Origin of the sequence: Chryseobacterium metallicongregator (genome assembly GCF_031324065.1) — a bacterium.
Lineage (GTDB): Bacteria > Bacteroidota > Bacteroidia > Flavobacteriales > Weeksellaceae > Chryseobacterium > Chryseobacterium metallicongregator.
In genome coordinates, this window is the sequence record NZ_JAVIXS010000016.1 from 115,343 (window position 1) to 173,013 (window position 57,671).

The following is a 57,671-nucleotide window of genomic DNA, read 5'->3' on the forward strand; positions in this document are numbered from 1 at the left end:
CATATTGATTACGTCGTGAAGTTCTCCTCCATCTCCCCAGCTGATAGCACCATTATTCAAAACGTATAATTTGGCTTTATCGTGGTAAGAATTTCTCGCTGTAAAGATTTCAGCAAGATCTACAGGTTTTTTGCCCATTCTCTGCATTTCAGATTCAAGGAAAGAGTTTCCGGAGTAGCTCCAGCAAGTTCCTGATGAACCCTGGTTCTTTACAGAAGTCGCGCCAACGTCTTTTAACGTTGTGAACTGAAAATTAGCATTTTGTGATTGGTTGTTTTTTAACTTATTGATTAAGTCATCTTGGGCAAACATCATACTTCCTGCAGACAAAACAAAAAGTAATGATGCAATTTTGGCATTTTTCATTACTATAAAAAGATTATTTATATTAAGAGTCGTTGATAATAGAGATTTGTTACACATGGAAAAGTTAAATTTGAAATTAAAAAAATCACAAAAAAGATTGAAATTATAGAGGCCAATTTACCCTTTTGCTCAAAAAAAGTTGATCATGTTTCCAACCCTTTCAAAAGTTTCCGCATCTATAATAATATAACTCCTGACTATGGAACAAGAATTATTATTGGAATGTCAGCGTAACAACCGCAATGCCCAGCGGAAAGTTTACGAGAAAATGGCGGGCAGGCTTTACTCAGTCTGCAGACGCTATTTGAAAAACGATGAAGATATAGAAGAAGTATTAGCCGATACATTCTACAAGATCTTCACGAAAATCACCCAGCTTCATAATGCAGATACCTTTGAAGCATGGGCAAGAAAAATTACGGTGAATGAATGCCTTCAGAAATTAAGATCCAACAAAGGACTGTTTATTTCTCTGGAAGAAAACTTCATTGATCATTCTGAAGGAACTACAGAAAACCTTTCCCTGGAAAAAGATATTCTGAGCTTATTGAATTTTCTCCCGGAAGGCTGCAGAGCCATCTTTAATCTTTTCGCTATTGAAGGATATCCTCATAAGGAAATAGCAATCATGCTTTCCATAAGCGAGGGAACATCAAAATCCCAACTCAATTTTGCAAGAAAAAAGTTGCAGGAACTTCTCGTAAATCAAAACATTTAAACTTTTACAACAATGGAAAATAATCATATAGATCAACAATTCAATGAAGCCTCCAGGCTTTCAGAAGAGCCAACTGTTTTTCCTGGTTTTGAGAAAGTATGGGGAAAGATTGAAGAGAAATTAGATAAAAAAGAAGAGAAAAAGAAAATCATTCCTCTTTGGCTACCCTATAGTATTGCTGCAAGTCTGATGATCGGTTTAGGGGCTTTTTACTTTATGGATAAAAAAGAGGTTGCAGAACCTTTACCATCTGCAATTGCAGAAAATAAAGTTTCAAAAAGTCCTGGTAATAAAGTTGATATTGCAAAAATAGACAGCATTACAAAGCATAATATCCAAAAAGAAAAAAATATTGTTAAGCCGGCAGAAAATATTGCAGTGAATACAATTCAGTTACCACCGAAATATTCTGTTGAGCTTCCTCCTCTTCCTCCGTCTTCGGATCATGTATATCAACCGGCAATCTCCGAAAATCAGTTAGTAAGAGAGAAAAGCGACATCGTATATGATGATAGGAAAGCTAATTACATTTCTTCCGGACAACGAAAAGATAGCAATAGAGTCACGAGTATTGATGAAGTTGTAATGGTTGGTTTTGGACAAAGGAAGGTAGTAAATTCAGTGACAGCATCCAGTACCGTTACAAGCTCTGTCAGTAATTTGCCTCAACCCACTACTTATTCTTCATTGGCAGGAAGGGTTGCAGGAATTCAAATCAATGGATCAGGAAATCAGGGGAGTAACATAGCTCCTGGAGATTTCAATAATTTTCAGCTGAGGATTAGAGGGACAGCTTCTATAAAACCAGAAAATCAGGCTTTGTTTGTTGTCAATGGAATGGTGACAAAAGATGAGGATTTCAGAAAATTAGATCCTAAAAAAATTGAAAGCATGAATGTTTTAAAAGGTGTTTCTGCTACAGCAATTTACGGAAATAAAGCAGCAAATGGAGTGATCGTGGTAACCACTAAAGATCCATCAAGAAGGGAAAGAAAAAGATTGAAAAAGCTGCAGGAAAAAATCAATAAACAACAGCCGATTACACAGGTTGCCCCCAATAATGAAAGTTATGATGCTTTTGTTGAAAATCCTTTTGAACTGACGCGCAACCAGCCGTTATCCACCTTCTCTATTGATGTTGATAATGCTTCTTATTCCAATGTGAGAAGAATGATCAATACTGGTCAGGGAGTCGATAAAAATGCTGTAAGAATCGAAGAAATGGTGAATTATTTCAAATATGATTATCCTCAGCCTAAAAATGAAGATCCTTTTTCAATCAATACAGAATACAACGATTCACCATGGAACCCTAAACATAAATTACTTAAAATAGGGCTTCAGGGAAAAAATCTTCCCACGGACAAACTGCCTGCATCCAACCTTGTATTTCTTATTGACGTTTCAGGCTCAATGAATGAGGAAAATAAATTACCATTATTAAAATCTTCCTTTAAAGTGCTGCTGAATCAGCTCAGACCAAAAGATAAAGTAGGGATTGTAGTCTATGCGGGAAGTGCAGGAATGGTTCTACCTCCTACTTCAGCAGGAGAAAAAGATAAAATTATTGAAGCACTGGATTATCTTCAGGCTGGCGGAAGTACAGCAGGAGGAGCTGGAATTGAGCTTGCTTATAAGCTGGCGGAGGAAAACTTTGTAAAAGATGGAAATAACCGTGTTATTATTGCAACCGACGGAGACTTCAATGTAGGAATGTCTTCAACCTCAGATCTTAAAATGCTGATTGAAGATAAAAGAAAATCAGGCGTTTTCCTCACTTGCTTAGGTTTCGGGATGGGCAACTATAAAGACAATACGCTGGAAACCCTTGCCGATAAGGGAAACGGCAATTATGCTTATATTGATAATATGCAGGAAGCGAATAAGTTTCTGGGGAAAGAATTTGCAGGAAGTATGTATGCTATCGCAAAGGATGTAAAAATCCAGATTGAATTTAATCCTGAATATGTAAAATCATATCGCCTGATTGGTTACGAGAATAGAAAACTGAAAAATGAAGACTTTGCCAATGATAAAATCGATGCTGGAGAATTGGGAAGCGGACATACCGTTACCGCGTTGTATGAAGTGATTCCTGCAGATGTAAAATCGGATTTCGCTCCTAAAGAAAGTAATCTGAAATATACCCGGAATACTTCATCGAGAGAATTTGGAGATGAACTGGCAACAATTAAATTCAGATATAAAAAACCTGACGGAGATACCAGTCTTGAAATAAGTCAGATTGTTAAAAATACAGATAATAGAATATCTTCTGCAAGTCCGGATTTTAAATTTGCATCTTCCGTAGCCTGGTTTGGGTTAGTATTAAGAAACTCAGAACTGATTACAAAAAAAGATCTTTCCGATATTGAAAACCTGGCTAAACAGGGAAAAAGTAAGGATGAAGAAGGCTATCGTTCAGAATTTATAAGGCTGATAGAGAGCTATAAAACAATTCAAAAGTAATTTTTAAGAGAAGAAATCTGTTTTATTTAACAATTATTAACAGGATTGAATTAATTTTAATAATTTCCTGTCGAAATTTTTAAAGATGAAAAAAATTGTAATAACCATGCTAGGGCTTGTTGCATTGACAAGCTGTAAAACTCAAAAAAATACTGAAAAAGCCAATGAACCAAAGACTTACAGTGTCAGGAAAGATAAAGATCAGGATGGGATTCCTAATCAATTAGATAAATGTCCTGATATTGCCGGTCCGGTAGAAAATGAGGGCTGTCCGTGGGTAGAGTCGGATGGAGACGGTGTTATTGATAAAGATGATGCGTGCCCTACAGTGCCCGGACCTCCGGAAAATAATGGCTGTCCGTGGCCGGACACAGATGGAGATGGTATTTTGGATAAAGACGATGCCTGTCCTACGGTTCCGGGATTACCGGAATATAATGGCTGCCCGAAACCAAAGTCAGTTACTGCAATGGAAGTAGTAAGTTCCAGATCGATATCCTATGAATCAGGAAGAGTTTATGACCATCAGGTTGGTGACAAAAAAAATGTTAAAAAGACTACAAAAAAGGTAGATCAGGATATTGATTATAACAATGAAGAATATGCAGCGTTAGTTGAAAATGCATTTGAATTAACCCGTAATCAACCTGTTTCTACATTCTCTATTGATGTAGACAATGCATCCTATTCCAATGTCAGAAGAATGATCAGTTATGGATCTAAGGTTGATAAAAACTCAGTGAGGGTAGAAGAGATGATTAATTATTTTAGATATGATTATCCACAGCCTGCCAATGGCGATCCTTTTTCAATTAATACAGAATACAGTGAATCTCCATGGAATCCTAAACATAAACTGCTCAAAATAGGACTTCAGGGGAAAAATATTCCGATGGATCGTCTGCCTGCATCCAATATTGTTTTCCTTATCGATGTTTCAGGGTCAATGGATGCAGAAAATAAACTTCCCTTGCTGAAGTCTTCTCTTAAAGTTTTACTGAACCAGCTCAGACCTAAGGATAAGGTTGGGATTGTAGTCTATGCGGGAAGTGCAGGAGTGGTTTTACCCCCAACGTCAGCAGGTGAAAAAGAAAAAATTATTAAAGCGTTGGATAATCTTCAGGCCGGAGGAAGCACAGCCGGAGGAGCTGGAATTGAACTTGCTTATAAACTAGCGAAGCAAAACTTTATAAAAGGAGGAAATAACAGAGTTGTTCTGGCAACAGACGGTGATTTTAATGTGGGAGCTTCTTCTACCACCGATATTGAAGCGTTAATAACAGAAAAAAGGAAAACCGGAATCTTCCTTACCTGCCTTGGCTATGGAATGGGAAATTACAAAGACAATACCATGGAAATTCTGGCGGACAAAGGAAATGGAAATTATGCCTATATTGATAATATGCAGGAAGCCAATAAATTCTTGGGAAGAGAATTTGCAGGAAATATTTATACCATTGCCAAAGATGTAAAAGTGCAGATTGAATTTAATCCTAAATATGTAAAATCACACCGACTGATTGGTTATGAAAACAGAAAACTAAGAAATGAAGACTTTGTAAATGATAAGATTGATGCAGGAGAACTAGGAAGCGGACATACAGTAACTGCTTTATATGAAGTTATCCCGTCAAATGTAGAGTCTGAATTTATCCCACAAGAAACAAAATTGAAATATTCTGAAATTTCTAAGAAGAAGAACTTTGGAGATGAAATGGCAACGGTAAAATTCAGGTACAAAAAATCTGATGGAGACAAAAGCATTGAGATAACTAAAGTGATTAAAAAAGAAGATAAATCTTCAGTAAGTCCGGATTTTAAATTTGCCTCTTCCGTAGCCTGGTTCGGGTTAGTATTAAGAAACTCAGAACTGATTACAAAAAAAGATCTTTCCGATATTGAAAACCTTGCTAAACAGGGAAAAAGTAAGGATGAAGAAGGCTACCGGTCAGAATTTTTAAAGCTGATAGAAAGCTATAAAACAATTCAAAAGTAATTCATAAAAAAGAAATTTCCCCGGAAATTTCTTTTTTTATATTTTTAAGCATACTAACAACCGATGAAAAAGAATTATTTGCTGTTATTGCCATTTACGATTACCCTATTACAGGCACAAAATTCACAACTCTATTACTCTGGTAAATTTTTAACAACTAAAGATAAGGAGCAGAATTTTTTAAAGGTTTATAATAAAAACAGCGGTATTTATGAACTAACTGATGAGGAAGGATTTGCTATTATTGCGGCTAAACCTTATGATACCCTTGTATGGAATCAAGGGAAAAATACCCATGTTATTTCTTCTTATGAACTCAGAGAATTAAAAGCGATTCTGGAAAATCAGACAGGAAGTAAAAGTGTTGAAAATATTTACAGTAAAGCCTATGACAGTCTTGTTTCAAAGGAAATTAAAGACGATTTCAGTATTGAAAAAACTAAAAACCTCCTAAGTAAAAGATCTCACTCATATTTTGATAAAATAAGAAAATTAAAACAAAAGAACGATAGTGTTTATGTTTTAAAAAGGATCAATGAGACAACATTACTCTTTAACGGAAGCTTTACCACATCTTTTGATATTAAAAGCAGGAATGCTGTTCCGGAGACTCAAAATAAGTATGTTCAGGGAAGATCAGAAAACGGAAATCTTGTTTGGAAAGGCCCTGAAACGAATGAAATGTTCAGTTTTGGACCAGATATATCAACTCTTGGATTTAATGGATTACCTTATGAGTACGACCAGAATGGAAAACTGATTCCGTGGGTTAATGCGCTTCAGCGTGCGCAAAGATACGATAACAACCTTTTTAAAACTACGGTAGGTTATAATAACCAGTTGAATGTAAATGCTTTTATAAAACAGGGGAACAATGAAAAACTTCGTCTTTCACTGAATCTGGGACAGCAAAAGAACCAGATGTATTTTATTGATCAGTTTGATATTACCAATACCCTTAAAGCAAAACTTAACGCAGATTTGGGTAGATATTACATTAATCTAGCTTTCAATTATGAAGAAAATAGAGCAACCAATACCAATAGAATAGGTTTGTTCAACAGAGCTTACCAAAACTCATTGTTAACGCCGGTTTCTTTTTCAAATGAACAAAATACTTTGCTGAATAATGGCTCACAGAGAAGCTACAGCAAATATGCAGACAATCCTTCATTCCTTTTTGAGCAGGATAGCAAATACCATTTTAAGAATCAGGACAGGCAGTTGAGTCTTAATGTAGCGAGAGACTGGAATAACTTTAAACTGAATATCACTCAGGCCTATGAAAATATTACTATCTGGAATCAGGACCAATATAAACCTTCTACTTATGGTTTCCTCAGCGGTGTATCGAATGAAAGGATTCAAAACAACAGCTCTTATCATTCCAATATACAGGGCTCTTATTCATTGGGAGACTATGACTTTAGAAATACTTTCAGTCTGAATTTTATTTTAAATGATAAAAAATCCGACATTTATAACAGCCTGACTCATCAAAAATATCTCTATCAGAGAACTTCACAGGATCATATTTTTAATTATAATATGAATATCCGCGATTATGATTTTGAAGCAGGTTTTAATCTTGGGAATTCATTTTATATCTCCAATACTTCCCTTAAAAATAATTATTGGCTTCCAAAGGCTAACTTTTATTTGACGTTCAATGGGATCTTCAATTGGTATAATTACAATTTTAAATTATTGGGAAGCTACACACAATTAAGCTCCGAGCCGGAAATTACAAGATCCTATGCTTCGTATTCTACTACTTTGCTGAATGCAGAAAATTACAATCAATATTTTCCGGTACAGGAAGTGGAAAGCTTCAGAGGTTTATCCAATATCAATACTAGAGAATGGAAAATTGGAACCAGGCTGAATCTTGGGTATAAAATGAGTGTAGAAGGAGAGTATTTTAATAAAAAAAATAAAGATGATATATTTCCTGTTTTTGAAAACAATCAGCTGATATTAAAGAATATAGCAGATCATACGTACAGCGGGTATGAATTCAATTTTGCTTACGAAAAGTTGCAGCTTGGATATGATTTGTATATCACCAATAAAATTTCATTCTTTAAATACAAAGATATTGTAGACCGCATGGCTCCCGGATATCAGAACCATGCTGTTTCAGGATTCAAAGATATTTATAAAACACTATCAGAAGGACAGGTTTTGGGGGCTGTGATGGGAAGTTACTTTGAAAGAAATGCAGCCGGACAATTGATCATTGATGAGTTTGGATTTCCTAAAAAAGCAGACGGAATGAAAATTATTGCAGATCCTACACCGGATTTTGTGATGAAATTCAACCACAGTTTTGCCTATAAAAATTGGTCCTTAGATATCAATTGGGAATGGAAAAAAGGGGGCCACCTCTGGAACGGAACACAGGCTGTTCTCGATTACTACGGTCGTTCTTATGGCTCGGGAGAAGAAAGGAATATCAAAAATTATATTTTCGAAGGCGTACAGGCCAATGGAACTGTCAACCAGATTCCTGTTGATTTCTATGATCCTGGCCGGAATGTTCTGGAAAACAGATGGTCGAAGTACGGTTATTTAGGGGTGGCTGAAAATTATGTTCAAAAGGCAGATTATATAAGAATCAACAATATATCACTTTCCTCAGATTTCCCGATTAACCATAATAAACAGACTCTCAGACTGACTTTTTATGTAAATAATATTATGCTTTGGCAGGCCAATAAAGGCGTAGATCCTAATCAGAATTTCTACGATTTGAGTAATGGAAGAGGACTGGATTTTTTTAATCTTCCTTCCTTTAAAACATTTGGCTGTATTGTTTCTCTTAAATTTTAACTCATGAATCTCAAGTTTATATCACCCTATATCATCCTGCTGTGCTTATTATTTTCAGGCTTTTCTGTGAAGGGGCAGCAACCATTTCAGGATTTTGAAAAAGAAAAGACCTACATTCAGACCAATCATGTTTTTTATAAACCTGGGGAGCACATGTATTTTAAAATATATGTTGTTAAAGGAAACAATAATTTACCAGTCGAAGAAAGCAGAGTCGTAAATTTTGAAATAACAGATCCTGCAGGAAGTGTTGTGAGAAAATTAAAATACGAAATTACCAATGGATATGCCCGGGGAGACTTCTATTTTGCTGAAGACATGAAGGGTGGCATCTATAAAATCAGAGCTTTTACCAACTGGATGCAGAATGAAGAAGGCAAAAATGTATTTGAGAAAGAAATTACCCTTCAGAAAATAGTATCACCAAGGATTTTAGTGAAGCTTGATTTTCCTAAAAAAGGATATGGCCCGGGAGATGAGGTAAGTGCCTATTTTTCAATGAGAAGTCTTAGCAATCTTCCGATTCCTTTTTATGAAGCGGATTACACAGTAATGCACAACGGAGAAACCATTTCAGAAGGAAAACTTATTACCGATAAAGAAGGTAAAAAACTGTTGAGATTTAAGCTTCCTGAGATCTTGGAATCCTCTGATGCTCTTTTGAATATCAAAGTGAATTTTGACGGGTTTACCGAATCCATTTCCAGAAATATTCCTATTGTTCTGAATAATCTGGATGTGAAATTCTTACCGGAAGGCGGAACTTTTATCAATGGAATAGAACAGAATATCGCTTTTAAAATTCTGGATGAGTTTGAAAAACCTGTAGATGCTGTTCTGGCAGTTTACAATCAGAATCACGAAAAAATAAAAGAAATTTCAGCCTACAATTTCGGAATGGGAAGCTTCCGGTTTAGCCCTAAAATAGGAGAAAATTATTATGCGAAAGTTGTAAAGCCGGAAAATATTACCCAGACTTTTAATCTCCCCGTAGCAAAAAATGAAGGACTGGTTTTGAATATTCAGAATGAAAATAAAAACCTGAATTTTACCATTTTTTCTACCCAGGAAAAAACAATTACCCTGCTGGGAAGTTTCCGCGGAAAAGAAGTTTACAGCAAAATCATTTCGCTGAAAAAAGGAATGAATTCTTTGGAAATTGCAGAAAAGGATTTCCCCACAGGAATCTGCAGGTTTACCGTTCTGGAAAACAGTATGCTGCTTGCAGAACGGATTGTTTTTGCCAATAAAGTAAACCAGCTGAATATAAAAGTTACTCCTGTAAAGAAACATTATCTGCCGAGAGAAAAAGTAATGCTGAATATTGAAACTACAGATGAAAATAATAAACCCGTTCCCGCTAATCTTGGAATAAGTGTAGTAGATGATAAGCTATGGACATATGCTGATGATAAGCAGAATCATATTATTTCCTGGCTTTTGATGGAGTCTGAGCTCAAAGGGAAAATTGAAAAACCTCAGTTTTATTTCGATAAAAAAGAAGAAAAAGCAGATAAAAGCTTAGATCTTGTGATGCTGACAAACGGTTATCGATATTTTGAACCTATTCCGGAAATTCTGAAGACCAATAAATACAAATACCTTCCTGAAAAGAAAAACACAATCTATGGCGTGGTAGAAGATGAAAACAAAAAGCCGGTGAAAGCAGATGTTTTTCTTTTGGATACAGATAATAAAAAAATTCTCAAGCAGACTGTTGCAGAAAATGGAAAGTTCTATTTTTCGGATTTAAATGCTGATTATTCATACAAAATTATTGCAAAATCTTTTCAGCCCAAACATCAGTTGAAAATCAGAATTCTGTCTTATAATCTGGATATTAATCCTTTAGTAAAACAGAAATTGACCAACATAGACGTAGAAGAAATTGTAAAGGAAGCTGAAAGAAAAGAAGAAGTAAAAACAGAAAATAAAAACAAAACCAGTCAGTTAAATCCCCCACGAAGATCAAAAACTGATACAATCAGAAGGAATGCAAGTATTGAAGAAGTAGTTGTGCTGGGGTACAGTGTAAAGAAAGATCAATTAGCGGTTGCTTCTACAACAGTAGCTTCTTCTATGGAAATGCAGAATGCCAGTGTAACTTCTCTGTTGAGTGGAAAAGTTGCCGGAGTAGTGGTAACAAACACCGGACAGCCGGGAGCAGGAGAACAGATCAATATTAGAGGAACAGCCTCCATGACCAATAAGAACCCTCTATTCATTGTGGATGGTATTCCTGTCGAAAACTTTAATACGACGATCAATCCAAATGATATCAGCAGTATTACCGTTTTGAAAGATGCTGCTGCTACTGCTATTTATGGAAGCAGAGCTGTGAATGGAGTAGTGGTCGTCAACTCATCCAAAAATAGAAAATCAGAAATAAGTTTTGATATTACTCCGAAATCTTATCTCGCCATACAAGCCTTGCCTTATGGAAAACTTATCTCATATGCCGGGGCAAGAGAATTTGTTTATCCTGAATATAAAACAACCAATACCTCTTACCGTTTTGATTACAGAGAAGCGCTTTACTGGAATCCGGTAGTAGAGACGGATAAAAATGGGAAGGCAAAAGTAGAGTTTTATAATTCAGATGCCAATTCCACTTTCAGAATTATGACAGAAGGAATTGCTGCATCAGGACTTGTAGGGAGAGATGAAACAACGTATGCTGCCCAGAGTTTGATTTCAATAGATGCCAAAATTCCACAATATCTGACAAGAACAGATCAGATGATAATTCCTGTGGTAATTAAAAATAATTCTCCTGAAACGCGCAAAATGACCATGGATGTAATTGTTCCGAACCATGTAAAACTCATCAGTTCCGATAGTCTTATCACTCTGAAGCCATTGGAATCAGGAAGATTATTTGTAAGAATACAGACCGATGAGATAGTGAATTCCAATATTCAATTTACCATAAGATCCGGAGATTTCAGAGAAACAATGATTCTTCCGTTTAAAGTTGAAGAAAAAGGATTTCCCCATCAGTTTTCCATTATCAATAACAAAACAGAAGAGATAAAAATCAATATTCCAGAGTATATCAATGGAAGCTTATTTTCCTCATATTATGTGTTTGAAAGCACTGCTTTGCAATTGTTTGACAATCTGGCACAATTGAAGAAAGAGCCTTACGGATGCTTTGAACAGCTTTCATCAACGGTGTATCCTAATATTTTTATTCTGGATTATTTGAAATCAAGTAAAAAAATAAATACAGCAACAGAGAATGAAGTCATTAAAAATATGAAAAAAGGCTTCCAGAAAATGTTGAGCTATAAAAATAAAGATGGAGGATTCGGGTATTTCAACAGCGAGGAATCGGATGTGTCACTTTCAGCGTTTGCATTATTAGAATTTACCGAATTAAAGAAGTATGTAAATCCGGACGCTAAGCTTATCCATGGGCTCTCCACATTTATTCTGTCGAAAAAGAATGCAAACGGATTATTCGAAGTTAGAAAGCCTTATGAATCCAAAAAAGATTTTTCTGAATTTTCCTGGTCTAGAAATATGTATGTTGTATATGCTCTGTCCAAACTTGGGTTTAAAAATGAAATTGAAGATTCCTTTCAGGTAACGCTCAAAAGAGCTTTAGTTACAAAAGATTCTTATCAGCTGGCTTTGCTTGCCAATGCTGCGGCTCACTTAGGAAAACAAAAGGAATATGATAACCTGATGCAGATGCTGAACCAGCAGTATGAAACGAAGAATATAAAATCTAAAATCACTTTTACAGGTTCATGGGGAATGTCTGCGGATGCAGAAACACTTTCATTATATATAATGGCGCTTCAGAAAGATGAGAAGTTCAATGAGTTGAAAATTGCTGAAGTAGCTGATCAACTTATTGGTCTCAATGGATATTACGGATTCGGTTCTACACAGGCCACAACACTGGCAATACAGGCATTATCTGATTTTTTCTCTAAAAATGGAAAATTGTACGGAACTGAAAAACCTGATATCAGGATTAATAATGCAAAAGTCTCACCTATGATAAGTGCTTCATCAGCATTTAAAGCCGGAGAAAATACTATTAATGTTCACTATCCAAATAAAAATGGACTTCCATATAAGTTTGAATATCAATATTATACATTGCAAGCTCCGGAAAGCAAAGATATTCCTATTACCATGGAGACAAAATTAAAATCCGGAATATCTAAAGTAGGGGAGACTAAGAGAATGACCATTACCGTAAAAAACAAAATAAACGGAGAGCTGCCAATGACCATAGCAAAAATTGGTGTACCAGCAGGACTGACTCTGCAAAATGCCTTACTGAAAGATATGGTTGATAAAAAACAGGTTTCTTACTATGAGGTTTTTGATAACTATCTGGTTTTATATTGGGAACATTTTAATGACGAGGAAACAAAAACCGTTAATCTTGACCTTAAAGTAGAATTTGCAGGAACTTACACAGGAAAATCAAGTAATGTTTATCTCTATTATATGCCGGAAGCAAAATATTGGAGCCAAGGGATTACAACCAGTATTGAACCTTAATTTTTATAAGTTAAAACAGGTATTCTAAGGAGATCTGTTTTAATTTTAAAATTAATTTTCAAAAATTATTGAAAATTCAAAAAATATAATTACATTTGTTACAGAAATTAAAAACGGAAACAAGATGCAACTTTCAGAAGCAAAAGAAAAATACATTCAGACCTGGGGAACCTTTGCTACCAATTGGGGAATCAACCGTACGATGGCACAGGTGCATGCATTGCTTCTGGCGAGCGGAAAACCTCTTTCTACTGATGAAGTCATGGAACAGCTGGAAATTTCAAGAGGAAATGCCAATATGAATCTCCGTGCTCTGATAGACTGGGGAATCGTGAAAAAAGAATTTGTAAAAGGCGACCGTAAAGAATATTTCGTAGCAGAAAAAGATGTCTGGTATCTGTTCAAACAAATTACAAAAGAAAGAAGAAAAAGAGAGATTGAACCAGTCATTTCCTTTCTTGAAGAATTAAAAAATATTGAGGATAAAGATTCAGAAGAAGCACAGGAATTTATCAAGCTGATGAATGATTTCAGTTCTGTAACCGGAAAAATCAACAACATCATGGATCTGGCGATAAAAAGTGATGACCACTGGCTGGTAGGGAAGATTACCAATCTGTTGAAATAAAGAACAAAAGAGGATGAAAATCCTTTTTTATTTCAATCTAATTTTCAAAAATTACTGAAAATATAAAACTTATAATATCATGAAGAATTTTTTAAAACGTTATCTCTATTTAAGTCTCTTTCTGACTATTGTTTTAATTGTTGCCGTATGGTTTTTTCTTGTTGCCAAAGGTGAATATGGAGTGACAATGTTCCTCACCATTCCGGTTTCTATTGGATTTATCATCGGATATGTAAAGTATTTTAAAAAAATTGGATTAATGAATGTTCTGAAGACTATCTTAAAAATAGTTTTAGGATTAGTCATTTTCTCTCTGATTTTAATAGGAGCTGGTGTAGAAGGAGCTATTTGCATTATTATGGCTATTCCATTTATTGGCTTTGCGATGTTCGTGGGCTTCAATATTGGTTTTATCATAGGAGTATTTGACGAAAAACGGCATGCCGGAAGTGTTATAGTATTTATTCTTTTTATCAATCCTGCATCTTATATTTTCGATACCTATACAAAACCTATTGAGGAAACTATTACAACAGAAATGATTGTGAATTCTTCCAATGAAAAAGTTTGGAAACTTTTAAATACACAAATCAATTTTGATACTCCTGATTTTATACTGTTTGAAAAAGGAGTCAGTTATCCAAAGAATATAAAACTTGTTAATGACAACGGAAAATTGGGCTATAGCTGTCAGACCAATAATGATGAATTACAACTTAATATCAATGAATTTATTGAAAATAAAAAAGTGAAATTCTTTTTGGAAAATCAGACTGTTCCAATGAAAGAAATAACACCTTATCAAAATATTGATGCTAAGCATTTGCACGATTATTTTATTGTGAAATATGGCGAAATTACTTTAGATAAGCTATCAGAAAATAGAACAAAGATCATTGCAAAAACAAAATACAGTTACAAAATTGCCCCCACCTGGTATTGGAAAAATTGGTCCGGCTATATCATTGATAAAATGCAAAACCATGTATTACAATCTATAAAAACACAATCTGAAAATGAATGATCTGCAAAAATATTTTGACAACCTGCAACCCAGGTATTATGTTAATGAAATTGCATCTTTAGGGTTTACCAGACTGTTTAGGAAAATGGCTGTTCAAAAGGTGAAAAGCTACGGGGATAAAAGAGTTTTGGACTTGATGAGCGGGCAGGGAGAAAATTTAGAATTTATACAGGCACACAATGATAATACAGAAATTGTAGCACTGGATTTCTCATCAGCAATGCATATGAAACTGGCTGCAACATTCAAAAACAAATTGTCAATACAACAGATCCGGAACGATTTTTTCGAAAGCCAGATTCCCGATCATTCTATGGATATTATCCTTTGCTCTTACGGGACAAAGACGATAGAAGAAGATCAGAAACGGATTTTTGCAGATAGACTTTCAAATATCATTGATGAGAAGGGCGAAATTATCATCGTAGAATTTGTAAAACCTAAAACAAAGTGGAGGTTCAATTGTGTGAAATGGTATATAGAGGTTCTTGTGACAAAGGTTTTTGGGAATGAATTTGGAAAATTGTTCCATTATATCAATAAAAATGAAAGCCTGGAAGATCTTAAATATCAGTTTATCAAAAACGGACTCTCCATTATATCGCACAAAAGATATCTGGATTTGGTTGAAATTCTTCATGTGAAAAGAAACTAGTTTTTTATTTGAACCCATATTTCAAAAATTACTGAAAATTTTAAATGAATAATAATTATGAGAAATTTAATCATTCACTTATTCCTGATTATTTATTTCAGACGAAAAGGATCACTTTAAACTATAAAATTTTAAACCTTAAAAAAATGTCAACCATCTATTTAAATACAGTCATCAAAGCAGATATTCACTATGTTTTTGATCTGGCAAGAAATATTGATCTGCATCAGCAGTCCACCTCAAAATCTCATGAAAAAGCCATTGCAGGACGTACTTCAGGACTGATTGAAGAAAATGAAACCGTAACCTGGCGGGCAAAACATCTGGGAGTATATCAAAACCTCACTACAAAAATTGTCAGCATGGAAAAACCGTTTCAGTTTATTGATGTCATGCAGAAAGGAGCTTTCAAGTCCATGCGCCACCATCATATTTTTAAATCTGTAAACGGAAATACCCTGATGACAGATATTTTTGAATTTGAATCTCCGCTGGGCATCATTGGAAAGCTATTTAATGCTGTTTTTCTAAGAACGTATCTCAAAAACTTTCTGATTCAAAGAAATGAAATGATCAAAACCATTGCAGAATCTTCTGTCCGTGACGGAATTGCGATTTTTTAACCTAAAAAACATAGTTATGAACTTTTTAAAAGCAGAATGGCGAAAACTGGCCATCATCAATTACGAGATTAATCCTGAAATTTTGCAGCCCTATCTTCCAAAAGGAACAGAGCTTGATTTTTATAAAGGCAAATGTTATGTAAGCCTGGTTGGATTTATGTTTTTAAATACCAGACTACTGGGAGTTCCTATTCCTTTTCACCGAAACTTTGAAGAAGTGAATCTAAGGTTTTATGTAAAGAAAAAAGAAAATGGAATCTGGAAAAGAGGAGTCGTGTTTATTAAAGAAATTGTTCCAAAGCCTGCACTAAGCCTGGTCGCTAATTCTATTTACAAAGAAAATTATCATACCATGCCTATGAAAAATCAGATTGAAAAAAGAGAAGATGAACTGCTGATCCGATATTCATGGAAAGATAAAAGCTGGCATTCTATTCAGATTATGGCTGAAAATACAGCGAAACCAATGGAGGAAAACTCAGAATTTGAATTTATTACAGAACATTATTTTGGCTTTACAAAAAAGGAAAATACAACCTCAGAATACGAAGTCTGCCATCCAAAATGGGAATGCTATACTGTAAAAGAATATCAATTAGAAGTAGATTTTCAAAAGATTTATGGAAATAATTTCGAAGACCTGAACCATCAGAAACCTGTTTCCGTAATGCTTGCCGAAGGCTCAGAAATTCAGGTCAAAACCAAAAAATACATTCATTAAAAAGAATAAGATTAAAGAACATCTTTCTCTCTCCAGGATCATCTGTGCAAATTAGTGAAATCTGTGGGCAAACCATAAACTTTGAACTTTGAACCCAAAACATTAAATCTCAAACCATGAAAATAATCATAGCCGGAGGCTCCGGATTTCTCGGTGAAAACCTGGAAAAATACTTTACAACAAAAGGAAATCAGGTCTACATTCTTACCCGCAATCCTCAACGTAAAAATGAAATCTATTGGAATGCCCAAACAATAAGTGAATGGAAAAATAACCTTGAAAAAGCAGATGTTCTCATCAACCTGACAGGGAAGTCTGTAGATTGCCGCTATCATGAGAAAAATAAACAGGAAATCTATTCCTCAAGAATCAACAGTACAAGAATATTACAGAAAGCAGTAGATCAATGTTCTCATAAACCAAAAGTATGGCTGAATGCCAGTTCTGCAACCATTTATGTTCACTCTGAAAAGAACTTAAACACAGAAGAAAACGGAATTGTGGGAGACGACTTTTCTATGAATATCTGCAAAAGCTGGGAAGAAGAATTTTTTGCAGGTAAAAATGAAGAAATACGAAAAGTTGCCCTTCGAACTTCCATTGTTCTTGGAAATAATGGCGGTGCTTTTCCGAAGCTGAAAATGATTACAAAACTGGGCTTAGGTGGAAAGCAGGGAAGAGGAAATCAGATGGTAAGCTGGGTTCATATCGAAGATTTCTGTAGAGCAGTGGATTGGATTATTCAGGATGAGAATCTTTCAGGAACAGTGAATATAACTGCTCCGACTCCTCTTTCCAATCAAAGCATGATGAGAAAACTAAGACATAAAACAAAAGTTCCTTTTGGACTCAATGCTCCCGTCTGGCAGCTGGAAATAGCCTCCATATTCCTGAATACGGAAACGGAATTATTATTAAAAAGCAGAAACGTCTATCCGGAAAAACTTATAAAAAGTGGATTTAAGTTTTCATATTCTACATTTGATAAAGCGATTCTTAATCTCTTGGAATCCTAATGTTTGCGGGTTTCCTAAAGGATAATTAAATTAGCGGAAAACTATTCCATATGCTGGTTATATCCAAAATAAAACCCTTTTTTCTTTCATTCCTTTTTATAAGTTCAATTGCTTTTTCACAAGCTCATAATGTATCAGAAGGTTATCAGAAGCCTACAGACCCTTTGGTTGTCCAGAATCTGGAGCAGTGGCAGGATATGAAATTCGGACTGTTTATGCATTGGGGAACCTACAGCCAGTGGGGGATTGTTGAGAGCTGGAGCTTATGCCCGGAAGATGAATCATGGACACAGCGAAAACCAGAATACGGAAAATCTTACTACCAATATGTGAAGAATTACGAAAATCTTCAGACAACTTTCAATCCAACTCAGTTCAATCCTCAGAAATGGGCTGAAGCAGTAAAAAAGGCTGGAATGAAATATGTAGTTTTTACAACCAAGCATCATGATGGTTTTGCTATGTTTGATACCCGCCAGTCGGATTATAAAATCACTTCTCCTAAAACTCCTTTTTCAAAAAATCCAAAATCCGATGTGACGAAAGAGATTTTCAATACATTCAGAAAAGAAGGATTTAAAATTGGTGCTTATTATTCAAAACCTGATTGGCATTCCGATGATTATTGGTGGTCTTATTTTCCACCCAAAGACAGAAATGTCAATTATGATCCAAAGAAATATCCTGAAAGATGGGAGAAATTTAAAAAATTCACTTTCAATCAGCTGAACGAAATTACTTCCAATTATGGGAAAGTTGATATTCTTTGGCTGGATGGCGGCTGGGTACGTCCTTTTCACACTATAGACCCCAAAGTAGAATGGCAGCGCACCATCAAAGTAGAGCAGGATATCGATATGGATAAAATAGGAACAATGGCCAGAAAAAATCAGCCAGGGATTATTATTGTCGATCGTACTGTTTCCGGAAAATGGGAAAACTATGTAACTCCTGAGCAGGCAGTTCCGGAACATGCTCTTTCCATTCCCTGGGAAAGCTGCATCACAATGGGAGATTCCTTTTCCTATGTTCCTAATGACAACTATAAAACCTCTCAAAAGATCATTGAAACTCTTGTGAAAATCATTTCAAGAGGAGGAAATTACCTTATGAATATTGCGCCCGGACCTAACGGAGATTATGATCCGATAGTTTATGAAAGGTTACAGCAGATTTCCAATTGGATGGAGAAAAATCAGTCTGCGGTTTTTGCAACAAGAAGCATTGCGCCTTATCACGACGGAAATTTTTATTATACGCAAAGCAAAAATCATAAGACGGTAAATGTTTTCCATCTGGATGAACAATCAGAATATAAAGCTCCTTCAAAACTTACTTTTTCCCTTCCGGAAAATTTTAAACCCAAATCTTTGAAAATATTAGGTATTTCTTCAAAAATTCAATGGAAAAAATCAGGGAATTCAATTGAAATTAATTTGCCGAAAGAAAGAGATCAGTTAAAATATTCAACCGTAATTCAAATCGTTCAATAATGAGATGTATTTATTTTAAACTTACCGGAGCCGCATTATTGTTGAATGTTGTGATTACATTTGCTCAGAAACCATTATATAAAGATTCAAAACAACCCATTGAAACCAGAGTTCAGGATCTGCTGAAGAGAATGACACCAGAAGAAAAATTCTGGCAGTGCTTTATGATTCCCGGAGATCTGGATCATGTTCCGCAAGGACAATATTCCCATGGGATTTTCGGATTACAGGTAAGTGCAGGAAATCAGGGCGGTGGTGCAGCGGGACAGCTATTGAAGTATAATGCCAGTGAAGACGCAGAAAGATTGGTTAAAAAAATCAATGCCATTCAGAAATATTTCGTGGAAGAATCAAGATTGGGAATTCCTATTATTCCTTTTGATGAAGCTTTACATGGATTGGTTAGGGAAGGTGCTACTGCTTTTCCGCAGGCAATCGGTCTGGCAGCTACTTTTAATCCGGAATTAATGACCAAGGTTTCAATAGCTATTGCAAGAGAATCAAAACTGAGGGGAATTCGTCAAATCCTGACCCCGGTAGTCAACCTGGCCAATGATGTAAGATGGGGAAGAACAGAGGAAACCTATGGTGAAGACCCCTTTTTAACTTCTGTAATGGGAGTAAGCTTTGTCAGTTCATTTGAAAACCAGGGAATCATTACCACACCTAAACACTTTTTAGCCAATGTAGGAGAAGGAGGAAGAGACTCATATCCGATCCATTGGAGCAGAAGATATCTGGAAGAAACTCATTTAATTCCTTTTCACAATGCTTTTACAAAAGGAAAAAGCCGTTCTGTAATGACTTCTTATAATTTGCTAGATGGAAGATCTTCAACTGCAAACCATTGGCTGTTAACGGAAAAATTAAAAAAAGGATGGAATTTCAAAGGCTTTGTTATCAGTGATGCAAGTGCGGTTGGTGGAGCAAATGTGCTGCATTTTACAGCAAAAGATTATGATGATGCCTCTGCACAGGCAATGAATGCAGGTCTTGATGTTATTTTTCAGACAGAATATAAACATTATCAGCTCTTCATTCCTCCGTTTTTGGATGGAAGGATTTCAAAAGAAAGAATAGACGACGCTGTATCCAGAGTGTTGAGAGCCAAATTTGAGCTTGGGCTATTTGAAACCCCCTATGTTTCTGCTAAGGAAATTGAAGATTTAAAAAAGCTTACTCACAAACCTTTGGCAGAAAAAGCAGCGGCAGAGTCTTTTGTATTACTTCAGAACAATAGTCAGACACTTCCTGTTCCAGGGAATGTTAAAAAGATTCTTGTAGTGGGAACAGATGCTGTGGATGCAAGATTAGGAGGGTATTCAGGGCCTGGAAACAAAAAAGTAAATATCCTGGATGGCCTTAAAAATTATGTGAAAAATACAGACACTGAAGTTATCTATTCAAAAGGAATTGATTGGAATGTAAAAGACTTTGCCACTATTTCAAATGAATATTTATCCTCCGAAAACAAAAAAGGATTAACGGGAAACTATTTTTCTAATACGGATTTAAAAGGCAATCCCGCTTTCGGAAAACAGGATGAACAAGTCAATTTCAAATGGACTTTATATTCTCCTGATCCGGAAAAATTGCAGCCTGACAATTATAGTATTCGATGGACCGGAAAACTGGAAGCTCCAAGCTCCGGCAAATTTGAAGTAGGCTTGCGTGGGAATGATGGCTTTAGGTTATACCTGGGTGGGAAATTAGTCATTGATCAATGGGAAAAGCTGAGTTATTCTACAAAAACAGTTGATGTGGACTTCGTAAAAGGGAAAAAATATGATATTAAGATTGAATTCCATGAAAATCGAGGTGAAGCTAATCTGGAATTGATCTGGAACTATGGCTTGCACCATTATCAGAAAGGTTTTAAAGAAGCTTTGGATCTTGCTCAGAAAGCAGATTACATTATCATTACTGCTGGAATTCATGAAGGCGAATTTCAGGACAGATCATCACTAAGTTTGCCTGGAAATCAGGAAGCGTTTATTCATGAGGTTTCTAAACTGAAGAAACCTGTAACTGTGGTTCTGATAGGTGGCTCTGCTATAAAAACAACAGCGTGGAAAGACGAGGTAGGAGCCATCTTGGACATTTGGTATCCGGGAGAAGAAGGCGGAAATGCTGTGGCAAAAACACTTTTCGGGGCAGAGAATCCATCAGGTAAACTGCCTGTCACTTTTCCGGTTCAGGAAGGTCAGTTGCCTTTAACTTATAATCATCATCCAACAGGAAGAGGAAATGATTATCATGATCTGAGTGGAGAACCATTATATCCGTTTGGCTTCGGACTCAGTTATACCTCTTTTGAAATTTCTGAGCTGCAATTGAGCAAAACTCAGTATTCGGAAAATGAAACCATTGTAGCTAAAGTCAACGTGAAAAATACAGGTTCAAAAACCGGAAGTGAAGTCGTTCAGCTCTATGTAAAAGATGTATTGGCTTCAGTTTCAAGACCCGTTATTGAGCTCAAAGGATTTCAGAAAATAGCATTGCAGCCCGGAGAATCAAAATCTGTTACCATTGAAGTTCCCATAAAATACTTACAGTTTCTGAATGAAAAAATGGAATGGACTGTAGAAAAAGGAACCTACAGGATCATGGTTGGAAACTCATCCAAAAACCTTCCTTTAAAACAGAATATTGAAGTTTTATAAAGTAAAAAAGAGCAGAAATTTCTGCTCTTTTTTTATATATATTATAGAATTTGCTTAATATTTTCTAGCCAATAGAACGTTCAGCAAGAATGTTCCTGTCCAGTTACTGTTATTAGATCCGTTATTTCCTATGAAATCTATACGGGCCACAGATACAGTAAGTCTTGTTCTTCCTGCAGTACCATTATTAGCAAGGCTTACAAAAGACGCTGTAAATACATCCGGGAAACTTGAATTATTTCCTGCAGTAAGGATGGGATACATATTGTTAACGTTGAACGGAGTACCCTGATATTCATAAACCAAGGTCATTCTGCTGGCATTGGCATAGGTGGCAGTGTGAGCATTATCTACAGATGTTTTGCTAATGATCCACCATCTGTCGTTTGCTGCTCCTGTATCATAACCTACATTACCATGACCGGTCCAGTCAGCAACAGGTGCAGTTCCCAGTCTATGAGGAGGAATGAGAACTTGTGTACCATAGATTTCCACGTTGCTCGGTTTTGGAAGAACGGTAAAAGATAAATCCCATGTTCCGCCAGACGTATTGCTGTTGTTGACAACTTCAGCATACGCCCCTGTAGGAATCATAAAAGAAGTAACAGGAGTATTGTCGATTCTCAATGTATTTCCACTGGAAGCCTGTAACGTAATGGCATTCGGGGAAATGTTTTTAATCTTGTAAATTCTCCCTGTATAACTGGTTGTTCCGGTTCCGATGACAGGAAGAGTAAACGTGGCATCTGCAGTACCATTATAAGTAATGTAATGATCAGTAGCCAGAATATTATAGGTGGTGGCGGTGATCTCAGTATAACCAGCCCTTAATGAACCGTTGATTGCAAGTGTACTGTTAGGTGTCATGGTATTAATACCTACTTGTGCATTTAGGGGAACAGCTGCAAATAAGAAGAGCGAAATGTATTTTTTCATATTGTATAAATTTGGATTTAAACAAAAATATAAAAAAAAATAGCTAAAAATCACCTAAGTATGAATATTTTAAATTTTTTTAATAAAAATCACTGGTTGGTGATAGGAATTATTTTTGAAGCTACTTAAATCAATCTGCAAGGGACTTCCAAATCTTCCGTAAGATAATAGCTTGAACACAGGCGGTGGTATCCATCTGCAATAATCAGCTCGTTTTGACCTCTGACCAGCAATATGGGAGAAAGTTTTTTGTTTTTTTCTACTTTTTTAAGGTTTTCTTGCACATGAATATTAGTTTCCGGTAACAAGGTAAGTTTACTGGCTCTTAAAATATCTTTCGACTTCTTTATAATAGTAGGAGCAGCCTTTAATTTTTTAACCAATTTTTGTGCTTCATCAGGTTGAAAAAGAAGCTCAAGATAGTCCTGAGCTGCAGGGAAATCGTGATCTTCCGGTTCTTTCAGCCAGATATTGTCTTTGTTCAGGTGAGTTTTTTTAGCAGAAGTCTTCATAAGTGCTTATTTAAGAGATTAATAAATGTATGAAAAAATAGAACGTATTTTAATAAATCAGTATGAATACAATTTGCTTTTTATTTCTCACCAAAAATCTTGGTATGATATATGCAAGATTCATCATGAACCGGAATGAGTTTCATTAAATGATATTGGATTAATTGAAATCATTCAAAAATATGAACATTATGAAAAAATTATTAATTTCAACAGTATTGTTACTAGGTTTATCTATGAATGTCTATGGACAAAAACGTCCGCCAGAACCACCGCACCCTTCAAAAAGCGAACTGGTCAATATTAAAATGCAAGAGCTTACCAAAAAATATAATTTGGAGAAAAAACTTATCCTTAACCATCCGCTTGCTACCAAACAGATGAAGAGAGATCAGATGAAAGCCTTAAATCAAAGATATGCGACTGAAAAGCGATTACTTAGACAGGCGAAATAATACAGAATTTTTACAGTTATTAAAATAAAAAAAGCTGTTTTTTATATATTGAACTTTGAGAAGTTTTCAATGTGAAGGAAAATTTATTGAAAGAGAATGCGTTTTGTGTTCTCTTTCTTTGTTTAAAATTGAATAAAATAGCTTTGTTAGTGCATTTTAAGATCAATCTGAAGAAACATAAAACATCCAATATTTTTCCTTAAATTCGCATAAAAATTTTTAAAGTAATGAATTACGATATTATTGTCATTGGAAGTGGTCCTGGTGGATATGTTACTGCGATCAGAGCAGCGCAATTAGGTTTCAAAACCGCAATTATCGAGAAAGAAAATTTAGGAGGAATTTGCCTTAACTGGGGATGTATTCCAACTAAAGCTTTATTGAAATCTGCTCAGGTTTTTCATTATATCAACCATGCTGAAGATTATGGTTTGAATAAAGTGGAGGCAAGCTTTGAATTCCCGAATGTGATTCAGAGAAGCCGTGGTGTTGCCAGCAAAATGAGCAAAGGAATCGAATTCTTGATGAAAAAGAATAAGATTGACGTAATTCTTGGTACTGCAAAAGTACAGAAAGGTAAAAAAGTTTCTGTTACAGATAAAGAAGGTAAAGTAACTGAATATACAGGTACTCACATCATTATCGCTACAGGAGCTCGTTCAAGAGAATTACCAAACTTACCGCAGGATGGTAAAAAAGTAATCGGATACAGACAGGCATTATCTCTTCCTGAGCAGCCGAAATCTATGATCGTTGTAGGTTCTGGAGCTATCGGAGTAGAGTTTGCTGACTTTTATAACACAATGGGAACTAAAGTAACTGTTGTTGAATTTATGCCAAACATCGTACCTGTAGAAGACGAAGAAATCTCTAAACACTTAGAAAAATCTCTTAAAAAGACAGGAATCGAAATTATGACAAACGCTTCTGTAGAAAGTGTTGATACAAGCGGGGAAGGCGTAAAAGCTACTGTGAAAACAGCGAAAGGAAACATCACTCTTGAAGCTGATATCTTATTATCTGCTGTAGGTATTGCTGCTAATATTGAGAACATCGGATTAGAAGAAGTAGGAATCCAGACAGACAAAGGAAGAGTATTGGTAAACGAATGGTACGAAACTTCAGTACCTGGTTACTATGCGATCGGAGATATCATCCCGACTCAGGCATTGGCTCACGTTGCTTCTGCAGAAGGAATCACTTGTGTTGAGAAAATCAAAGGAATGCACGTTGAGAAAATCGACTATGGCAATATTCCTGGATGTACATATTGTCACCCTGAAGTAGCTTCTGTAGGTCTTACTGAAAAGCAGGCTAAAGAAAAAGGATACGAAATCAAAGTTGGTAAATTCCCTCTTTCTGCAAGTGGTAAAGCTACTGCAAACGGAAATACTGATGGATTTATCAAAGTGATTTTTGATGCTAAATATGGTGAGTGGTTAGGATGCCACATGATCGGTGAAGGGGTAACTGATATGGTTGCTGAAGCTGTTGTAGCTAGAAAACTAGAGACTACAGGTCATGAGATCATCAAGTCTATCCACCCGCACCCAACAGTTTCTGAAGCAATTATGGAAGCTGCTGCTGCTGCTTACGGTGAAGTGATTCACATTTAATCTGAAGTATACAGAAATCTATATTATAAAAAGCCCGGAGAAATCCGGGCTTCTTTTGTTGATGCTGAAAAAAAATACATAAACCTCCCAGGTTTCAAAAACCTGGGAGGTTTGATACTTAATACACCTTAATTAAATACTAACCACATCGAAGAGTATAACTTTTTAGATTGAATTTTTGTCCCATTATTATAGATTTTATTAAAATAATTTTAAAATCAGCATATTTATAAAAATTAACTTAATTATATCAGGCTGTTTTCTTACATTTATTCTATGAATTTTGAGAGAGTAGGACTTGTTTTATCAGGAGGTGGTACCAAAGGAATCGCTCATGCAGGAGTATTAAAATTCTTAAGGGAAAAAGGAATTGAAGTAGATATCCTTTCCTGCTGCAGCGCAGGCTCTATTGTAGGATGCCTTCACGCTATAGGAAAAACCCCTGAGGAAATCCTGGAGTTTTTCAATTCCGTCTATTTTTTCAACTGGAAACATTTCACATTCAATCAGCCTGGACTTGTATCTTCGGTAATTTTCAGAAACTATCTGAAACCTATTTTCCATGAAATGAAACTGGGTGATTTAGATATCGAAGTGAAAATTGTGGCCACAGAGCTTGTTGCCGGAACCCAGAAGATTTTTGATAAAGATTTTGAGATTGTTGATGCCATTATTGCTTCATGCTCTATTCCCGGAATAACGACACCTTACATCATTGGTGATGAAATGTATTGTGATGGAGGAGTATTGAATAATTTTCCGGCAGATATCATCAGGGAAGACTGTGATAAACTGATTGGTGTATTTGTATCGCCACCCAACGAAGCAAAGATCAAGGATCTGAACTCCATTAAAGCTATCGTTTCCCGTTCTTACGATCTTTTGTCCTACAGGATTGAAAAAATAAAATTTGATTACTGTGACTGGTTCATTTCTTCCCAAAAATTATCTTCCTACGGAACTTTTGAACGAAGAAAAGACAGATTGGAAGAGATCTTCAATATCGGTTACAAAGCGGCAAAAGAAAGTTACGAAGAAAGTATTTTTTTCACAGAATTAAGACAATCCGGAACATAAAAAAATCCTGTATCAATCAATACAGGATTTTTATTTTATAAGAAAGAAAAGATTTTGAGGTCTTAAAGAGAAGTTATAGAATGACTATAACAACTTCCAGCTTCTCTCCTCCATCTTCCAGCTTTAATTTTTCACTACATATCCGTCCTGGCGAACAATTTCACGGTCGTTAGCATCATTTACAACTAATGTATAAGGTGCTTTTTTCGGAGAATCTGTAAGATAATTTCTCCAGATCTGATAACTGTGGCCCTCATTATTGAAGTTAATATAGTAGTTTCCTCCTGTACCATCAGGAATCAGTTCACCATCACTGATGATCATGCTTGGTTTTGCCGTAATCTTTGCGTTGGCATTCCACGACTGGTAAAGGTACTTGCCATTCGGTTGTTTGTCGATTCTGATCTTGAACTTTTTGGTTTTGATAATGACAGTCTTCGGTACCTGCTGAAGGGCAGAAGAAGTTATAAAACCATCTGTTTTAGGTACCGGAACTTCTTTGGCATAAGCGAAAGAAAACTGAGCTAAGCAGAAAGTCCCTAATAAAATATGCTTTATCATATTGAGTGGTTATTGGTTAATATTTCAGACTCTATCAAATATAGAGCCATTTTTCATTAAAGAGAGAGTTTATAGATCTGAAAAAGAAGTTCTTAAGACTTTTGTATATTGGTTCTTAAAAATAATGATATTGATTTTCAGTTGATTACTATTTTGTTTGCGAAATAGTATCAAATTCTGAAACAACTGAATACTTTTCTTATGTACATTTGTACCATCAAAGGATCTCGTTCCTTTATTATCAAAATGAAACTAATTAACTTTAAGTTTTTTCTATTAAAAGTATCAGAAATCATCTTCACGATTTTTAATACATCTCCTCCTGTAATTTCTTAATTTTTTTCGAAAGAATTATCACATAATTCGTACTCTGTTTTTCGTATTCTGAAGAATCAGAGCGCAATCCCTGTTTTAAAATTTAATTAAAAAACAAAAACAAACTATGGAATTAGATTTTCATGGCTGGATGATTCCGGTCGTAATGGCGCTTTTGTGCGTACTTTTTTACAAATTCATTTTGAGAATTTTCTTTGGATTGATTATTGTTCCTCAGGACAAAATTGGTTTGGTGACCAAAAAATTTGTGTTGGTAGGAAAACAGGAACTTCCGGAAGGCAGAATTATTGCTACCAACGGAGAAGCGGGTTTTCAAGCTCAGACATTAGCTCCGGGAGTGTATTTTGGAAAATGGATCTGGCAATATTCTATCGATTTTCAACCTTTTACAGTGATTCCGACCGGCAAAATAGGTTTGCTGCTGGCAAAAGATGGGATAGAACTGGAAACAGGAAGAATTTTAGCCAGAAAAGTGGACTGCGATTCTTTTCAGGATGCTGAAGCCTTTTTAAAAAATGGAGGAAGAAAAGGCCGTCAGACTGCAATTATTGCCCCGGGATCATACAGAATCAATACCTTATTATTTGAAATAGAATTAACGGATATGACTCAAATTCCTGACAATGCAGTCGGAATTATCACCACAATGGAAGGAAGTCCTTTGGAAGAAGGTCAGATTGCGGGTAAAATTATCAATGATCATAATAAGTTTCAGGATGTAGACACTTTTTTAAATAACGGAGGATATAAAGGTCTTCAGGAGCAGGTAATCCTTGCAGGTTCCTATTTTCTGAACCCTTGGTTTACAAAAGTTGAAATGGTAAAAATGACGGAAATTCCGATTGGTCATGTTGGAGTCATCATCAGCTATGTAGGTGAAGAGGGAAAAGACCTCAGCGGAATTGATTTTAAACATGGAAATATCGTTGAGAAAGGTCATAAAGGAGTTTGGGCAGAACCCATTGGCCCTGGAAAATATCCTATTAATCCTTATATCATGAAGGTTGAGCTTGTTCCTACCACCAACCTGGTATTGAACTGGGCTTATGAAAGAAGCGAATCTCATCAACTTGATAAAAATCTTTCAACGATTACCGTACGAAGTAAAGACGGTTTCCCTTTCAATCTTGATGTTTCCCAAATTATTCATATTCCTACTTATGAAGCTCCAAAAGTAATTGCCCGTTTCGGGAATATGATTAATCTTGTCAGCCAGGTATTAGAGCCAACCATTGGGAATTATTTTAGAAACTCCGCTCAGGACAGTGATGTAATTGCCTTTTTAGGAACCAGAAAAGAAAGACAACAGTCTGCAAAAGACCATATCAGCAGTGTTTTGGAACAGTATAATGTCAACGCTGTCGATACTTTAATTGGAGCTATTGTTCCTCCGGAAAGTTTAATGAAGACTTTAACAGACAGAAAACTGGCGGAAGAGCAGAAAATAACTTATGAAACTGAAATGCTGGCGCAGGAAACCCGTCAGGCACTGGAAAAAGAAACGGCTGTTGCGGATATGCAGAAAGAAATTGTAAAAGCAGATCAGGGCGTTGTGATTGCAGAAAGAATCGCAGATGCATCAGTGAAAAAAGCAACCGGAGATGCCAATTCTGTAAGGTTGCAGGCGAATGCAGAAGGAGACAGATTGAAACTGCTGGCAACCGGAGAAGCAGAGAAAACAAGACTTCTTGCAAAAGCCGAAGCAGAAAAAATAGAGTTGCTGGCCAAAGCAAGTGCCGAACAGATTTCCTTGACGGGTAATGCTGAAGCAGAAAAAATTCTGGCTATCGGTAAATCTAATGCAGAATCTTACAAACTGTCTGTAGAAGCAATGGGTGGCAATAATTTTACTCAATTAAAAATCATGGAAAATATTGCGAATCAGAATGTAAGAATTATGCCTGAAGTATTAATCGGAGGAAGCGGAGATTCTGCGAATGGAGGAATCAGTGGACTTTTAGGACTTCAGTTGTTGGAACAGGTTCAAAAGAAAAGTATTGAAACAGTTGCTGCTCCTGAAGAGAAGACAGACAACAACTCTTAACTCAATTGACAAATAACTTAAACTTAACTCAAATTTTGAATTTTTTAAAATGATTTATATCGTTCAGCTCATTATAGCACTACTGATTATTAGTTTTTTTGTTTTCTCCATTATTGAAATCTATTGTGAAATTGTGAAAAAAAGTTCTAAGGCCTTTTTTGGTATGTTTATTAGCTTGATTTTATTTTTTTTAATGATTACAGTACGCAATCATTGGGTTAAAAATGAACTTGTAGAAAATATAAATGCTTCAAAAATAGAACAGAGTAATTCATCTTTTTCAATAAAAGAATTGTCCAATATTCACATTGTAAGCGAGAAAATGAGAGTGACTGACAAAGATATTATTGTAGTATTAATGCCTCAAAAAGATACGCTTTACATGAACCAGGATTTTCATGATAAAAATAAATTCTGGGTTCACTATAAAAAGTATGAGATTTTAAAATTTACAGCACCTGTAGGATATATAATAAAAAACTAAAAAAATCGCCCGAAAATATTTTCGGGCGATCTATTATTCTTTAAGAGGTATAACTTGCAAAAGCATCTTCCAGGCTTTCAAATTTGCCTTTAAACTCGTCAATAGGGCAGTCCTGAAGAATATTTCCTTTATGGATAAGAATGACTCTTGAGCAAAGCGCTTCCACTTCCTGCATGATGTGTGTAGAAAGTAAAACTGTTTTTGCCTGACCAATTTCTTTTACCACATTACGGATTTCAATAATCTGGTTGGGATCCAGACCATTGGTAGGTTCATCCAGAATCAGTAAATCCGGCTGATGAATAATGGCCTGTGCAAGCCCTACACGCTGTTTGTATCCTTTAGATAATTGTCCGATCTTTTTTGATTTTTCAGGAGTAATTCCTACCAGTTTGATCACCTCATCTACTCTGGATTCAGAAATTTTGTGGATGTTGGCAACAAACTGAAGGTATTCTTTCACATACATCTCCAGATAAAGCGGATTATTCTCAGGAAGAAAACCGATTTTCTTTTTGCTTTCAATCTCATGATCTGAGATATTCATTCCATTAAAAATAATTTCTCCCTGATCAATTTTCAGTGCACCGACAATAGATTTCATCAGGGTAGATTTTCCGGCACCGTTTGGGCCAAGAAGACCAATGATCTCATTTTTATCAATAGAAATGTTGATATTGTCAAGGGCAGTCTGCTCACCAAATTTTTTGGTTAAATTGATTATCTGAAGTGGCATAAGTTTTACTATCTTTTTGCAAAAATAAAATAAAAAAACTCATCCGATAGAATGAGTTTCGCAATATTTATAAAATATAATTATTTTCTTGATTTTTTCTTGGCTCCGCCTGATGCAGGAGTTGCTGTAGAGGCTGTATTTGTAGCTCCTTTATTACCCGTTGGGTTTATCGTAGCAGGTTTGTCATACATAGCATACTTTCCATTGGTTCTTCCAAAGATTTTTTCCACCTGTTTTTGGTTTAAAAACTGGGATTTTCCGATGTATTTTCTGTTTTTGTTGATCACCTGGATAAACTGCATGGTTTGTTGACCATAGTTTTTTTCATAATGAAGTTCTATGATATCATTGGGCAGTTCCAATACAACATTTTCTTCTGGAGTGGAAACAAAACCATCCATAATAAGTTTATATAATCCGGCTACATCTCCATTAAGATTCTGGAATGAAAAAGATCGGATTGTGTTCAGGTTGCTGGTATTCAGATCCTGGTAATTGATTGTAAATTTATCTTCCTTTTTATAGAGACCAACGGAATTATCTTTACCAATTTCCACCAAACTTTCATTTTTCAACACTTTGATCTGTGAGAAAACTGAAATACCGAACATACATGTAATAAGTAGAATTATTTTTCTCATGGAATGAATTTTAATGTTTTATAACTTGGTGCACATAAAGTTACTCATAAAAAAGCTAAAAAACAATTTTATTCGTTAAAGCAAAAGTAACACTTTTTTTTAATATTTATACGTGATCATCTGCTGATGCTATGGATTTCATTGTTTATATAAAAGTTTGGTAATCATGAGATTAATTCTCTTTTGTTATAGTGCTGTGATGTCTGTTTGAGATAGGTTTTTGATTGTTAAAAAGATGTAATGTATTGAAAAACAGATTGAAAATCCTTTAAGTAAGATTGAATTAAAAATTAATTTAAAATAAATGTTAAAAATGTAATTTTATGATTTAAAATTAAAGAACTTATAACAGTTTGTTTTTAGAAACAGTGGCTATAAAGGAATCGAACTCCTTTCTGTAGCTTCTGCCAACAGGGATCTGGTGCTTGCTGACAATCAGTTCGTTATTATTAAAAGCAGTTACGAAAGCAGCATTAATGATAAAAGATCGGTGGATTCTTACAAAGCCTTTACCAGATAAGGTTTTCTCAATATCTGTTATTTTACTTTTTGAAATAAAGCTTCCCTGGGTTGCTAGTACCACTTTGATATCATTTCCCTGGCTTTCAAAATAGATGATCTCTGAAAGGGAAAGTTTGCGGTGCATTCCCTCTGTTTTAATGAGGATGAAATCTTCTCTTTGGTCAACAGTATTTCTTAACAGGCGTTCTACAGCTTTGAAAAAACGTTCGAAGGTAATGGGCTTCAGGAGATAATCTACAGCTTCGAGTTCGAATCCTTCAATAGCAAAATCACGATAGGCTGTGGTGAAAATGGTTTTAGGCTTTTGAGGTAAGGACTTCAAAAAATCGATTCCATTGAGATGAGGCATCTGAATATCCAGAAACATCAGATCAACGGACTGATTTTGCAATATTTTATAAGCCTGAATAGCATTTTCTGCTTTTCCCGTAAGTTTCAGATCGTCAATCTTGGAGATATGGTTTTCCAGTAATGATGCGGCTAAAGGCTCGTCATCTACAATAATGCAGTTAATCATAATGGGAAGGCGTTGTTATTTCAACTTTAAAAATATTATTTTCCTGTGAGATCTGAAAAGTAAAATGTTCCTGATAATGATAATAAAGCTGTCTTTTTATATTTTGCAATCCGATTCCTTTCTCATTAGATGTGGGTGAATCTGAGAAGGTATTTTCAATTTTAAAAACAGATTGCTGAGGATTCGTTTCTATTTCAATCGTCATTCCCGTTGTTCCTGAACTTTTTCCTGCTCCATGTTTAAAAGCATTTTCTACCAGAGTGAGATAGAGAAGTGGCGGAATGGTATTCGCCGATTGTAAGACCATGTTTAGGTTAATTTTTAATCTTTCATCATGGTATCGAAGTTTTTCCAATGCAATGTAATGATTAATAATATCCAGTTCATCAGAAACCTGCACCCACTTTTTTTGTCCTTTGTATAAAATATAATCCAGAATATCCGAAAGCTGGCTGATGGATTGGGATGTTTGATCAGAATGGCTGATGGACAGAGAGTAAATATTATTCAAAGTATTGAAGAGAAAATGAGGGTTGAGCTGAGATTTGAGAGATTGCAGTTCCAGCTCTGTTTTTTCCTTCTGAAGTTTGATGGTGCGTTCCTTTTCATCTTTATACCGTATGATAAACATGATTGAAATAAAGATAAATGCGCCGCTGATAATCGGAAAGGTATAATGAAGCAGCAGGTAAGGAATATCTGTGAAAATTTCAAAAGGGGTGTCTTTCAATAATTCATTGATGAATAGAGGTTCTGCAATATAAACAATAAAAAACCGGTTAATGACAGAAATAATATAAAGGCTGAGAAGAATAGACAGTATTAATTTAACATACTTTTTCTGATCAAAAAAATGACGAATGAGAACAAAATAAATAAAATTGGCTCCTGCAATCTGGAAAATCCAATGGCAAAAATTATAAATAATCAATCCTTTGGTAGCTTCACTATCATATTCTCCAGACATTCTTACTGTTCCGAATAAAAATAAAGCCGGCCAGAAGAACAGCTGGAAGTATAGATTTTGTCTGATCTGAATTTCTGACAGAGTTTTCATCATCCTCAAAAATATAAAATCTTAAGTAACCTTAGGAAAATGTTATGCTAATGGTATTAAAATAATGACATACAACATTATTCACGGTATGAACTGCATATTTTGTCGTTGATACTGAATAGGCAGTTGTCCGGATATTCCATCCGAAATCACCCTGAAATTCACCCACATTTGCATGAAAAAATAATGAAGGAATATTCAGAAAGGCTTTACGGATTAGATCATCTCAGAGCTATTGCAATTTTATTGGTGCTCATGTATCATTATCGGGCATTCAAACATCCTGACTGGATAGACAGTATCGGAAGGTTTGGCTGGACAGGTGTAGATTTGTTTTTTGTTTTAAGTGGTTTTCTGATCTCAGGGCAATTGTTCAAAGAAATAAAGAATAAAGGAAATGTCAGTCTGAAAGTATTCTATATAAAACGGTTTTTCAGGATTTTTCCGGCTTACTTTTTTACTATTTTCCTTTATTTTACATTCCCTTTTTTCAGAGAGCGTGAAACTTTATCTCCGTTATGGAAGTTTATTACTTTTACCCAAAACTATGGATTGGATGTTATCAACCGTGGAACCTTTTCCCATGCATGGTCTTTATGTATCGAAGAGCAGTTTTATCTTATTCTTCCCCTGTTTCTTTTAATGATGTCATCTACAAAATTATTCAGATATCTGACAGTTCTGATGATGACTGTTATCGGACTTTCTATTGTATTCAGGTTGATGGTATGGAATGAATATATATCAGGGCTGGATACAGCTTCCACTGATTTCTGGAAACTATGGTATATGCAAATATATTACCCCACTCATACAAGGCTGGATGGTTTAGGGATAGGTGTTTTGATCGGATATTTGATGCAGTATTCATCACAATTCAAAAAAATAGTAAATAACAACGGAAACAGACTTTTCTTTTTGGGAATTGTATTGTTGGGAATATCTTTCTGGATATGTAATGAGCAGGCTTCAAAAACAGCTTCCATATTCGGGTTTACGTTGGTAGCTATAAGTTTTGGAGTAATTCTTATGGCTGCAGTTTCTCAATCATCTTTCCTGTATCGGACAAAATCTTATCTCACTGCTCAACTGGCAGCTTTGTCTTATGCTGTTTACCTGTCGCATAAGGGAATTATTCATCTCACGCAGGAAGGATTTGATTATTTTAAATTTGAAACATCAGATAATATAAGTCTTATGGTTTGTCTCTTAGCCTGCGTACTTGGAGGTTTATTCTACAGATTTGTGATAGAAAAACCTTTCTCTATTGTTAAAACAAGAATTTTAAAAAGAATTGTATAATCTCTACATCTTTAGGGTAGATGTTAAAGTAGTATCCTTGCTAAAAATCTTTGATTTTTTTTTGCGCCTTAAAATTTACATCGAATTAAAAAAGCTTTGCGCCTTTGCGTTTTCCAATTAAACTCTTCTTATTTATTTTTTTTGGAAAATCGCAAAGGCACAAAAAAGTTGTTATAAGACGAAGATTTTATCTGCGATAAAATTGAATGCTGTGTATTCTAAAAGCCTTTGGTGGGTACTTTTTTAAGTGTTAGGGTTATTTAGCAGTGATTGCCTTCAGAACTGTATTTTTTATTGCAGCTTCTTTGAAACTCCAGTATTCACGGTTTTCAGGCATCTGATTTTCGAGGATGATCAAAGTTGTATCTGTGGAAGGAAAGTAGGTGTTAAGACAGGTAAACCCATCACCAAGACCAGTCACGGCAAAATAATCCAGACCTGCTTCTTTGATAAACCTTACATTATACCCGAATCCCATGCTTTCTTTTCCAAATACGTCATGCTGAGAGCGGGTAGAAGGGGTCATCATCTGTTTTTGAAACTCCGGAGACAACAGTTTTCCTTTAAATAAGGCCTGATCCCACTTTGCGAGATCCTGTACGGTAGAAATGATTCCTGCAGCAGGAACGATATCCTCATTCAGAAAAGACTCTTTCACTTTTTTAAACTGATTGTTTTCATTCATATAACCGGGAACGGGAGATTGGTTATTTTTTTGGTTATAAACAAAAGTCTGATTCATTTTCAGTTTTTTAAAAAGAGAATTAGCCAGTTCAGTGAAACTTTTTCCTGTTGTATTTTTAAGAATTTCCCCAAGCATCATATAAGAGAGATTATCATATTTAAACTGAGAACCGGCTTTGAAAGCTGAAGATTTTTCCAGTTTGGTAATTCCGTGAGTATGGTTCAGGAGATGATGGATTGTTACTGTATCTGCCCAGGTTTGGGTAATAGCAGGAAGATATTTTTTGGTAGGAGTATGAAGATCCAGTTTTCCCTGTTCGGCAGCCTGTAGAACTAAAACAGCGGTTACCTGCTTAGAGTTTGACATGATTTCAAACTGATCATCTGCTTTCAAAGGAATCTTTTTTTCAAAATCCTTATAACCGTTGGATTTCAGATATTGTACTTTTCCTTTTTGTGCGACCAAAACAACGCCATTGAATTTTATTGGGCTGGTAGCAGTGATAATGCTGTCAATTTTATGGGCATATGTGGTTTTTTTCTGAGCCGAAGCGGTAAAAGATAGCAAGGTGAAAGATATACCGGTGAAAAATAATTGTGTTTTGGTCATTATTAATGTTTTTATAGCTGAAAATTGAGATGGAGAATGAAAACTACTCTCATTGAAATCATTTTGCAACTGAGCACTTCAAAAAGATTTGAGTTCCCAAATATATCTTTTTCTTTTGATTGTACAAGGAAGTATTTTCGTCAATTATTATGAGTATAAGCATAAACCTGTCAGATAAATATTATTATTTTTATCACAAGTTTTTGAATTATATAATATTATTTACAGTGCCCTCTCTTATGGAAAATATGAAGCGTAAAAATGAAGTTTCTTCTTTGAAAGAAAATAAAAAACATTTAATTAATTCTTCTGTAATGTACAGCCGATTTGTACTTATGGCTTTGATGATGTTCTGTTTTATGTATATCATTATGTACACGATGATAGACAACCCGAGAAATTTTATTTCAAATATTAATAATTTATACATGACTCTCATGATGGTTTCAGCCATGTTACTTATTGAATTATGGGTCATGCGAAAGAGGTATAGGAACAGAACGCTTAATTGGATCATTGTAAGTATTGGAGTGGTGACAAGTCTGTTTTCCTGGTTTGGAATCAGAGAACAGGTGAATGTGGATGACAGGCAGTTTGTAAAAAGTATGATTCCTCATCATGCAGCAGCCTTATTGATATCTGAAAAGGTACACCTCAGTGATCCACAGCTGATTATCCTTCAGAGAAACATTTTTAAAACCCAATCTGCAGAAATTAAGCTGATGAAAAGAAAACTCCGGGAGTTTGAAAGAAGGTAGAGTAGGAGACAGGAAATAACAAGAAGAGTATTCTACTGTTATTTTATTCAGGATATTTTAATAATTTAGTTCTTATGAAAATTAAAATTATCTGCCTTTTTGGACTTCTTTTCTCCATTATTTCCTGTAAAAAAAATAAAGAATATCCTAAATATGTTGAATTGGAATCGGGAAATGGAAGTTATTCACTTTATATAAAAGATGGAAATTTCGAATTTTTAAAAACAGAACATGTAAGCTATGATCAGATTGTAACAGCACCTTTTTCTGAAGGTAAATATAAGATAACAGGTGATGAACTGATTTTGAATAGTGATAAAGGGAAAAAATATATTTTCAAAATCGGGAATGACTCTGAACTGATCCCTGAAAAAGTGGATTCACTGAAAGACCTGAAAGGATTATATCCTGTTCAGATTCTTCATAACAATAAAATGCCGAAAGAAATGGGACGTCTGGATTCTTTGGGAAGAAAAAATGCGTTGTGGCTTTACTTTAATGAAAAAGGAAAGGTGGTTAACCAGAGGTTGTATAAAAATGGAGAGCTGGTAAAAGATCATTACAAGTCTGATATTGTTATAAAATAAATAATCAGCAAGAGACTTAGGAAATAAACAGTATTCAATTTTATCACAGATAAAATCTTTGCGCCTTATAGCAGCCTTTTTAATAGGATTTTGCGCCTTTGTGATTTTCCAATTATATCTTTCGTATTTGTGTTTTTTTGGAAAATCGCAAAGATGCAAAGCTTTTTTAATTCTCAGCACCTTACTTTAATCAATAAAAAGGCACCACTTAGAAGTAAATGATGCCTCGTCACTGAATATATTTGAATGTAAAATTGTTTCTGTTTATCTATTCATTCTGCTTGATTTGTGGGTTGTTATTAATCTCTTTATTAGGAATCTGAAACCTGAATTTATCAGGGGTCAGATTGAATCTTCCAAAAGTATGGTTCGTGCCCGTATATATTCTTTCCAAAGGAGTATTCAGCCTTTTCATATCAAACCAGGCGTAGCCTTCACCCCAGAGTTCTATTCTCTTTTGCAGGACAATTTCATTGATCAGCTCATTTCCTGACTTGGTAGATAATGTATAAGCCTGATCTCTTTTTGAAGTAATGTCAAATAAAACCTGTCTGGCCTCCGTCTCTCTTCCTTGTCTGGCAAGGGCTTCAGCCTGAATGTAATACAATGAGGATGCTCTGATGTAAATATAATCTCCCTCAAAAAGGGTAGGATCTTTAAATTTCCAGCTTACATACGGCGGATAATTTTTTGTTTTTCCATTAAAAGTATACGCTGCATTCTGGCTTCCATTGAAGACTTTCTTACGGTAATCCGATGCCGGAATGGCTTCATAAAGACGCTTATCGATCAGCTTACGGATCTGTGCAGCTCCTGCATAGCCTTCATTGGTATTATCAAACATGGAGAAGAAAGAAGCGTAATAATTTCCGATACTCATTGTGGAAATCGTATTATGAAAACCCCATATTACCTCAGGATTATTAATGTTGGAAAATCCGGTAGAGGTATAATCATCTTCGGTCATAAGGACAATTCCCTGTTTACCTTCCTGAGCGTATTGAGCTGCTTTGATATAATCTCCTGTTTCCAGAAACACTTCAGATGCAATAGCTTTAGCGGTTCTTTGGTCTATCTGGGCTCTGGAAGGACGGGCATACGTATCCAGAAGCGCAATAGATTCTTCAATATCTTTTTTGATTTGTGAATATACCTCAGCAACAGATGATCTCGGAAGCCCCTGGCTTGGATTAGCTGTTGTAAGAACCAATGGAAGTCCGGGCTCAGACTGGTGACCATTATAATCATTGGCATAAAAACGAACCAGGTAAAAATAGGAATAAGCTCTTAAAGCCAGAAGCTGTCCTGCAATTGCTCTGTTTTTTGCATTGGCATTTTTATCCAGACCATCAAGCAGCTTGTTGATCACAAATATTCTTGCATAAAAAGTAGTCCATACAATCTCAGAAGCAATATTACTGGCATTGGTGGCTTCATAATTATAAAACATACCCAGATGCTGGTTGGTAGACTGGATCACATCGTTTGACATCAGATCAGCACCTGCTTTTATTCCCATGATTCCGAAATCTGAATGAACGGTAGTACCGCCTGCACCATTGCTTCGAAGATCAAGATAGATTCCACCCAGGATTTTTTCCGGGCTGTTGGCATCGCTATTGAGCTGCTCCCCGGAAATATCTCCTTCCGGCAAAGTATTGAGATCATTAGCACAGCTGGTAGCCAAAAAACTTAGGGTTGCAGCTGTTATAAAGTATTTTATTGTGTTCATTCCTGTTCTTTTAAAAATTAAGTTTAAACCCTAAAGAGACACTGGACAGAAGAGAATAACGGTAAGCATCAGAAACTCCTGTCAGTGAAGCTCTTGGATCATATCCTTTTCTCTTTGACCATAGGTATAGATTGTTCCCCGTCACATAAATTTTCAGACCAGATAAACCTGCCTGTTGGGCAAAACCTTCAGGAAGCTGATAGGAAAGGGTTACATCCTGAAGACTGATATAATCCGATTTGATCAGATAAAGTGTTGAATTTCCGTTCTGGTTCGTAGCCGTAAGATCTACTCTTGGTAAGGCAGCCGTTGGATTTTCCGGAGTCCAGGTTTTATCCAGATCCGTTGAATAGTTAGACCCATAGCTGTCAGAATGGAATAAGCTTCTGTAAATATCATCATAACCATATCCACCGAACTGGTAAGCAAAATTCACTGCCAGATTGAATCTTTTATAGCTGAAATCTGTCCCAAATCCACCATATACCTTTGGAATGGCAGACTTTCCGGTGTTATAATCGGTGGCTTCCTTATAATTATTGGTTATTGTTCTTTCTTCCTTTTGAGTGATTGGATTGATGGTGGTACGATACCACAAAGCATCACCATTCTCAGGATTTACCCCTGCAAATTCTTTGAGGAAATACGTGTAACGGTCTCCACCTTCTGTCAGAATAAATAAACCTGAAACAAGTCCTGTATTTCTCTGCTCGGCCGGTAATCTTGTAATCTTGTTTTTGTAATGAGTGGCATTGGCGTAAAAACTCCACTGGAACTCATCACCGCGAAGGATATCAATATTGACATTCGCCTGAACACCTCTGTTCGTCATATCTCCGATATTTCCATACTTCACATAGGAGCCTGCATTGGATGGAGGAAGAGGAAGTGTGTAGATCATATCCGAAACTTTTCTTTCAAAATAATCAGCATTCAGATTGATTCTGTTTTTTAAAAGTGAAATTTCAAAACCGGCATTCAGATTTTTGGAGGTTTCCCATTTCAAATCTTTATTTCCTTGTTTTTTAAGAGATAGAACAGGTTTGTCATTCCCGAAATTATTGATTCCGTAGATATCCTGATAAGCATAGTAGTCTCTGGAAGAGCCGCTTAAAAGGATGTTGTCATTTCCCTGCTGGCCATAAGAAGCTTTTAATTTTAAAGAATTAATCACGCTGTTGTCCTTAAGAAAATCTTCTTTTGCGATATTCCATGCAAGACCTAATCCATAAAAATTTCCCCATCTGCTCTCAGGAGAAAATACAGAAGAACCGTCTCTACGAATGTTAGCATTGAAGAAATATTTACCATCATAATTATACAATAACCTTGTGAAATAGCCTTCTACAGCATATTCATAGCCGCTTCCTGATAATCCGGTAATTTTCACAGCATTATCAAAAGCTTGTGAGTCAGGTAATAAAAGCTGCTGTTTTGATCCTGAAAAGCCATCATCTTTTATTTTATTCAGTTCATGCCCTACAAGGAGATTGAAGCTGTGATTTCCCAGTTTTTTCTGGTAGGTAAGCAACTGTTGGTGGTTCAGTGTATATTTAAAGTTTGAACTTTGCGAAATAGTTCCTCCCACAGAAGAAGAAGTTCCTCCTTCCGTATTTCCGAACTGAAGGTTTCTTGTATTTTCGAGATAAGCACCAAAATTATAGGTAAAATCCAGCCCTTTGATGATTTCATAATTTAAACCAAGATTAAGATTGGTCACATTACTTACGATTTGTGATTTATTCTTCTGAAGGTTACCTACGGGATTTTCAAATACAGCATAAGATCTTGTAGCTCCGTTAGGCCCTTGTCCGTCTCCATAATCATATAAAGCATTTCCATAACTGTCATAAAGCCTCTGATAATTGTTGTCTCTCAGAAAAACAGGATAGAAAGGAGCAATATTTCGGGCAAACTGGAAAGGGTTGGAGAAACCTCCGGTCTCACCGAAATCCTGCTTGCTGTAAGTGTAGGATAAAGCACTGGTTAGTTTCAGTTTTGAAGTGATAGTGTAGTCTACATTAGATCTGATCCCGAATCTTTCAAACCCTGATGAAATCAAATATCCCTTGTCATCAAGATAGTTAAGAGAAGTGTAAGATTTTACCTGATCTCCATTAGCATTGATACCTACCGTAGCTTCTCGCCTTAAAGCAGGTCTGAAAAGCAGTTTTTTCCAATCGTCCTGATATAATAATTTTGCATCAGAATTAAAAGAACCATCCTTTGATATCAGCTGATTAAACGGAACATTATACACATTATACCCAAGTTTTGTCAATGCTGAAAGTCCCACATCGTGAGGAGAAGGGCCTGAAGGAACAGCTCCCGGTTGTTTCAGTCTTGCGATTTCACCAATTCTGGCTCGGTTATAATAAGCTGTATAATAATCCTGAGGAGAAGTATAAACCGAATAATCTTCAATAGATCTGAAATTAACCCCTGTTTTTACATCGGCCTCAATACTTACACCCTTACTTTTTCCTCTTTTGGTGTTCACAATAATAACTCCGTTGGCCCCTCTGGAACCATACAGAGCATTCGAAGAGGCATCTTCCAGAAAAGAAATACTTTCGATATCCGATGCCGCAATACTGTTCAGATTTCCGCTGTACGGAATACCATCCAGTACAATCAGAGGGTCGCTGGATGCGTTGATAGAGCCAATTCCTCTCATTCTGATGGTAGGCTGGGAACCCGGCTGCCCTGAGGAAATCACCTGTACTCCTGCCACTTTTCCTCCAATTCCCTGAAGAATATTTCCATTTTGAAGATTAGAAAGATCCTTAGCCTTCAGCGACTGTACAGATCCTGTAATTTCTTCTTTTTTCTGCTTTCCAAAAGCCACCACCACTACTTCTTTGATGGAGGTTTCCTTGGAAAGACTGTCTTTACTTTGTGCAAAACCATATTCCGCGAACAGCAGTAAGGCCAATACACCAAGCTTGCATTGTTTCTTTTTCATTATATTAATCTAGGTTTAAAACTGAATTGTGTATTACTGCTGATCTCTCCGTAAGAAATAATAATTCCCTACCTCCTTTTTCAGGGAGGATATAAAAACAGAAAATTAAATTTACAGGAGATGTACCCGGATGAAAGAAGCCTTGAATTCCTTGGCTTTAATTCCTACAGTAATGAATGTATCTCTTAAAAAGTTAGCACATCATCATCATGCACATTATATCAAAGCACATGTCTTGAGAAATGCAGTTGTGCTGTGAAAGGGTAGGCATTCCACAACAGTTTTGCTGTGCAGGAGTTGCCACCGTAATGGTGCATAGGTAAGAATTAAAGGTATTCTTATTCATGAGAATAAAGTTTATGATTTTTTTAACTGGGTCAAAATTATTTAATAATTGACAAACCGTGGTAAAAGAGAGGTATGAGAAAAATCATATTAACCTACTAATTTAGTAGACTAATAGTATTTTATAAAATGATATTAATTTATTTATTTGTAAATCAGTAATTTGTGTTTTTGTATAAAATGTTAAAAAATGATAAAAAAGTTGTAGTGGCAATCGTGAATTAAAATTAACACCATAAGTCTATTGATTTTGTAGACTTATTGTTTATTTTATAGCAGTACTAATCATAAGATCTGGCATCAGGAGCTTTATCCTGCTATCCGCTCATACTCCTCGCCCCTGGCTGAAACCACTTCCTGCTGTGGGGTAACCGCTGCTATCAGGGCTAGAATAGAATTATGAATTATGAATTATGAATTATGAATTGCGAATGAAAGAAATATACTCAAACATCAGTGTTTATCTGTGTAATCTGTGGGAAAAATTTAGCCAAAACCAAAAAAAGAAGCCTGCCTTTTGGCAGACTCCTATAAAAACAAGATTGAAAAGAATTTATTGTTTGGTAATATCCGGAACCTCCAAAGGTGTCTGGTCCCAACCGCCGCCTAGTGCTCTGTATACAGCAACACTTGCTTTAAGTTGGTTCACTTTCTTTTCCACCAGCTCAAACCTTGATTCCAGTGCGTCACGTTGGGTCAGTAAAACCTCCATATAATCAGCACGGGCATATTTGAACAGATCATTAGAAATATCAATCGACTTGGTTAAAGCATTCACTTCCTTCGTTTTGATATTCACACTGCTTTCCAGATTATGAATTTTAGACAATTGATTAGCTACCTCAATATAAGCTCCCAGAACAGTCTGCTCATAATGATATACCGCCTGAATCTGTTTCGCACTGGCATTATTATAAGCCGCTTTAATCGCTCTTCGGTTGATCAGTGGAGCTGTAAGTTCTCCCGCAAGAGAGAACAGGAACGACTGAGGTTTGATGATATATAAAGGATTAAATGCCTGGAGTCCAACTCCGGCAGAAAGATCAAGAGAAGGGTAGAACCTTGCTTTGGCTACTTTAATGTCAAGCTTGGCCGCAGCCAGTTCATATTCAGCCTGTTTAATATCCGGACGGTTTTCTAAAAGTTCGGAAGGAATTCCTCCATACACGGCTTGCGGAACAACAGAATCGAACGAATTCTGACTTCTTTCCACAGATTGCGGAAATCTTCCCACCAGATAATTGATCTTATTCTCAGTTTCAACAATCTTCTGTTGGATATCATACTGCATTCCCTGAGTTTTCAGAACCTGGGCTTCAAATCTCTGTACAGCCAGTTCATTGGATCGGGCATTCTTCTTTAAATCTTTGATAATCTCCAGCGCATCATTCTGAATTTTGATATTCTGGTTCAAAATAACCAGCTCATTATCCAGTGCCAACAGTTCATAATAAGAATCAGCAATCTCAGAAATCAGATGAGTTGTCATGAAGTTCTTTCCTTCAATGCTCGCAAGATACCTTTGTACCTGTGCTTTTGTAGCATTATGAAGTTTTCCCCAGATATCGGTTTCCCACTGTGCCTGGGCACCAATTCCAAAGTCAAATAAAGGTTCCGGCATTTCTCTGCCGGGTTCTATTTCGGTATTGGCTTCCATCGCTCCGATATTGGTGTACCGGCTTACTTTGTCTACGCCAGCTCCGGCTTTTAAACCTACAGAAGGAAGATATTCACCTTTCTTGGCTTTGATTTCGTTTTTAGACATTTCAATTTCCTGAAGGACAATATTCAGTTCCTGATTATTCTGAAGAGCCTGACTAATCAGCTCCTGAAGATGAGGATCACTGAAATATTCATTCCACTTCATTTTTCCCGTATTGATAGTGTCATTTTCTGCTGAACCGTATTTCTCAGGAACGGTTTTATTTTCAGCACGTTGTTCTATTTCGATAGGTTTACAGGCAGTAAGACTTAATAAGAAGACTGCCAGACCTGCATATTGATATATTTTTCTTTTATTCATAATGGATCATGTCTTCGCTTAATGGAGATTCATCTTCGTCTTTGATCATTTTTTTACCATCAGACCATTTGGCAAATATGTAGTAGAGCCCCGGAATTACAATCACTCCGAATAGCGTTCCTATCAGCATTCCTCCCAGTGAAGACGCTCCAATGGTGTGGTTTCCGATCGCTCCGGCACCTCTTGCAAAAACAAGCGGAACCAATCCTGCAATAAAGGCAAAAGAGGTCATCAGAATCGGTCTGAAACGGGCTTTGGAGCCTTCTACAGCCGCTTCAAGAATAGAATCTCCGGCCTGACGTCTTTTCACTGCAAATTCTACAATAAGTACTGCATTTTTACCCAGTAATCCGATAATCATAATCAATCCTACCTGTGCATAAATATCATTTTCCAGTCCCATCGCTTTTAATAATAAGAAAGACCCGAAAACTCCCACCGGAAGTGAACAAAGTACGGCAAACGGAATCAGGAAACTTTCATACTGAGCTGCCAGAACCAGATAAACAAATATCAAAACAACAAGGAATACGTAGATCGCTTCATTACCACGTTGTGCCTCATCGTAAGACAATCCTTCCCAGGCTACTTTGTATCCGTGAGGAAGTGTTTTAGCTGCCGTTTCATTGATGGCCTGAATGGCATCCGCTGTTGTATATCCAGAAGCCGGAAGTCCACGGATTGCCGCAGAATTGTACATGTTGTAACGGGTGATTTCGTTAGGTCCCTGTGTCTTTTTCATCGTCATAAATGCTGAATAAGGAACCATTTCATCACGGTCATTTTTTACATATAGATTCATAATATCCGTAGGAAGCCTTCTGAATTCCGGAGACGATTGTACATATACTTTAAAGAACTGTCCGAAACGGATAAAGCCCTGTTCATAGGTACTACCGATCAGAATGTTGAGGTTGTCCATCGCTTTTCCGATAGAAACTCCTTTCTGCATCGCTGCATTATTATCAAATACCAGTTCATACTGAGGATAATTGGCTGCAAAGAAGGTAAATACTCCTGAAAGTTCCTTACGTTTTTTAAGCTGGGCAATGAAATCTTTATTGGCTTTATCAAATTCCTGATAATCAGTCGTTCTGTTCAGATCCAGAAGTCTCATAGAGAAACCTCCCGAAGATCCGAATCCTGGTACAGCGGGTGGTTCGAAGAATTCAATGGTAGCTCCAAGATCTTTTGATTTTTCTTCCAGCTCTTCCATGATTTCCTTTACAGAATGATCACGGTCATTCCAGCTTTTAAGGTTGATCAGACAGGTTCCTGCATTTGATCCACGTCCTTCCGTCATGATTTCGTATCCTGCCAGGGATGATACAGATTCCACACCGTCTACACCCATACAGATTTTCTGCAACGTTCTGGAAACTTTATTCGTTTGTTCCAGCGTAGAACCCGGAGGAGTCTGGATAATGGCATAGATGGTTCCCTGGTCTTCGTTTGGGATAAATCCGCCCGGAAGTACTTTATTAATCATCACAATTCCGGCACAGAAAGCAATCAGGATTCCCCATGTGACTACCTTTCGGCTTACGATTTTTCTAAGGAATGAAGCGTATTTTCCTGTTATTTTATCAAATCCGCTATTAAAAGAGTCTAAAGCTTTGGTGAAAATATTGACTTTCTTAGGCTTTCCATGATGGTTTTTCAATAACATTGCAGCCAAGACCGGAGTCAGTGTAAGCGCTACTACCGCTGAAATCACAATAGAACTTGCCATGGTAATAGAAAACTGACGGTAGAAAGTTCCCACCGGACCAGTCATAAATGAAATAGGAATGAAAACGGCTACCATCACGGCTGTAATGGCAATAATAGCGCCTGCAATTTCACCCATTACTTCTTTTACGGCTTTGTAAGGCGAAATATTACTGTCTTCCATTTTGGCGTGAACGGCTTCTATCACTACAATCGCGTTATCAACCACAATACCGATTGCCAATACCAGTGCGAAAAGGGTAACAAGATTAATGGTTAATCCGAAAAACTGAATGACAAAGAAAGTTCCGATCAAAGAAACCGGCACGGCAATAATAGGAATCAACGTAGAACGCCAGTCGCCAAGGAAAATGAAAACCACGATGGCTACAAGGATAAATGCATCTCTCAAGGTGTGCATTACCTGCTCAATGGAAGCATCCAGGAATTGGGATACGTCATAACTGATTTTATAATCAACTCCCGGAGGAAAGTTTCCTTTCATTTCTGCCAGTTTCGCTTTCACATCTCTGATCACATCATTGGCATTACTTCCATAGTTTTGTTTTAAAACGATAGAAGCGGAAGGATGTCCGTCAAGATTGGAATAAATATCAAAGAACTCACTTCCAAGCTCTACTTTGGCAATATCTTTCAGCTTTACATTTTCTCCTTCCGCATTGGAACGGACAATGATGTTTTCATATTCTTCCGGCTTGTTGTACTGTCCTTTATAAGTCAATACATATTCCAGAGACTGTGCTGCAATACCGGAACTCTGTCCGATTCTTCCCGGACGGCCAATGATACTTTGCTCACCAATAGCCTTCATCACCTCATCTACAGAAATAGAATACGCACGCATACGGTCAGGATTCAGCCATATACGCATGGCATATCTACGGCTACCCAGAATCTGAGACTTTGCAATCCCGTGGATACGGTTGATTTCCGGGATGATATTCACCATAGAGTAGTTGTACAGGAATTTTTCATCCATACTTTTATTCGTACTGTAAAGATTCACGTACATCAGCATACTCGGCTGAATCGGGTTTACCACAACTCCTTCTTTCTGTACAAGTTCGGGTAATAAAGGCATTACCTGATCCACTCTGGTTTTTACCAGAACTACCGCTTCATTGGGATCGGTTCCGGGATCAAAGACAACGTTTACCGTAGCTTCTCCGGCACTGGTGGCATCGGTAGTGATGTAACGCATTCCCTGAACTCCATTAATGGCATTTTCAATCGTAATCAAAGATGATTTTACCAATACATCTGCACTCGCTCCCGGATAAGCAATAGAAACAGCTACTGTGGTAGGGGCAATTTTAGGAAACTGTTCTGTAGGAAGCTGCTTCATGGCAATCCCTCCCATAAACAGGATCACAACCGATATCACAATGGCGAAAACCGGTCGGTGTATTACTTTTTTAAACATAATGCTGCTTTTGGTTACTCGGCGTACAGATCCAGGTTCGACATTACTTTCTCCGGCTTTTGGTACTTTGAACTGATCTTTTGGTTTTCCTGTACCATTCTAAGCCCCTCAAGAAGAATTCTTTCATCCTTTCCAAGCCCTGAAGCCACTACATAAATGTGAGGTAATTCGGCAGCAACTTTTATTTCTCTTGCATGTACTTTGCCGTCTTTACCAATCACATAGACATATTTCTTTTCCAGCTCTTCAAAAGTGGCTTTCTGCGGAATCATCATCGCATTGGCATAAGGTGAAGTAATGACAATATTTCCCGTTTCACCGTATCTCAATAGTCCTTTTGGATTCGGGAAAGTAGCTCTGTAAGCGATATTTCCTGTTTCATTGTCAAAATCAGATTCAATGGTTTGTACAATGCCATCTTGCGTAAACTCTTTGCCATTGGCCATTCTCAGACGTACATGCAATGGATTGTCATCTTTTTTCGCATCCATCTGATTAAGATATTCAGCTTCTGGTACATTGAAGTATACCCACATTTTGCTGTTGTCTGAAAGCTCCGTTACAAGCTCTCCTTCATCTACAAGGCTTCCTTTTCTTACGTGTAATTTTCCTACAATTCCGGTAAAGGGAGCACGGATTTCTGTGAATCTCAAATGAGTATTCATTGAAGAAAGCTCAGCCTGGGCTTTTTCATATCTTGCTTTAGCCATAGCCATTTCCTGAGGAGCAACGATATTTTTGTCAGAAAGATTTTTGGTATTCTGATATTCAATTTCTGCGTATTTGGTTTCCGCTTTGGCACGGTTTACATCAGATTCGTAAAGATTAGGCATGATTTTGAACATCAGTTGCCCTTTCTGTACAAACTGCCCTTCATCTACATAAATAGACTGGATGTATCCTTTTTCCTGGGCACGAAGCTCAATATGATTAATAGAACGGATTTGCGCAACATAATCTTTGTTGACTAAAGTATCTTTTATTAGCGGGCTTGTAACGTTGAATGACGCTGCTTCTGTTTTTTCCTTTTTTTCAGATTGACAGCCTACAAACAAGAAAATAAGGCACAAGTTGATATACATGAGACTTTTCTTGACCATGATAAATTTTGTTTTTATAATAATTTATAATTGAAAAAATAGAGTTACCTGCTCTCAAATTAGGATTTGAAAGCATATAAGGTTTTCGAAAAAATTACTATAAAATCACAGTCGGATGACCCTGTACTGGATGTACAGATCATCATGTAAGGTCTTTAAATGTTCTGATTGAGAAAGTGAAACAGCAATTTGTCTGTTGTGAAATGTAGTGACAAAGCCTGAAATAAGATGCCAGAAGCCATCTTTGAAAAGAGCAATAAGTTCTGTAGAACCTGATGACTCTACATTGTCGTCATTTTCATTATCATTTTCAGAAAGGTTTGCTCTGATTTTGTTGTAACGGGGATGGCTGACATTGTAAGCATCATTGGCTTCATGATTTTTAAGAAAGGCAAAAGATTCTTTGAAGCTTTTTTTCTGATGAACAAGAAGATCAGTGGTAAAATGAAGATCAGAAGAGATATCTGTTGAAATATACTGCTGAATTTGCCCATAGTACCATCCTAAAACGGTAAGCAACGCAAATAACAAACTGTACAAATATTGATAAAATCTTTTCCGCATCCCAGAGGCAAAGGTAGGTAAACTTCAAAATAAGTACAACCATTAAAGATTAAAAAAGTGTTAAAAAGTGTTCTGTTTACCGAAAAAATACATCTATTCATCAAGTTTCCTTTTTTGGCTAAGAAGAAGATAGATTCGGTGAAGTCTTCTTTACAGGTATTTCAGAATTTTGTTCTAACAAAAAATTATAGAAATGAATATTGTTTTAACAGGTTCCATCGGGAACATCGGAAAACCTCTTACAGAAGAGCTTGTAGAGAAAGGACACTCGGTAACAGTGATAAGCAGTACTATAGAAAGAATGTCAGCTATAGAAGCATTGGGAGCAAAAGCGGCGATAGGCAGTATGTTTGATTCTGATTTTCTCACGGATGTATTTACAGGGGCAGATATTGTTTATTTAATGGAAACCATGGAAGCAGCAGGAGATTTTTTTGATAAAGATGTTGATTTTATTGGAAAGATCTGCGAAATTGGCCACCATTACAAAACAGCTGTGGAGCGCTCGGGAGTGAAGAAAATTATCCATCTCAGCAGTATTGGAGCTCACACGGATAAAGGGACGGGGATTATCGTGTTTCATCATCATGTAGAACAGATTCTGAAGCAGCTTCCGGATGAAGTTGCCATCAAATTTATTCGTCCGGTAGGCATTTATTTCAATATGTTTTCATTCATCAATACGATTAAAAACAAAGGCTTTATTATTTCCAATTGGGGAGGAGATCAGAAAGAACCGTGGGTTTCTCCATTGGATATTGCGGCTGTTATTGCAGAAGAAACTGAAAAACCATTTGATGGTAGAATGGTACGATATGTAGCAAGTGATGAGGTTTCTCCTAATGAAATTGCGAAAGTCTTGGGGAATTCAATCGGCAAGCCGGATCTTCAGTGGAAGGTGATCTCAGACCAGGAATTATTGAAAAACTGGCTTGATATCGGCTTTAATGAGCAGGTGGCTAGAGGTTTTGTAGAAACTCAGGCTGCTCAGGGAAGCGGGATTCTGTATGAAGATTATGATCAGCATCAGCCTGTTTTTGGAAAAGTAAAACTGGCCGACTTTGCAAAAGAATTTGCTGAGGTCTATCAAAATGATGAAGTGTAAATAGTGAACCACAAAAGTCACAAAAGTTTTTAAGCATTTTAGTAAGACGAAGAGCATATTCTTACGCTGAAAAGTACACTTAAGAATAAAATAACGCACTGCTTTAACCACAAGCATCTGTGAAAATCTGTGCAATCTGTGGGAAAAATAAACCACAAAAGTCACAAAAGAAATAAATATTTAATTAAAATAAAGAGAAAATTTTGACGTAGAGAAGTCCAAATAAGTTTTGAAAATAATAGTATTAACGTAAATGTTTGTGAAAATCTGTGCAATCTGCGGGAAAAATAAACCACAAAAGTCACAAAAGAAGTAAATATTTAATTAAAATAAAGAGAAAATTTTGACGCAGAGAAGTCCAAATAAGTTTTGAAAATAATAGTATTAACGTAAAAATTTGTGAAAATCTGTGCAATCTGTGGGAAAAATAAACTACAAAAGTCACAAAAGAAATAAATATTTAATTAAAATAAAGAGAAAATTTTGACGTAGAGAAGTCCAAATAAGTTTTGAAAATAATAGTATTAACGTAAATATTTGTGAAAATCTGTGTCATCTGTGCGAAAAAACTCTACAACAACAGTTTACTGCAAAAACAATTTGTAATTTTATAGATATGGAAAGACGGGCTATCAAAAGAATAAAAACCATTACGGAATTTCACCGTTCAAGAGGATTGCCTCCTCCTGAACATCCTTTGATCAGTGTGATTGATTATAAAGAGGTAAAGCGGCCTGCTGACATCGGTGAGTTCAACTGGATGCTGGATTTTTACCAGATTTCTTTAAAAATAGGAATGAATGGAAAGCTGAAGTATGGCCAGCAGGAATATGATTTTGATGAAGGAACGCTGTTTTTTATTTCCCCAAACCAGATTTTCAGAATAGAAGCAGATCTTAATGTGCAGGAAAACCAATCTGGCTGGATGCTGTTGATTCACCCAGATTTTCTATGGCATACTTCACTGGCGAAGATCATAAAGCAGTATGATTTTTTTGATTATTCAGTGAACGAAGCTTTATTCCTTTCAAAAAAAGAAGAAATTACCATCAATGGAATTATAGAAAACATTCAGCAGGAATACCATTCGGTGATTGATAAATTCAGCCAGAATATTATCATTTCCCATATTGAAACCTTACTCAATTATTCCGAAAGATTCTACGAAAGGCAGTTTATCACCAGAAAAACAACCAACCATACCATTCTGAATCGTTTAGAAGTTATGCTGGATGATTATTTCAATGATAATGATCTTGTATCAAAAAGATTACCTACCGTACAGTTTGTTGCAGATCATCTTGGAATTTCTCCCAATTATTTAAGTCGTATGTTAAGAACGCTTACTGGCCAGAGTACCCAGCAGTTTATTCATGATAAACTGATTGAAAAAGCGAAAGAAAAACTTTCTACCACAGATTTATCAGTAAGTGAGATTGCCTATGAACTGGGTTTTGAACATCCACAATCTTTTACCAAATTGTTTAAAAATAAAACCCGTCTTTCTCCATTGGAGTTCAGAACTTCTTTTCAGTAAAGAATTCGAAAATGTTGTCTTTTTTTCTCATTATTAAATGTTGTCCTTAAAAATGTTCTGTCATAATTTACCTACTTCAGAACCTGTAAGTGAGGCCGATCAGAAAACAATTAAAGCATAATAATTACTTGAGGGATATTAATAAAATTAATCTTATTTTTGAATTAGCTTTATTTTGCACAATTTTTGCTATAACAAGCTACTTTTATTTTATCAGTTAAAACATAACTGATAGTACAACCCCTCCAATATTTATTATGATGAAAAAATACCTTATTTATATATTACTTTTTGGAGCACCCTTATTTTGGGGGCAAGGTAAAGTGACTGAAAAAACTGTATACCAACAGAACCTGACGTTATCAGAGACAGAAAATGCAGCAATGGCATTTGATGCTGATATAAAATTGTCCGATGAAGAAATCACTTTGGATAAAAACCTATTTCAGCTTCGCAAACAGTTTCTCAGTGATTCGGAAGCCAAGAAAATATCTTTATATAACAGCTCTTTTAATGAATTAAAACCCTTAATAGAAAGTAGCAAGCTGTTTGAAATTCTTCAGACCATGCCAAAAGGAGGTTTACTGCATACCCACAGCGGTGGAATTACAGATGTAAAATGGATTATTTCGGCTGCCAGAAAATACCAGGAATGCTATGTTTTTGATCAGAAAGATAATGATCAGTACATTTTTGGGCAGCTGGCTTTTTTTGAAAAAGGAAAAGTTCCGCAAGGATTTGTAAGTCTGGATAAAAAGCTGGCCTCAACCACTGGTTTTGAAAAAGAACTGCAGGATCTTCTTACATTGAAACGAGACAATCTTTGCTCTTACACAGATTATTGGATTGAATTTGAAAAACGTTTTAAGCGGATCAGTCTGCTGCTTCCGTACCGTCCTTTCTTTAAGGCATATTATCTGAAAGGATTTCAGGATCTTATAAAAGATAAAGTACAGCACGTAGAAATCAGATATATCTTTGATGAACTTTATGATTTTCAGCATGGAAAATATGCTTTGAAAACTTCCATTACGGATCTGCAGGATATTCTTAAAGAAGTACAGAAATCAGATCCGCAGTTCACCCTGAAACTGATCTATTCAAGCTTTAAATTCTTAGATAATGAAAGTATTGAAAAGCAGCTGGAAACGGCATTTGAAATGAAGAAAGAATTTCCTGATATGATCTCAGGTTTTGATCTTGTGGCAGATGAAGCTGCCGGGCATAATATCAGTTTTTTTGAGAAAAGCTGGGCCAAAATGAGCGGACTTCATAAAAAGTACGGAGTGGAACTGCCTCTTTTCCTTCATGCCGGAGAAAGCAATTCTATCCTGAATAAAAATATTCTGGATGTAGCGCTGCTGAACAATAAAAGAATTGGCCACGGACTGAACCTTATCTATTTTCCAAAAACGATGGAACAGATCAAAAAACAAAATAAACTGGTGGAAGTAAGCCCGATCAGTAATCAGGTTTTAGGATATGTAAGTGATTTAAGAAACCATCCTGCAAGGGTTTTATTGAGCAACGGAGTACAATGTTCTATCAGCAGTGATGATCCGTCTGTGTACGGATACACAGGTCTGAGTTATGATTTCTGGGTTACACAAGTGTATTGGGAACTGGATGTGAAAGCATTGAAAAAACTGGTTTTCAATTCCATTAATTATTCTTCTATGAATAATGGTGAGAAAAAGAAAGCACTCACTTACCTGAACCAGCAATGGGATGATTTTGTTCAGAAAACAAATCAGAAATTAAACTAATCGGAATCATCCTGATAAAAATAAAATCGCATTATTGAGCTCAATAATGCGATTTGTCTTTTAATAGAAACATTCAGATAAATAGCTATTACTTTTTAAACTTTAATCTGGACAATTCCTTTTTTACAGAAGAACCCAGCTTTGATGGACTTACTTGAGTCAGAACCAAAGATTCACAACCATTGAAAATGACAAAACGTTTTATGGTTTCTACGAAAGGCTTAAGCCATAAATTAAGGTCAATAGTAGTGTTTTCAATATGTAAATGAATCAGTTCCAGTTTTTTTTCTTTTCTGTGGGCTTTACAGTCAACCCTTCCGATAAACTGATCTCCAAACAGAATAGGCAGGCAGAAATAACCATATTGTCTTTTTTCCTTTGGAGTATAGCATTCCAGACGAAAATCAAAATCAAAAATCTGTTTGATCCGCTCTCGATGAATAATGGAATTATCAAACGGAGAAAGCAGCCATACACTGGAACTAGCCTGATCAAAAGTTCTTTCCAGTATTTCATTTTGTACAAAAGCAGAAGGTCCTCCTTCAATAGCCACTTTTGAGATTGTACCTTCTTCAAGCATCATCTGTAAAACCTTATTGACATTCGTCTTTACATCATTTCCCTTCCTGAGGTGAGTGATTTGTTTTAATGTTGTAAATCCATACGCTCTCAGATTGGTTCTTACCAGATATTCTGCAAACTCAAATGGAGTAGGTTCTGTAGTATTCGTAGAAGATGGCAAAACTCTTTCAGCTAGATCATATGTTTTCTGCATTCCGGAACGTCCGCTGATCATCAGGTCTCCCTGCATGAAAAGTCTTTCAAGAGCTAGTTTGGCAGGTTTCCAATTCCACCAGCTTCCTGTTTTATGGCTTTCATTCTCAAAATCTCTTGCTCTTTTAGGTCCTTCATTGCGGATGGTGTCTGTCACATATTCCATTACTTTGGGATCAGCATTATAATAACGGGATTCCCCTCTTTTAATCATCAGCATTTGAGGCAAAACATACCGGAAATCTTTCATGGGAAGATAGGACGCAGCATGAAACCAATACTCAAATACTTGACGTTGTTCCACCAATTCTTCCAGATCATTTGCCTGAAAATCGGGAATTCTTGTCCAAAGTGTGTGATGATGGGCCCGCTCCACCATAGATAATGTATCAATCTGAATATATCCGAGATGTTCCAAAGCATTCAGAGCTGCAGCTTTTCCAATCCCGAATGGAGTATCCTGTGTTAATCCCTGACTTTCTAATGTTAGAAGTTTTAAGTGTTCTTGCTTCAGTCTTTTTTCCATATTTTAATTTGAAGAAAACAAGTGTTATGATGTTTTTTCAAATATAATGATTTGCTACAAAATGGATCATTTGTGTAGTGGTATGATGAAATATTTCTTCTCTAAAAAAGTTTGAAAATAAATAGTTCCGAAAAGTTCTATGACAAAAACTCCGGCAAATATCGAAGATATTTGCCGGAGTTTTTGTTAATTTTTTTCAGAAAAACTAAACTGACAATACAATCTTCCCAAACAGAGGCTTTTCTCGTTTCGAGTCCTCTATTCTTTGATGGGCTTTTTGAATATTTTCAAGTGAGTATATACTGTCTATCACAGGTTTCACTTTTCCGGTTTCAATTAATTCAGTGATATGATGCAGTTCATCCCTGCTTTGTCGGGTAAAAACAAAATGATATGTTGCATTTTTTTCCCAGGCATTGATAAGGTTTTGAGGTTTTGGAATATCCACCAGTGTTACCACGGAACCATAATCCGCTAAAGCAAGTGGACTGTCTGAAAGTGTTGCTCCTCCTACGGTATCAATAATCACATTCACACCTTTTCCTTTAGTGTAGATTTGTATTTTTTCAATCCAGTTTTCCTTATGGTGATCAATTACAACATCTGCTCCAAGCTTTTTTAATTTCTTATGCAGAATGCTTTGTCCGGTAGTGTAAACAAAAGCCCCTAATGCCTTCGAGACTTGTATGGCAAGAGTCCCTACGCCACCTGCACCACCAAGGATTAGAATACTGTCTCCCTTTTTTAATTGTGCTCTTACCATCAGCATTTCCCAAACTGTTCCTCCGATAAGCGGAATTGCAGCAGCCTTTTCATAGCTGATGTTATCTGGCATTCTTGATAGTGAAGATTCATCGGTAAGATGATATTCTGTATAACTTCCGGAGCCGCCAAAACGGGGAGAATAATACACCTTATCACCAGTTTTCCAGTTTTTTACAGCTTCACCCACAGCAATAATATCTCCGGCAACATCATGGCCGGTTATAACAGGCAAATCAAAAAGAGCAGCATAATCACCGCGTCTTATCTGAAAATCAAGAGGATTTATAGAAGTTGCCCTTACTTTTACTAGTACTTGAGAAGGATCTGCGATAGAAGGAATAGATGTTTCTGCAAGTTGTAAAACTTCAGGTCCGCCATAGTTTTTAATGACAATTGTCTTCATAATAAAATGTTTCGCTTATTTCTTAAAATTGATTCAATAGTGATAGATACTATCGAGGTAATGTCCCCATAAATTCAAAGATTTCAGCACCTATTTCTTCAGCATGGGTTTCCAGGGCAAAGTGTCCCGTGTCATAAAATTTTAATTTGGCTTCCGGCAGATCTTTTTTATAAGCTTCAGCTCCTGCAGGAAGGAAATAGGGATCTTTGTTTCCCCATACCAGTAATAATTTGGGCTGATACTTTCTGAAATATTCATGAAACTTTGGATATAAAGCCACATTGGTTCTGTAATCTTTGACCAGATCCAGCTGGATTTCTATATTACCTGGTCTGTCAAGGAATTTCTGATCTAGAGTATAAGCTTCCGGTGCTATTAAAGAAAGATCAGATACACCATGCTGGTACTGAAACAGAGTTACTTCTTTAGAAACGAAGCCTTTTAATGCAAGGCGGTTGGCTTCTGTTGTATCCTGCCAGTATTTTTGGATCGGATTCCATTCATTGCTTAATCCTTCTTCATAGGCATTTCCGTTTTGTGAAACGATCCCTGTGATTTTTTCAGGATTGTTCATGGCAAGACGCAAACCTACCGGAGCACCATAATCAAAAATGTAAATCGCAAAACGTTTCATATTCAGCTTTTCTACAAATGTCTGTACCGTTCCTGCAAGATTGTCGAAGGTATAAGAGAACTCCTTATGATCCGGAGCATCAGAATAGCCAAATCCCGGCAGATCCGGAGCTATGACATGGTATTTTTTGCTTAAAATCGGGATCAGATTTCTGAACATATGAGATGAGGTAGGATATCCGTGCAGAAGAAGTATCGTTGGAGCATTGGCCGGACCTGCTTCTCTGTAAAACAGATTTAAATCATTTACTTTGATGTTGCGGTAGTGAACAGGGTGATTTTCCATAATGTGATTATTTACATGTAATTTTTGATTGGTTTGTGCTAATGTCATATTGCCTGCGAACAGGACAAATGATACACCTGCAATGAATTGCCTTGAAATTATTTTCATTTATTTTTTTTGATAGTCCAAAATTAATACGGATATTTGATTATTAAAAACGATTAATTGTAATAAGTTAAATCACTAATAATGATTAATTAAGATGAACATTAATGATTTAAAAATATTTGAAGCGGTAGCTGAAACAGGAAGCTTTACAAAGGCAGCTTCTGTGATGTTTACGGTTCAGTCGAACGTTACGGCAAGAATAAAAAGCCTTGAGGATGAGTTTGATACCAAGCTCTTCTCCCGGACATCCAGAAGGGTAGAGCTTACTTCTGAAGGAATGATCCTGATGCAGTATTCAAAACAGATCCGGCATTTGGTGGAAGAAGCAAAAAATAATATCCAGAGTGGTGATAATATCAGAGGATGTTTGAAAATAGGTTGTATAGAAACAACAATGGCGCTGAAAGTTCCGGAAATCCTCAATACTTTTGATGAAAATTATCCTGATATTGAGCTTGAGTTCAAATCAGATACCAGAGATTCAGTGCTGTCTGATGTTCTGAATTACAACCTGGATGCTGCCTTTGTTTCTGCTCCTGTGAATGTCAAAGGACTGGAAAAAATCTGCATTAAGGAAGAGCAGCTTGTAATTCTTACTTCTTCAAAAGGCCCGAATCTGCAGACATTGATTGAGAAAGAACCATTGAAAATAGTGGTCTTTGATGAAGGATGTATTTTCAGAGAAAGATTAGAATCCTGGTTAAGCCACAAAGGAATTCTTA

Annotated in this window: 44 protein-coding genes (2 of these 44 running past the window's edge); 25 read left to right on the plus strand and 19 right to left on the minus strand. The window is 36.2% G+C overall.

Annotated features, from left to right (window positions below; all coding sequences use genetic code 11):
- On the minus strand, window positions 1-366 hold the 5' end (the start) of the coding sequence (locus tag REB14_RS17160) for a C1 family peptidase (protein ID WP_034696380.1). It extends 837 nt beyond the left edge of the window; the window shows 366 of its 1,203 coding nt (coding positions 1-366); its start codon is at window positions 364-366; the stop codon falls past the left edge of the window.
- A gap of 199 nt (window positions 367-565) precedes the next feature.
- On the opposite strand from REB14_RS17160, the gene REB14_RS17165 reads away from it, so the two are divergent.
- From REB14_RS17165 to REB14_RS17225, 13 genes are all read left to right on the plus strand, one after another.
- Complete coding sequence (locus tag REB14_RS17165; RefSeq protein ID WP_309522802.1) at window positions 566-1,084, plus strand: RNA polymerase sigma factor; 519 nt, start codon at window positions 566-568, stop codon at window positions 1,082-1,084.
- A gap of 12 nt (window positions 1,085-1,096) precedes the next feature.
- On the plus strand, window positions 1,097-3,553 hold the full coding sequence (locus REB14_RS17170; RefSeq protein WP_309522803.1) for a vWA domain-containing protein: 2,457 nt from the start codon (window positions 1,097-1,099) through the stop codon (window positions 3,551-3,553).
- Between the two features lie 85 nt (window positions 3,554-3,638).
- Complete coding sequence (locus tag REB14_RS17175) at window positions 3,639-5,549, plus strand: vWA domain-containing protein (RefSeq protein WP_309522804.1); 1,911 nt, start codon at window positions 3,639-3,641, stop codon at window positions 5,547-5,549.
- 63 nt (window positions 5,550-5,612) lie between these two features.
- Complete coding sequence (locus tag REB14_RS17180) at window positions 5,613-8,381, plus strand: hypothetical protein (protein ID WP_309522805.1); 2,769 nt, start codon at window positions 5,613-5,615, stop codon at window positions 8,379-8,381.
- 3 nt (window positions 8,382-8,384) lie between these two features.
- Window positions 8,385-12,905, plus strand: a complete 4,521-nt coding sequence (locus REB14_RS17185) for a TonB-dependent receptor plug domain-containing protein (protein ID WP_309522806.1) — start codon at window positions 8,385-8,387, stop codon at window positions 12,903-12,905.
- Between the two features lie 124 nt (window positions 12,906-13,029).
- Window positions 13,030-13,533 (plus strand): GbsR/MarR family transcriptional regulator, encoded by a 504-nt coding sequence (locus REB14_RS17190; RefSeq protein WP_034696386.1) that lies wholly within the window; start codon window positions 13,030-13,032, stop codon window positions 13,531-13,533.
- Window positions 13,534-13,612: 79 nt separating this feature from the next.
- Window positions 13,613-14,557, plus strand: coding sequence for a hypothetical protein (locus REB14_RS17195; protein WP_309522807.1), 945 nt, complete (start codon window positions 13,613-13,615; stop codon window positions 14,555-14,557).
- Window positions 14,550-15,212 carry a class I SAM-dependent methyltransferase gene (locus REB14_RS17200; protein ID WP_309522808.1) on the plus strand — a complete coding sequence of 221 codons (663 nt, stop codon included), beginning with the start codon at window positions 14,550-14,552 and terminating at the stop codon, window positions 15,210-15,212. Before REB14_RS17195 ends, REB14_RS17200 begins: the two co-directional genes overlap by 8 nt.
- Window positions 15,213-15,358: 146 nt before the next feature.
- Window positions 15,359-15,835 carry an SRPBCC family protein gene (locus tag REB14_RS17205; RefSeq protein WP_309522809.1) on the plus strand — a complete coding sequence of 159 codons (477 nt, stop codon included), beginning with the start codon at window positions 15,359-15,361 and terminating at the stop codon, window positions 15,833-15,835.
- Between the two features lie 16 nt (window positions 15,836-15,851).
- A complete protein-coding gene (locus tag REB14_RS17210) occupies window positions 15,852-16,556 on the plus strand; it encodes a YqjF family protein (protein ID WP_079242387.1) in 705 nt (234 codons plus the stop codon).
- A gap of 116 nt (window positions 16,557-16,672) precedes the next feature.
- Entirely contained in the window at window positions 16,673-17,572 is a 900-nt protein-coding gene (locus REB14_RS17215) for a TIGR01777 family oxidoreductase (RefSeq protein ID WP_309522810.1), read from the plus strand.
- A gap of 50 nt (window positions 17,573-17,622) precedes the next feature.
- Complete coding sequence (locus tag REB14_RS17220) at window positions 17,623-19,065, plus strand: alpha-L-fucosidase (protein ID WP_309522811.1); 1,443 nt, start codon at window positions 17,623-17,625, stop codon at window positions 19,063-19,065.
- Window positions 19,065-21,728, plus strand: coding sequence for a beta-glucosidase (locus REB14_RS17225; protein ID WP_309522812.1), 2,664 nt, complete (start codon window positions 19,065-19,067; stop codon window positions 21,726-21,728). The genes REB14_RS17220 and REB14_RS17225 overlap by 1 nt, the downstream gene beginning before the upstream one ends.
- Before the next feature lie 54 nt (window positions 21,729-21,782).
- Here REB14_RS17225 and REB14_RS17230 read toward each other — a convergent pair whose 3' ends face one another.
- Window positions 21,783-22,664: a hypothetical protein gene (locus tag REB14_RS17230; RefSeq protein WP_309522813.1), complete on the minus strand. Its 882-nt coding sequence runs from the start codon at window positions 22,662-22,664 to the stop codon at window positions 21,783-21,785.
- 125 nt (window positions 22,665-22,789) lie between these two features.
- A complete protein-coding gene (locus tag REB14_RS17235) occupies window positions 22,790-23,176 on the minus strand; it encodes a hypothetical protein (protein ID WP_079242382.1) in 387 nt (128 codons plus the stop codon).
- 191 nt (window positions 23,177-23,367) lie between these two features.
- Between REB14_RS17235 and REB14_RS17240 the strand changes: the two genes are divergently transcribed.
- The 3 genes from REB14_RS17240 to REB14_RS17250 all read left to right on the plus strand — a co-directional run bounded on the left by REB14_RS17240 (window position 23,368) and on the right by REB14_RS17250 (window position 26,324).
- Complete coding sequence (locus tag REB14_RS17240; RefSeq protein WP_238594268.1) at window positions 23,368-23,631, plus strand: hypothetical protein; 264 nt, start codon at window positions 23,368-23,370, stop codon at window positions 23,629-23,631.
- 227 nt (window positions 23,632-23,858) lie between these two features.
- Window positions 23,859-25,247, plus strand: a complete 1,389-nt coding sequence (lpdA, locus tag REB14_RS17245; RefSeq protein WP_309522814.1) for a dihydrolipoyl dehydrogenase — start codon at window positions 23,859-23,861, stop codon at window positions 25,245-25,247.
- A 276-nt stretch (window positions 25,248-25,523) separates the two neighbouring features.
- Window positions 25,524-26,324, plus strand: coding sequence for a patatin-like phospholipase family protein (locus tag REB14_RS17250; RefSeq protein ID WP_079242380.1), 801 nt, complete (start codon window positions 25,524-25,526; stop codon window positions 26,322-26,324).
- Between the two features lie 123 nt (window positions 26,325-26,447).
- On the opposite strand, the gene REB14_RS17255 is transcribed toward REB14_RS17250, so the two are convergent.
- Complete coding sequence (locus tag REB14_RS17255) at window positions 26,448-26,885, minus strand: hypothetical protein (protein ID WP_079242379.1); 438 nt, start codon at window positions 26,883-26,885, stop codon at window positions 26,448-26,450.
- 442 nt (window positions 26,886-27,327) lie between these two features.
- Between REB14_RS17255 and REB14_RS17260 the strand changes: the two genes are divergently transcribed.
- Both REB14_RS17260 and REB14_RS17265 read left to right on the plus strand, forming a co-directional pair.
- Window positions 27,328-29,265 carry an SPFH domain-containing protein gene (locus REB14_RS17260; RefSeq protein WP_079242378.1) on the plus strand — a complete coding sequence of 646 codons (1,938 nt, stop codon included), beginning with the start codon at window positions 27,328-27,330 and terminating at the stop codon, window positions 29,263-29,265.
- A 49-nt stretch (window positions 29,266-29,314) separates the two neighbouring features.
- A complete protein-coding gene (locus tag REB14_RS17265) occupies window positions 29,315-29,749 on the plus strand; it encodes a hypothetical protein (protein ID WP_079242377.1) in 435 nt (144 codons plus the stop codon).
- Between the two features lie 40 nt (window positions 29,750-29,789).
- Here REB14_RS17265 and REB14_RS17270 read toward each other — a convergent pair whose 3' ends face one another.
- The 4 genes from REB14_RS17270 to REB14_RS17285 form a co-directional block, all read right to left on the minus strand.
- On the minus strand, window positions 29,790-30,485 hold the full coding sequence (locus REB14_RS17270; protein ID WP_079242376.1) for an ABC transporter ATP-binding protein: 696 nt from the start codon (window positions 30,483-30,485) through the stop codon (window positions 29,790-29,792).
- Window positions 30,486-30,565: 80 nt separating this feature from the next.
- Window positions 30,566-31,126 (minus strand): hypothetical protein, encoded by a 561-nt coding sequence (locus tag REB14_RS17275; protein WP_034696405.1) that lies wholly within the window; start codon window positions 31,124-31,126, stop codon window positions 30,566-30,568.
- 343 nt (window positions 31,127-31,469) lie between these two features.
- A complete protein-coding gene (locus tag REB14_RS17280; protein WP_079242375.1) occupies window positions 31,470-32,165 on the minus strand; it encodes a LytR/AlgR family response regulator transcription factor in 696 nt (231 codons plus the stop codon).
- Entirely contained in the window at window positions 32,158-33,225 is a 1,068-nt protein-coding gene (locus REB14_RS17285) for a sensor histidine kinase (RefSeq protein ID WP_309522815.1), read from the minus strand. The genes REB14_RS17280 and REB14_RS17285 overlap by 8 nt, the downstream gene beginning before the upstream one ends.
- Before the next feature lie 183 nt (window positions 33,226-33,408).
- Here REB14_RS17285 and REB14_RS17290 point away from each other — a divergent pair, with 183 nt between their 5' ends.
- Window positions 33,409-34,524: an acyltransferase family protein gene (locus REB14_RS17290; protein WP_309522816.1), complete on the plus strand. Its 1,116-nt coding sequence runs from the start codon at window positions 33,409-33,411 to the stop codon at window positions 34,522-34,524.
- Window positions 34,525-34,780: 256 nt separating this feature from the next.
- On the opposite strand, the gene REB14_RS17295 is transcribed toward REB14_RS17290, so the two are convergent.
- Window positions 34,781-35,818 (minus strand): serine hydrolase domain-containing protein, encoded by a 1,038-nt coding sequence (locus REB14_RS17295; RefSeq protein WP_309522817.1) that lies wholly within the window; start codon window positions 35,816-35,818, stop codon window positions 34,781-34,783.
- A gap of 248 nt (window positions 35,819-36,066) precedes the next feature.
- Between REB14_RS17295 and REB14_RS17300 the strand changes: the two genes are divergently transcribed.
- Together REB14_RS17300 and REB14_RS17305 are read left to right on the plus strand one after the other, a co-directional pair.
- A complete protein-coding gene (locus REB14_RS17300; protein ID WP_238594267.1) occupies window positions 36,067-36,576 on the plus strand; it encodes a DUF305 domain-containing protein in 510 nt (169 codons plus the stop codon).
- Window positions 36,577-36,650: 74 nt separating this feature from the next.
- Complete coding sequence (locus REB14_RS17305) at window positions 36,651-37,163, plus strand: hypothetical protein (RefSeq protein WP_079242370.1); 513 nt, start codon at window positions 36,651-36,653, stop codon at window positions 37,161-37,163.
- A 268-nt stretch (window positions 37,164-37,431) separates the two neighbouring features.
- On the opposite strand, the gene REB14_RS17310 is transcribed toward REB14_RS17305, so the two are convergent.
- From REB14_RS17310 to REB14_RS17340, 7 genes are all read right to left on the minus strand, one after another.
- Window positions 37,432-38,895 carry a RagB/SusD family nutrient uptake outer membrane protein gene (locus tag REB14_RS17310; protein WP_309522818.1) on the minus strand — a complete coding sequence of 488 codons (1,464 nt, stop codon included), beginning with the start codon at window positions 38,893-38,895 and terminating at the stop codon, window positions 37,432-37,434.
- Between the two features lie 10 nt (window positions 38,896-38,905).
- The gene (locus REB14_RS17315; protein WP_079242368.1) at window positions 38,906-41,860 is read right to left on the minus strand and encodes a SusC/RagA family TonB-linked outer membrane protein; all 2,955 of its coding nucleotides are present in this window, start codon (window positions 41,858-41,860) and stop codon (window positions 38,906-38,908) included.
- A gap of 193 nt (window positions 41,861-42,053) precedes the next feature.
- Window positions 42,054-42,206 carry a hypothetical protein gene (locus REB14_RS17320; protein WP_309522819.1) on the minus strand — a complete coding sequence of 51 codons (153 nt, stop codon included), beginning with the start codon at window positions 42,204-42,206 and terminating at the stop codon, window positions 42,054-42,056.
- 552 nt (window positions 42,207-42,758) lie between these two features.
- Window positions 42,759-44,228 (minus strand): TolC family protein, encoded by a 1,470-nt coding sequence (locus REB14_RS17325; protein ID WP_079242367.1) that lies wholly within the window; start codon window positions 44,226-44,228, stop codon window positions 42,759-42,761.
- Window positions 44,221-47,382: an efflux RND transporter permease subunit gene (locus REB14_RS17330; protein WP_309522820.1), complete on the minus strand. Its 3,162-nt coding sequence runs from the start codon at window positions 47,380-47,382 to the stop codon at window positions 44,221-44,223. The genes REB14_RS17325 and REB14_RS17330 overlap by 8 nt, the downstream gene beginning before the upstream one ends.
- Window positions 47,383-47,396: 14 nt before the next feature.
- Window positions 47,397-48,482 carry an efflux RND transporter periplasmic adaptor subunit gene (locus REB14_RS17335; protein WP_079242365.1) on the minus strand — a complete coding sequence of 362 codons (1,086 nt, stop codon included), beginning with the start codon at window positions 48,480-48,482 and terminating at the stop codon, window positions 47,397-47,399.
- Window positions 48,483-48,587: 105 nt separating this feature from the next.
- Window positions 48,588-49,022: a hypothetical protein gene (locus REB14_RS17340; protein WP_309522821.1), complete on the minus strand. Its 435-nt coding sequence runs from the start codon at window positions 49,020-49,022 to the stop codon at window positions 48,588-48,590.
- Window positions 49,023-49,239: 217 nt separating this feature from the next.
- Between REB14_RS17340 and REB14_RS17345 the strand changes: the two genes are divergently transcribed.
- The 3 genes from REB14_RS17345 (at window position 49,240) to REB14_RS17355 (ending at window position 53,454) form a co-directional block, all read left to right on the plus strand.
- Window positions 49,240-50,151: an SDR family oxidoreductase gene (locus tag REB14_RS17345; protein WP_309522822.1), complete on the plus strand. Its 912-nt coding sequence runs from the start codon at window positions 49,240-49,242 to the stop codon at window positions 50,149-50,151.
- 616 nt (window positions 50,152-50,767) lie between these two features.
- Window positions 50,768-51,688, plus strand: a complete 921-nt coding sequence (locus REB14_RS17350; protein ID WP_309522823.1) for an AraC family transcriptional regulator — start codon at window positions 50,768-50,770, stop codon at window positions 51,686-51,688.
- Window positions 51,689-51,945: 257 nt separating this feature from the next.
- Window positions 51,946-53,454: an amidohydrolase family protein gene (locus tag REB14_RS17355; protein ID WP_309522824.1), complete on the plus strand. Its 1,509-nt coding sequence runs from the start codon at window positions 51,946-51,948 to the stop codon at window positions 53,452-53,454.
- 88 nt (window positions 53,455-53,542) lie between these two features.
- Here the strand turns inward: REB14_RS17355 and REB14_RS17360 are convergent, their stop codons facing one another.
- The 3 genes from REB14_RS17360 to REB14_RS17370 form a co-directional block, all read right to left on the minus strand.
- Window positions 53,543-54,754, minus strand: coding sequence for a winged helix-turn-helix domain-containing protein (locus REB14_RS17360; RefSeq protein ID WP_309522825.1), 1,212 nt, complete (start codon window positions 54,752-54,754; stop codon window positions 53,543-53,545).
- 205 nt (window positions 54,755-54,959) lie between these two features.
- Window positions 54,960-55,922, minus strand: a complete 963-nt coding sequence (locus REB14_RS17365; RefSeq protein ID WP_309522826.1) for a zinc-binding dehydrogenase — start codon at window positions 55,920-55,922, stop codon at window positions 54,960-54,962.
- A 49-nt stretch (window positions 55,923-55,971) separates the two neighbouring features.
- A complete protein-coding gene (locus tag REB14_RS17370) occupies window positions 55,972-56,949 on the minus strand; it encodes an alpha/beta fold hydrolase (RefSeq protein ID WP_202971499.1) in 978 nt (325 codons plus the stop codon).
- 94 nt (window positions 56,950-57,043) lie between these two features.
- Between REB14_RS17370 and REB14_RS17375 the strand changes: the two genes are divergently transcribed.
- Window positions 57,044-57,671: the 5' portion of a LysR family transcriptional regulator gene (locus tag REB14_RS17375; protein ID WP_079242358.1), read on the plus strand. 236 nt of this gene lie beyond the right edge of the window; the window shows 628 of its 864 coding nt (coding positions 1-628); the start codon lies at window positions 57,044-57,046; the stop codon falls past the right edge of the window.

Bases quoted from the DNA above. Each gene is read 5' to 3' on its own strand.
- REB14_RS17165 (WP_309522802.1), top strand. From the start codon at position 566: ATGGAACAAGAATTATTATTGGAATGTCAGCGTAACAACCGCAATGCC.
- REB14_RS17170 (WP_309522803.1), top strand. From the start codon at position 1,097: ATGGAAAATAATCATATAGATCAACAATTCAATGAAGCCTCCAGGCTT.
- REB14_RS17175 (WP_309522804.1), top strand. From the start codon at position 3,639: ATGAAAAAAATTGTAATAACCATGCTAGGGCTTGTTGCATTGACAAGC.
- REB14_RS17180 (WP_309522805.1), top strand. From the start codon at position 5,613: ATGAAAAAGAATTATTTGCTGTTATTGCCATTTACGATTACCCTATTA.
- REB14_RS17185 (WP_309522806.1), top strand. From the start codon at position 8,385: ATGAATCTCAAGTTTATATCACCCTATATCATCCTGCTGTGCTTATTA.
- REB14_RS17190 (WP_034696386.1), top strand. From the start codon at position 13,030: ATGCAACTTTCAGAAGCAAAAGAAAAATACATTCAGACCTGGGGAACC.
- REB14_RS17195 (WP_309522807.1), top strand. From the start codon at position 13,613: ATGAAGAATTTTTTAAAACGTTATCTCTATTTAAGTCTCTTTCTGACT.
- REB14_RS17200 (WP_309522808.1), top strand. From the start codon at position 14,550: ATGAATGATCTGCAAAAATATTTTGACAACCTGCAACCCAGGTATTAT.
- REB14_RS17205 (WP_309522809.1), top strand. From the start codon at position 15,359: ATGTCAACCATCTATTTAAATACAGTCATCAAAGCAGATATTCACTAT.
- REB14_RS17210 (WP_079242387.1), top strand. From the start codon at position 15,852: ATGAACTTTTTAAAAGCAGAATGGCGAAAACTGGCCATCATCAATTAC.
- REB14_RS17215 (WP_309522810.1), top strand. From the start codon at position 16,673: ATGAAAATAATCATAGCCGGAGGCTCCGGATTTCTCGGTGAAAACCTG.
- REB14_RS17220 (WP_309522811.1), top strand. From the start codon at position 17,623: ATGCTGGTTATATCCAAAATAAAACCCTTTTTTCTTTCATTCCTTTTT.
- REB14_RS17225 (WP_309522812.1), top strand. From the start codon at position 19,065: ATGAGATGTATTTATTTTAAACTTACCGGAGCCGCATTATTGTTGAAT.
- REB14_RS17230 (WP_309522813.1), bottom strand. From the start codon at position 22,664: ATGAAAAAATACATTTCGCTCTTCTTATTTGCAGCTGTTCCCCTAAAT.
- REB14_RS17235 (WP_079242382.1), bottom strand. From the start codon at position 23,176: ATGAAGACTTCTGCTAAAAAAACTCACCTGAACAAAGACAATATCTGG.
- REB14_RS17240 (WP_238594268.1), top strand. From the start codon at position 23,368: ATGAAAAAATTATTAATTTCAACAGTATTGTTACTAGGTTTATCTATG.
- lpdA (WP_309522814.1), top strand. From the start codon at position 23,859: ATGAATTACGATATTATTGTCATTGGAAGTGGTCCTGGTGGATATGTT.
- REB14_RS17250 (WP_079242380.1), top strand. From the start codon at position 25,524: ATGAATTTTGAGAGAGTAGGACTTGTTTTATCAGGAGGTGGTACCAAA.
- REB14_RS17255 (WP_079242379.1), bottom strand. From the start codon at position 26,885: ATGATAAAGCATATTTTATTAGGGACTTTCTGCTTAGCTCAGTTTTCT.
- REB14_RS17260 (WP_079242378.1), top strand. From the start codon at position 27,328: ATGGAATTAGATTTTCATGGCTGGATGATTCCGGTCGTAATGGCGCTT.
- REB14_RS17265 (WP_079242377.1), top strand. From the start codon at position 29,315: ATGATTTATATCGTTCAGCTCATTATAGCACTACTGATTATTAGTTTT.
- REB14_RS17270 (WP_079242376.1), bottom strand. From the start codon at position 30,485: ATGCCACTTCAGATAATCAATTTAACCAAAAAATTTGGTGAGCAGACT.
- REB14_RS17275 (WP_034696405.1), bottom strand. From the start codon at position 31,126: ATGAGAAAAATAATTCTACTTATTACATGTATGTTCGGTATTTCAGTT.
- REB14_RS17280 (WP_079242375.1), bottom strand. From the start codon at position 32,165: ATGATTAACTGCATTATTGTAGATGACGAGCCTTTAGCCGCATCATTA.
- REB14_RS17285 (WP_309522815.1), bottom strand. From the start codon at position 33,225: ATGATGAAAACTCTGTCAGAAATTCAGATCAGACAAAATCTATACTTC.
- REB14_RS17290 (WP_309522816.1), top strand. From the start codon at position 33,409: ATGAAGGAATATTCAGAAAGGCTTTACGGATTAGATCATCTCAGAGCT.
- REB14_RS17295 (WP_309522817.1), bottom strand. From the start codon at position 35,818: ATGACCAAAACACAATTATTTTTCACCGGTATATCTTTCACCTTGCTA.
- REB14_RS17300 (WP_238594267.1), top strand. From the start codon at position 36,067: ATGAAGCGTAAAAATGAAGTTTCTTCTTTGAAAGAAAATAAAAAACAT.
- REB14_RS17305 (WP_079242370.1), top strand. From the start codon at position 36,651: ATGAAAATTAAAATTATCTGCCTTTTTGGACTTCTTTTCTCCATTATT.
- REB14_RS17310 (WP_309522818.1), bottom strand. From the start codon at position 38,895: ATGAACACAATAAAATACTTTATAACAGCTGCAACCCTAAGTTTTTTG.
- REB14_RS17315 (WP_079242368.1), bottom strand. From the start codon at position 41,860: ATGAAAAAGAAACAATGCAAGCTTGGTGTATTGGCCTTACTGCTGTTC.
- REB14_RS17320 (WP_309522819.1), bottom strand. From the start codon at position 42,206: ATGAATAAGAATACCTTTAATTCTTACCTATGCACCATTACGGTGGCA.
- REB14_RS17325 (WP_079242367.1), bottom strand. From the start codon at position 44,228: ATGAATAAAAGAAAAATATATCAATATGCAGGTCTGGCAGTCTTCTTA.
- REB14_RS17330 (WP_309522820.1), bottom strand. From the start codon at position 47,382: ATGTTTAAAAAAGTAATACACCGACCGGTTTTCGCCATTGTGATATCG.
- REB14_RS17335 (WP_079242365.1), bottom strand. From the start codon at position 48,482: ATGGTCAAGAAAAGTCTCATGTATATCAACTTGTGCCTTATTTTCTTG.
- REB14_RS17345 (WP_309522822.1), top strand. From the start codon at position 49,240: ATGAATATTGTTTTAACAGGTTCCATCGGGAACATCGGAAAACCTCTT.
- REB14_RS17350 (WP_309522823.1), top strand. From the start codon at position 50,768: ATGGAAAGACGGGCTATCAAAAGAATAAAAACCATTACGGAATTTCAC.
- REB14_RS17355 (WP_309522824.1), top strand. From the start codon at position 51,946: ATGATGAAAAAATACCTTATTTATATATTACTTTTTGGAGCACCCTTA.
- REB14_RS17360 (WP_309522825.1), bottom strand. From the start codon at position 54,754: ATGGAAAAAAGACTGAAGCAAGAACACTTAAAACTTCTAACATTAGAA.
- REB14_RS17365 (WP_309522826.1), bottom strand. From the start codon at position 55,922: ATGAAGACAATTGTCATTAAAAACTATGGCGGACCTGAAGTTTTACAA.
- REB14_RS17370 (WP_202971499.1), bottom strand. From the start codon at position 56,949: ATGAAAATAATTTCAAGGCAATTCATTGCAGGTGTATCATTTGTCCTG.